Source organism: Streptomyces sp. NPDC088812, assembly GCF_044750285.1.
Taxonomy (GTDB): Bacteria; Actinomycetota; Actinomycetes; order Streptomycetales; family Streptomycetaceae; genus Streptomyces.
Map to the genome: position 1 here is coordinate 128,777 of NZ_JBIVJP010000004.1, position 56,564 is coordinate 185,340.

Genomic DNA, 56,564 nt, shown 5'->3' on the forward strand with positions numbered 1-56,564 from the left:
TGCCGCAGGTGGCGCAGTCGCGCACGGCGGAGGCCGCAGGTGGCGCAGTCGCGCACGGCGGAGGCCGCAGGTGGCGCAGTCGCGCACGGCGGAGGCGCCCCGGCACGCGGGGTGCGGGCTGAGCCGGTCACTCGACCGGCTCAGCCCGCCAGCGCCGCCCGGTGCGCCGCCGCCACCAGCCGGTCGTTCTCCGGCGCGGCCCCGCCCGGGAAGGCGAACCGGCGTCGCGCGTACCCGTAGGCGAGGCCGCTGCGCGGGTCGGCGAACGCCTGGCAGCCGCCGGCCCCGCTGTGCCCGAACGTCCCCGCGCCGAGGAACGGGTACCAGGTGTCCGCGGTCGCCTGGAAGCCCAGCCCGTACGCCTTGTGGGCGCGGACCACCAGGTCGTGGCCGACGGAGTGGCACTGCCCGAACTCCGCCGCCGTGTCCTCCTTCAGCAGCGGCGCCTTCCCGCCGACCTCGCTGATCGCCGCCGCGTACAGCCCGGCGAGCCCGCGCGCCGACGCCACCCCGCCCACCGACGCCGGTCCCTTGGCGCGGACCAGCGGGTCGTTCGGCAGGAGTTCCAGATCGGTCGGTTCGTCGCCGTGCCGGTTGAAGGCGACGGCGGCCAGGGTGTGCGGCCCGTCGGGCAGCGAGTCGAGCAGGGCCCGCTGCTCGGCGGTCGGCGCCATCGGCTGCGCGGCCCGGAAGCGCGGTTCGTGCGCGTCCGGCAGCCCCAGGAAGAGGTCCAGCCCGTACGGGGCGCGCACCCGCTCCTCGTACACCTCCTGGAGCGTGCGTCCCGTCGCACGCCGTACGACCTCGCCGGCGAGCGCTCCGATGACCAGCGCGTGGTAGCCGAAGACGGCGCCCGGACGCCAGAACGGCCGCTGGTCGGCGAGGCGTTCGGCGATCTGCCGGTCGTCGGCCAGCTCCCGCGCGGTGAACCCGGTGTCCGCGCCGACCAGTCCGGCCCGGTGCGCGAGCAGCTCGCGCAGGGTCAGCGCGCCCTTGCCCTCGGCCGAGAACTCCGGCCAGTAGTAGGTGACCTTGCGGTCCAGCTCCAGCGTGCCCTCCTGCACGAGGAGCGCGACCACCAGGAACGCGGCGCCCTTGGTGGACGAGTACACGCCGTAGAGGGAGTCGGCGTCCGTGCCGTCCCCGGCCCACAGGTCGACGACCCGGCGGCCGTGCAGGTACGCGCACAACTGGCCCTCGTAATCGGGTCGTTCCTCCGCCACGAACGCGGCGAACTCCTCCCGCACCGCTTCAAAACCGTCCGCGACGGTGCCGTGGATCTCCTGTGTCATCCGCTCTCCTCAGCCAGACCGCTGCCTGTGTGTGCCATGGTGATCAACGCCTGTGCGACCTGGGTGAACTCGCCCTTGGGATGGTCCCGGAAGAGGGGTTCCGTGCCGAACAGGACGGCGTGCGGCCCGCTGACGACGGCAGGCCGCCCGGCGGCGGCGCCGGGACCGCCCGAGCCGTCGGACCGGGCCCGCCAGTGGCCGGAGACGAGCGGGTCGCCGGTGGCGTAGGACTGCTCGACGCCCACCCCGGGGCCGAGGCCGGTGAACCACACCGGCGCGTAGACGAAGCCGTGGTCCGGGGCCCCGGCCGTGACCGGACCCGAGTTGACCACCCGCACCACGCCGTTGGCGTCCTCGGCGCCCTGTACGGCCGTCACGTCCAGCAGCCCGGCGCCCGTGGCGAGCGCGGCCCCGGCGGCACCCCGGCCGACCAGGCCGTGCCCGGCGAGGAAGGTGTCGAGGGCGGTGCGGGCGGCCCCGGTCAGCGCGGCCCGGTCCAGCCCGGTCGACACGAACAGCACGTCCACCGACGACCAGTCGAAACCGGCGTCGAGGCGGGCCGTGGAGACCGGCGTGACGTCGAAGCCCATCTCACGCAGCGCGAACAGCTCACCGGCCGTGACGGCGGCGGCGATACGGACGGGGCGCAGGGGAGTGGTGCCGGTGGCGGCGGCCGAGGTGAAGGAGACGTCGTACGCACGGGCGGCGCCGGCCGCCTGCGCGCGCGCCGACGCCGGGACGACCGCGCTGCCGTCGGTGTCCCGCCGTACCGCGATCCCGTCCCGCAGGAGGGAGTTGAGGGCTGCGACCGCGTCCGGGTCGTCCAGCCGCAGCCGCAGGTCGCCGCGTGGGGCGACCGTGCCGGCCGGGGCGGCCCCGGTCACCGCCCGCAGCGGGGCGCCGGCCGGGGAACCGCCGTGGACGGCCACCACCCGCGCGCCCCACAGCCGTCCCAGGCTCCAGCCCGAGAGGTCGTACATCACCGACACCCGGCCGCTGATGTCCCGGCCGTCGGCGAGCAGGGCGTTCGCCAGTCCCCGCTTGGGCTGGCGCATGTCGACGACGTACGAGCCCTGCGGGTACGTCCGTCCGTCGAGCCGGAAGGAGCGGTCGGCCCGGGTGACGCGGACGTCGTTGGCGAGGAGGTGGCCGACGAGCCGGGCGGTGGCGGTGGGCGTCGGGCCGGCCGGGAGGACGTAGGCGCGCGGGAACGCGGTCGTCCAGACGTCCTCGGGGCCGATGCCCGGGACGCCCGGCACGGTCCGCTCCGACACCGGCACCTGCGCGGCACCGGCGGCCCCGCGCCGGAACACCTCGATCTGGTCGGCGACGAGGGAGGGGCCCCGCGCGCGGACGAAGTCGAGCGTGGCGCGGAGGGCGGCACCGGCCACCCGCACGTTGATCGCGGACCGGCGGCGCAGCTCGCCGGCCGGCTGACCGGTGTAGGCCCCGTCGTTCACCTGGAGCGGGATCTCCACCGTGTGCGCGGCGACCGCGCCGTGGAAGGCCGCGTACTGCGGGGTGAAGACCGGCGGCCAGTCGTCCCAGCCCTCCGCCTGGTCCCGGAACGGGATCTGCGCGGGCCGCACACCGTCCTTCGCGGGGGTGAGCCCGAGGCCGTCGACGGCGGCCTCCATGCCGAGGGCGTTCGCGTAGGTGTTCTTCAGGAAGAGGTCGTACTCGTAGTTCTCGCCGTGCGGCGGGGTGGTCGGCTCGATGAGGGTGCCGTTGACGTAGCCGTGCAGGTCGAGCACGACGGCCGGCTGCTTGGCGATCTCGATCTGCCGTACCGCGCGTGTCTCGGGCTGCGAGGCGGTGACGGCATCCCGGTTCAGGTCGAAGCCGGCCGCGTTCGCGCGGGTGCCGGCGATCCGGCCGTCCGGGTTGGCGGTGACGTTGAAGTAGAGGCGGCTGTGGGCGAGGAGGTCGCGCGTCGCCGCGTCGTCCGCGGTGGCGAGCCGCTCGACGAGTGCCAGGGAGGCGTCGGTGCCCTCCCACTCGTCGCCGTGGATGTTGCCGTTGAAGAAGACGGGCGTCTTGTACGCCGACTTCAGGGCGGGATCGACGGCGGCCGCGGCGGGCGCGTTCTCGATGAGTTCGCGCATCCGCTCCTGGTCGCGGGTCTGGCCGGCGGTCTCCGGCGCGGTGACGGTGACGAGGTAGAGCCGGTGCCCGCCCGCCGAGCGGCCGGCGACCTCGACGCTCACCCGGTCACCGAGCGCCTGAAGGGCGTTCAGCCGCGGGGCGATGGCGTGGTACGGGACGAGACCGAGCCTGAGGGACGCGTCGGCGGGGTTCCCGGGGTCGGCGGCGAGCACCTGCCGCCGGGGGTAGCCGCGCACGGAGTCGGCGGCGGACAGGTCGGTGACGGGCGCGGTGAGCGCCTGCCGGGCGGTCGCCGCGGGCGGTCCGGCGACGGCTGTGTCCGCGCCGGACCCCTCCCGGCTCACGGGTCTCGGGTCGGCGCCGGCGGTGGCCGGGGCGAGCAGAAGGGCCCCCGCGGCCGTGACGGCGAGGGCGGCGATCAGGACAGGCCGGGCCGGGGTGGTTCTCGTGGTGCACACGTGTACCTCCGCTGACTTCCTGTGACGTCCTGCGCTCGGGTGCTGCCGGAGACCGGTACGGCGAGATGTACCTGTTCGACTCAACTGCAACAAGAGGGGGTTGGTGTCACCGATAGCCCGGATGGCCTAGGAAAGAGCCCACGGTCACCCGGGCGTGCGCCCGGCAGGCGTCCGGGCGCACGGACCCGACGGGCCGTCAGGACGGCCCGTGCGGCTCCGACGGGCGTCCGGGCGGGGGGACCCGAGGGGCGCGGGCGAACGGCTCGCGCCGGCCCGCTCCCGCGCGACCGGGGATGATGTGCACACGCCCGATAGAGTGCGGACATGCGCGATCTCGGGGCGGGTTTCAGGTACCTGGTGGCGGGCCAGCGGTGGGTGGGCCGGCACGGCAGGCAGTACGGGTTCGGACTCCTGCCGGGGCTGATCACACTCGTCCTCTACGTGGGCGCGCTGGTGGCGCTCGCGGTGTGGGGCGGGGACGCCGTGACGTGGGCGACGCCGTTCGCCGACGACTGGTCGAGCCCGTGGGGCGGCCTGTTCCGCGGGTTCCTCACCGTCGTGCTGTTCGCCCTGGGCCTGCTCCTCTCCGTCCTGACCTTCACCGCGGTCACCCTGCTCATCGGGCAGCCCTTCTACGAGAGCCTCTCCGAGACGGTCGACCGGGACGTCTCGCCCGACGGCACGGCACCGCGGTCGGGGCTGCCCCTCTGGCGCGAGCTGTGGATCTCGGCCCGCGACAGTCTGCGCATCGTGGTCCGGGCCCTGCTGTGGGCCGTGCTGCTGTTCGCCCTCGGGTTCGTCCCGTTCCTCGGGCAGACCGTCGTCCCCGTGATCGGCTTCTTCGTCACCGGCTTCTTCCTCACCGAGGAGCTCACCGCCGTGGCCCTCCAGCGCAGGAACGTCGACCTGCGCGCCCGCCTCACCCTGCTGCGCTCCCGCAAGACGCTGGTCTGGGGCTTCGGCACGCCGCTCGGACTGGCCTTCCTGGTGCCCTTCGTGGCGGTGTTCCTGATGCCGGGCGCGGTCGCCGGAGCGACCCTCATGGCGCGGGAGCTGCTGGGGGAGGAGACCCGGGACGGCGAGGCCGCCGACGACGACCGCGAGGAGGCGGCCGCCCGGCCGTGACCGGCCGGGGGCCGGGCGCGGCTGGTCACGCCCGGGCGCGGCTGGTCACGCCCGGGCGCGGACGTCACGGCCGGTCACTGCCGGTGCAGGCCGTGCAGGGCCGCCTCGACCCGGCCCGGCTCGGCCCGACCCGGCTCGGCCTGGCCCGCCTCGACCCGGCTCGGCCTGGCCCGCCTCGACCCGGCTCGGCCTGACCCGCCTCGACCCGGCTCGGCCTGGCCCGGCTCGGCCCGGCCCGGCTCGGCCCGGCCTGGCCCGCCTCGACCCGGCTCGGCCTGACCCGGCTCGGCCTGACCCGGCTCGGCCTGACCCGGCTCGGCCTGACCCGGCCCGGCCTGACCCGGCCCGGCCTGGCCCGCCCCGACCCGACCCGCCTCGACCCGCCTCGACCCGCCCCGGCTCGGCTCGGCCCGCCTCGACCCGACCCGACCCGACCCGACCCGGCCCGGCCCGGCTCGACAAGGCCCGGCGTCAGCCCCCGGTGCGCTCCGCCGCACCGAGCGCCACCGTCACGATCGCCCGCACCTGCGCGATGATGTCCAGCCGGTTGCGCACGAACTCCGGGTCGGTCACCGTCCCGGTCGCCGGATCGGTGTTCCCGGCGCCGAACTGCAGCACCGGCGTGTGGACGTGCCCGCCCGGCAGCGTGCCGCGCAGACCGAGCCGGTCCCGCAGCAGCGTGGCCCGGTAGGCGATCTCGTTGGAGAGGTAGTTCCCGCCGCCCCCGGCCCGCGCCGTCGACCCCGGCGTGGGCCCGTCCGGCCGGACGACGGGTGCGGTCCCCCCGGCCGGGATCTCGGTCACGCCCGTGTTGTCGAGGACCGGGAAGCGGCCGGTGTCCGCCGCCACGATCTCCCGGTACGGCAGGGTCGTCGTCGTCCACTGCGGCTGCGAGGCCGGGTCGGCGACCGGGACCGTCTCTGACCTGCTCACGTTCTCGTTGTCCGGGTAGCCGCCCCGCCAGGCCCCGTTGGTCCGCTCGACGTCGAAGCGGCCGACGCGCCCCTGGCTCACGGTCGCGAACAGGTCCACGTGCCTCAGGTGCGGCCGCAGTGTCCGCTCCACCGTGCCCTCGGCGAAGTCGCCCCAGCGCACCGGGAACACGGCCGTCTCCACCCGGGCCGGCCCGTCCGCCGTCTCGATCACCGTGCCGTCGAGGGCCAGCGCGGCCGCCCCGGACGGGTTGGAGATGCGGATGTCTTGATCCAGGGTGAACGGGTCGAAACCGGTGACCAGCACCCGCTTCAGGCCCTCGCCGCCCGAGCGGCGGAAGTCGATGTCGTCCTGGCCGCGCGAGGTGCGCTCCAGACCGGCCAGCAGCGCCGCCCGCTGCGCCTCGGTGAGCCCGAACTCCGGCTCCCAGGTGCGTACTTCCCGGATCAGCGCCAGCCGTGCCCAGTACAGCGGCCGGTCGTCGTCCCGGCTGAGCCCCTCGCCGGCCGGGCCCCGCCCCTGCGCCCGGTCCACGGCCCGCCGCCACAGCGCCGCGCCCTCACGGGCGACGACGCGGCGGGCCCGCGCGAGGGAGGGGGCGGCCGCCAACCGCCGGGCGAGGCGCGGGGCGGCCGTGTCGAACCCGGAGGCCGCGAGGATCTCCCGCGGGACGGCCCGGTCGAGCCGCTGCTCCTCGACGCCGGGCGCGGGTGCCGCGTCGGCCGGTGCCGCGCAGGCCGCGGTCGCCGGGGCGGAGAGGCAGGCCGCGAGGGCCAGACCGAGGACATTGATGCGAACTCGTAAGCAGTGCAAGGTACTGGGGGACCTTCCGTCGCTGCCGGGCGCGCGTCGCGCCGGAACGGCGGAAGTATCGCGCGGCGGCAGCGCTCCACGCCATGGGGCCCGTCGGCTGCGGTCCGGGGCCACGCCGCGGGGCCCGTCGGCTTCAGCCCGGGGTCATGCCGTGGCGGCGTGGGCTCGGCCCCGGGTCACACCATGGAGCCGTCGGCTTCGGTCCGAGGCCACACCATGGAGCCGTCGGCTTCGGTCCGGGTCCCCGCCATGGGGCCCGTCGGCCCCTCAGCCCAGGTCCTCGCCCAGCAGCCGCAGGAAGTCCCGGAACGCGCCCGGCATGTCGACCGACTCCGGGTCCAGCAGCCACTGGAACTGCAACCCGTCCATCACCGCCACCAGCAGGGGAGCGGTCCGCTCCGGGGTGAGGCCGTTGGGCAGCCGTTCGCCGTACTCGGTGCGCAGCACCGCCGCCATGCTCGCCCGGACCTCGGTGTAGCGCTCGGTGAAGTACCGCCGGGCCGGGTGCCCCTCGGTGACGCTCTCGCCGAGCAGCGCGGAGAAGGTCTGGACGATGCCGGGCCGCATCGCGTTGTACTCGACCAGCGAGACCAGCAGGTCGACCCGCCACCGGGTGTCCGGCACCGCGTCCCACTGGTCGCGCTCCTCCAGCACGGCGACGAGCAGCGCGTCCTTCGTCGGGAAGTGGTGCAGCAGCCCCTGCTGGGTCAGCCCCACCCGCTCGGCCACCGCGGCCAGGCTCGCCCCCCGGTAGCCGCGCTCGGCGATCACCTCCAGGGCCGCCCGTACGATCTCGGCGCGCCGCTCCCCACTTCTGACCCGGCCACTCATGGCGCCACCGTACGTCATCCGGCCCACCCTAAGATAACAGGACGGTAACGAAACCTACCGCGTCACAGGCAATGGATGCACAGTGGAGTCACTGCACTGCACGACTCAACGAGGAGGCGCCGCGATGGCGGACAACGAGGCGGTCGTCGAGGCGGCCCTCGGCAAGCTCGACCTGGAGGCCAAGACCCGGCTGCTGGCCGGCCAGGACATGTGGTCCCTGCCCGCCCTGCCCGAGATCGGCCTGGCGTCCCTGGTGATGTCCGACGGCCCGATCGGCGTGCGGGGCGTGCGCTGGACCGCCGACGACCCGTCGGTCGCCCTGCCCTCCCCGACCGCCCTGGCCGCCACCTGGGACCCCGCACTCGCCCACCGGGCCGGTGTGCTGCTGGCCCAGGAGGCCCGCCGCAAGGGCGTGCACGTCCTGCTCGCCCCCACGGTCAACCTGCACCGCTCCCCGCTCGGCGGCCGCCACTTCGAGACCTACAGCGAGGACCCGTACCTCACCGGCCGCATCGGCACCGGGTACGTCGGCGGCGTCCAGTCCGGCGGCGTCGGCACCACCGTCAAGCACTTCGTCGCCAACGACGCCGAGACCGACCGCTTCACGGTGAACAACCTGGTCGGCGAACGCGCCCTGCGCGAGCTGTACCTGGCCCCCTTCGAGGCCATCGTGGAGAACGCCCACCCCTGGGGCATCATGACCGCCTACAACTCGGTCAACGGCACCACGATGACCGAGCACCACCACCTGGTGAACGAGGTCCTGCGCGGCGAGTGGGGCTTCGACGGCTTCAACGTCTCCGACTGGATGGCCGCCCGCGACACCGTCGGCGGCCTCCGCGGCGGCCTCGACGTCGCCATGCCCGGCCCGCAGACCGTGTACGGCGAGGCCCTCGCCGAGGCCGTACGGGACGGCCGGCTCGACGAGTCCGAGGTCGACGACGCCGTACGCCGCGTGCTGCGGCTGGCCGCCCGCGTCGGCGCCCTCGCCGGCACCGAGCCCGCCGTGGCCGAGCCGCCCGCCGCCGTCGACGGCGAGGCCCTCGTCCGCGAACTCGCCCGCCGCTCCTTCGTCCTCGTCCGTAACGAGAACGGCGCGCTTCCCCTCAAGGCCGGCACGGTCGCCCTCATCGGCGCCGCCGCCCGCGACGCCCGGGTCCTGGGCGGCGGCTCCGCCACCGTCTTCCCGACGCACATCGTCTCCCCGCTCGACGGCCTCACCGCCGCCCTGCCCGAGGGAGCGCTCACCTACGTCGTCGGCGCCGACCCCACCACCGAACTCGCCGTCGCCGACAAGGGCTTCAGCCTCCGCGCGATCTGCCGGGACGCCGACGGCAGGGTGATCGGCACCGGCTCCGTCCCCAACGGGCAGATCCAGTGGATGGGCGACGACCTCCCCGACGGCGTCACCCACGACCGCCTCCACACCGTCGAACTGACCGGCACCTTCACCCCGCGCACCACCGGCCGGCACACCTTCGGCGTCAAGGGCGTCGGCGCCTTCACCCTCACCGTCGCCGGCACGACGCACTTCGACGGCCCGCAGGTGCCCGCCGACGTGAGCGACCCCTTCGAGGCGTTCTTCGGCGCCCCGGTGCCCCGCGCCGAGGTCGACCTGACCGCCGGGGAGACCGCCGAGATCTCCCTCACCTACGTCTTCGAGCTCCCCGAGGGCATCCCGCTGAAGGTGGTCGCCTTCGCCCTGGCCCACCAGGAGCCGCAGCGCGACGCGGACGAGCTGATCGCCGAGGCCGTCGAGGCGGCCCGCGCCGCCGACACGGCGGTGGTCGTGGTCGCCACCACCGACCGCGTCGAGTCCGAGGGCTTCGACCGCGCCGACCTGCGGCTGCCCGGCCGCCAGGACGACCTGGTCCGGGCCGTCGCCGCCGCCAACCCGAACACGGTCGTGGTGGTCAACTCCGGCTCCCCGGTGGAACTCCCGTGGCGCGAGGACGTCGCCGCCGTCCTGCTGAGCTGGTTCCCCGGCCAGGAGGGCGGCGCGGCCCTCGCGGACGTCCTCACCGGCGCCCACGAGCCCGGCGGCCGCCTCCCCACCACCTGGGGCTCCCTCGCCGACGCCCCCGTCACCCAGGTCACCCCCGAGAACGGCGAACTCCCCTACACCGAGGGCGTCTTCATCGGCTACCGGGCCTGGGAGAAGCAGGGCCGCACCCCCGCCTACCCCTTCGGCCACGGCCTCGGCTACACCGACTGGGCCTACGAGTCGGTCGAGGCGGACGGCACCTCGCTGAAGATCCGCGTCCGCAACACCGGCGAGCGGGCCGGCCGCGAGGTCGTCCAGGTCTACCTCGCCCCCACGGACACGGAGACCGCCCCGGAGCGCCCGGCCCGCGCGCTGGCCGGCTTCGCGAGCGTCGAGGCCGGACCGGGCGAGAGCGCCGAGGCCGTCGTCGACCTCCCGCGGCGCGCCTTCGAGGTCTGGGACGAGGACGCCCACCGGTGGCTCCTTGTGAAGGGTTCGTACGAAATCCAGGTGGGTAGGTCCCTCACGGACCGCAGGATCACCGCGACGATTACCGTCTGACGCGGAGGTTCTCACCACCCCGAGAGCAGCCCCGGTCCGGGACCTGACCCCTGGACCGGGGCTCGTACGTTTCACCGCCCCCGTGCCGCCTCCGTGCCGGCGCCGTGCCGCTGCCGTGCCGCCCCCGTGCCGCCTCCGTGCCGCCCCCCGTGCCGCCCCCGTGCCGTCGTCGGCGCCCCGGCGCCGGCCTACCGCGTCGAGAAGCCGTACACCGTCTCCGACCGGTACACCTGGCCCGGCCGCAGCACGGTGGCCGGGAACTCCGGCCGGTTGGGGGAGTCCGGGAAGTGCTGGGTCTCCAGCGCAATGCCGTCGCCCGGCGCGAACGGCTCCCCGAGGTGGTCCGCCGTGTACACCTGGATCCCGGGTTCGGTCGTCGCCACCGTCAGCACCCGCCCGGACCCCGGGTCGTGCAGCTCGGCCACCTCCACCGGCGTCTCGGTGACGCCCTTGTCCAGCACGAAGTTGTGGTCGTAGCCGGAGCCGGTCTTGCGGGCCGTACGGAAGTCGAAACGGGTGCCCGCCACCTCCGCGACCCCGGTCGGGACCAGGTCCGCGTCGACCGGCGTGTACCGGGAGGCGGCCAGCCGCAGCTCGTGCCCGCCCGCGTGCCCCGCGCCCGCGAGGTTGAAGTAGCTGTGGTTGGTCAGGTTCACCGGGGTCGGCGCGTCGGTGACCGCCTCGTAGGCGAAGCCCAGCGCGCCCGACGCGTCGAGCGTGTACGTCGCGGTGACCTCCAGACGCCCCGGGAAGCCCTCCTCGCCGTCCGGACTGACCCGGCGCAGCCGCAGCCCGTGCGCGACGGGCTCCACGTCCCACACCCGCTTGTCGAAGCCGCGCTCCCCGCCGTGCAGGGAGTTGGGCGCGTTGTTCGGCGCGAGCGGGTACGTCACCCCGTCCAGCGTGAAGCGGGCGTGCGCGATCCGGTTCGCGTACCGCCCGACGAGGGCGCCGAGGTAGGGCTCGGGGTGCGCGAGATAGCCGTCCAGGTCCGCGAACCCCAGCACCACGTCCGCCGGGCGGCCCTCCCGGTCCGGCACCTCGACCGACTGCACGATCCCGCCGTACGACAGGACCCGCACCCGGACGCCCGCCCGCTCCAGGGTCCAGCGGTGGACCGGGGTGCCGTCGGAAAGTGTTCCGAAGTGTTCGCTCATGGTGGAAACTCTAAGTCACGTGGTCCCCGGCGGTGACCTGGCGGTATGCGATCTCGGCCAGCCGGGCCTGGCCGTTCTTGCTCGGGTGGAACCAGTCCCAGTGGCTCAACTGGCCGGTGCCGAAGCGGTACTCGTACACGGCGCCGCCGTCGAAACGGCACCGCGGGTCCTGTGCGCAGACCTCCCTCAGCACCGTGTTGTAGTCCTCCACCCGCTGCTGCACCGTCGCCCGGCGCAGGTTCGCCGCGGAGTCCAGCGCGTCCGCATCGCCCAGCATCGACGGGCAGATGCCCAGCTTCCACACCTGCTTGCCGAGCGCGTTGGTCCGGCCCTGCGACCACAGCCGCTTCAGGTTCGGCACGCTCGCCACGTACACCTGCGCCGTCGGGGCCGCCCGGCGCAGCGTGCGCAGCGCCTCCTGGAACTGGGCGCGGAAGTCGGCCACCGGGGTCATCGCCTCCGCGGACGCCCGGCAGGCGTCGTTCGCCCCGGCCATGACCGTCACCAGCGCGGGCCTGCGCGCCGCGGCCCGCGTCATCTGGTCCGGCAGGTCCGCCATGCGCGATCCGGTCTCCGCGAAGTTCCAGCTGTGCGTCGCCGCCCGCGACGCCCCCAGCAGCCGTACGGCCAGACTGTTCACCTCGGCGCTGCCGCCGGTCGCCCAGGACACCTCGGGACAGTCCGACAGGACCGTGCAGGCGTCGAAGCCACGGGTGATGGAGTCGCCCACCGCGGCGAGCGAGGCCGGGCTGCTGTCCCACACCGGCGTCGGCGACGCACGCGCCCGCGAGGCCGACGGCCCCGGGCCGTCCCCGCCCCCGGCGTCACAGCCCGCCACGCCGCCCAGCACGGCGGCCGCCGCGACGGCGGCGACCGCCCGCGAGCGGTGGCTCCGCTTCCCCATCCCCTGCCGTCCCCTCGGTCGTCGGCCCGTCCCCGGCCGGACGGGTCGCCGGCCCCACCCATGACAACGTCCGGGAGTTCCCGCCGCCCCTCCGACGCGCCCCGCCCGCCCCACAAGAAGCAACGCAACGCTCCCGCACAGGCGTCCTGCCGGGTGAATGGCGGGCGTTTCGCGGCACCGGGACCGACGGTACGTCACACTCCTTGCGCCGCCGCACGGTAGCCTCGCCATCAACGTGGCTGCCCGGCCACCGCCGCCATGCCGGCCTGCACACCTGTCCGCTCTGCCCGGAGGTCCCGGTGACGACACGTGGAGTTCTGTACGTGCACTCCGCGCCGCGCGCGCTGTGCCCGCACGTCGAGTGGGCCGTCGCCGGGGTGCTCGGCACGCGCGTCAACCTCGACTGGATCCGGCAGCCGGCCGCGCCCGGCACCTGGCGCTCGGAGTTCTCCTGGCAGGGACAGGCGGGCACCGCCTCCAAGCTCGCCTCCGCGCTGCGCGGCTGGCACCTGCTGCGCTTCGAGGTCACCGCCGAGCCCTGCGCCACGGCCGAGGGCGAGCGCTACAGCTGCACCCCCGACCTCGGCATCTTCCACGCCGTCACCGGCATCCACGGCGACATCCTCATCCCCGAGGACCGTCTGCGCGCCGCCCTGCTGCGCTCCCAGCGCGACGAGACGGACCTGGAGGCGGAGATCGCCAAGCTCCTCGGCAAGCCCTGGGACGACGAGCTGGAGCCGTTCCGGTACGCCGGTGAGGGAGCGCCCGTCCGCTGGCTCCACCAGGTCGTCTGAGCCGTCGTCCGCCGTCGTCCGGGCCCCGCTCGGCACGAAGGCCCCCACCCGGACCGGGTGGGGGCCTTCACGCGCGTACAGGCGCTTCTCAGACCGTACGGAACGCCAGCACCACGTTGTGCCCGCCGAACCCGAACGAATCGTTGAGGGCGGCGATACGGCCCTCGACGGGCAGCTTGCGGGCCTCGCCGCGGACGATGTCCGCGGCGGCCTCGGCCTCCGGGTCGAGGTTCTCCACGTTGATGGTCGGCGGAGCCAGCCGGTGGTACAGCGCGAGGATCGCCGCGACGGACTCCACGCCGCCCGCGCCGCCCAGCAGGTGACCGGTCATCGACTTCGTGGCCGAGACCGCCATGTGGTCGGCGTCGTCGCCGAACACCTTGCGCAGCGCCTTCAGTTCGGCCACGTCACCGGCCGGCGTCGACGTCGCGTGCGCGTTGACGTGCACGATCTCCGCCGGGTCCAGGTCGGTGCGCTCCAGCAGGTTCTGGAGGGCGTGCGCGATGCCGCGGCCCTCCGGCTCCGGCTGCACGATGTCGTGGCTGTCGGCGGAGATGCCCTGGCCGACCGCCTCCGCGTACACCCGCGCCCCGCGCGCGGCGGCGTGCTCGGCGGACTCCAGGACGATCACACCGGCGCCCTCGCCCAGGACGAAGCCGTCGCGGGCGGTGTCGTAGGGACGCGAGGCGCCCTGCGGGTCGTCGTTGTTCTTGGACATCGCCATCATGTTGCCGAACGCGGCGATGGGCAGCGGGTGGATCGCCGCCTCCGTACCTCCGGCGACGACGATGTCGGCGCGGCCGGTGCGGATCATCTCGATGGCGTAGCCGATGGCCTCGGCGCCCGAGGCGCACGCGGAGACCGGCGTGTGCACGCCCGCGCGGGCGCCCACGAGCAGGCCCACGTTGGCGGACGGGCTGTTCGGCATCAGCATGGGGACGGTGTGCGGGGAGACGCGGCGGACGCCCTTCTCCTTCAGCACGTCGTACTGGTCCAGCAGGGTCGTCACACCGCCGATGCCGGAGGCGATGACCGCGCCGAGCCGGTCCGGGTCGACGGACGAGTCCTCGCCGGCCTTGCCCTCGAAGCCGGCGTCCTTCCACGCTTCCTGGGCCGCGATCAGCGCGAACTGCGCCGAGCGGTCCAGCTTGCGGGCCTGCGGCCGCGGGATGACCTCGGTGGGCTCCACGGCGACCGGGGCCGCGATCTTGACGGCCTGGTCGGCCGCCCAGTCCTGCTCCAGGGGCTTGACGCCGGACTTGCCGGCGATCAGGCCCTCCCAGGTAGAGGCTGCGTCGCCACCCAGCGGTGTGGTTGCGCCGATACCGGTGACGACCACGGTGCGATTGGTCGGGCTCACGGGAACTCTTTCTCCAACGATCGGGATTCAGCGGCGCCACCGCCGGGTGGCGGGGCCATTCGGCCCGAGGGCCGAGAGGTCACTCAGCCCTGGTGCGTGAGGATGTAGTTGGTCGCGTCGCCGACCGTCTTGAGGTTCTTGACGTCCTCGTCCGGGATCTTGACGTCGAAGCGCTCTTCGGCGGCGACGACGACCTCGACCATGGACAGGGAGTCGACGTCCAGGTCGTCGGTGAAGGACTTGTCCAGCTCGACGTCCTCGACCGGGATCCCGGCGATCTCGTTCACGATCTCGGCGAGACCGGCGACGATCTCCTTCTCAGTGGCGGCCATGTCGGCGCTCCTTCGTAGCTGTTCCAGAGGGTGTGGCGCCCACCGCGGCAGCGGCGGGGCCGGGGCATGTCGCGCACCGGACCACATGATCCGGTACGGAGTGCCTAGGGGAGGGTAACGACCGTCGCGGCGTACACGAGACCCGCCCCGAATCCGATGACGAGCGCGGTGTCGCCGCTCTTCGCCTCGCCGGTCGCCAGGAGCCGCTCCATCGCGAGCGGGATCGAGGCGGCCGAGGTGTTGCCGGTGGTGCGCACGTCACGGGCGACCGTGACCGACTCCGGCAGCTTGAGAGTCTTCACCATCGAGTCGATGATCCGCTCGTTGGCCTGGTGCGGGATGAAGACGTCCAGGTCGGCCGAGGTGATGCCGGCCGCGTCCAGCGCCTGCTGGGCGACCTTCGCCATCTCGAACACGGCCCAGCGGAAGACCGCCTGGCCCTCCTGGGTGATCGCGGGGAACTTGGCGACCTCGCCGTTGCGGTAGTCCGTCCACGGCACGGTCTGCTTGATGGTCTCCGACTTGTCGCCCTCGGAGCCCCAGATCGTCGGGCCGATCGCCGGCTCCTTGGCGGGGCCGACCACCACCGCGCCCGCACCGTCGCCGAACAGGAAGGCCGTCGAACGGTCCTCCAGATCGGTGAGGTCCGACAGCCGCTCCACGCCGATGACCAGCACGTACTCGGCGGACCCCTCGACGATCATGCCCTTGGCGAGGGTGAGGCCGTAGCCGAAGCCCGCGCAGCCGGCCGAGATGTCGAAGGCGGCGGCCTTGGCCGTGCCGAGCTTGTCGGCGATCTCGGTGGCGACGGCCGGCGTCTGCTTGAAGTGCGAGACGGTCGAGACGATCACCGCGCCGATCTGCTCGGCCGTGATCCCCGCGTCGGCGATCGCCTTGCCGGACGCCTCGACCGACATGGCGGCGACGGTCTCCTCGTCGTTCGCCCAGTGCCGGGTCTCGATGCCGGAGCGCGAGCGGATCCACTCGTCGGACGAGTCGATCGTCTCGAGGATCACCTCGTTGGGCACCACACGGGTGGGCCGGTAGCCGCCCACGCCGAGAATGCGCGCGTACGGGGCGCCCTTGCTGGGCTTGATCTTCGACATGATCGGCGACTCCTTGTCAGGCACGGTGCTCGGCGATGACCTCGCGGGCCGCGTCGAGATCGTCGGGGGTCTTCAGCGCCAGCGTCTTCACACCGGGCAGGGCGCGCTTGGCCAGACCGGTGAGGGTGCCGCCCGGGCACACCTCGATCAGCGCGGTGACGCCGAGCTCCTTGAAGGTCTCCATGCACAGGTCCCAGCGGACCGGGTTGGCGACCTGGCCGACGAGCCGGTCGAGGACCTCGGCGCCGGTGGCGACGGTCCGCCCGTCCTTGTTGGAGACGTAGGGGACCTTCGGGTCGGCGGGCGCGAGCTCCTTGGCCGCGGTGGCCAGCGTCTCGACGGCGGACGCCATGTGGTGGGTGTGGAAGGCGCCGGCGACCTTGAGCGGTACGACCTTGCGCACGCCCTCGGGCTTGTCCTCGGTCAGCGCGGCGAGCTGCTCCAGCGTGCCCGCGGCGACGATCTGCCCGGCGCCGTTGACGTTCGCGGGGGTCAGGCCCAGCTTCTCCAGGTGCGCCACGGAGACCTCGGGGTCACCGCCGAGCAGCGCCGACATGCCGGTCGCGGTGACGGCGGCGGCCTCGGCCATCGCCTTGCCCCGCGTGCGGACCAGGCGCAGCGCGGCGGTGTCGTCGAGCACGCCGGCGAAGGCGGCGGCGGTGATCTCGCCGACGCTGTGTCCCGCCACGGCGTCCGGGAGGACGTCACCGAGTGCCGCGGCGGACAGGAGCCCGGCGGCGACGAGCAGCGGCTGCGCCACCGCGGTGTCCCGGATGGCGTCCGCGTCGGCCTGCGTGCCGTAGTGGGCGAGGTCCAGTCCGATGGCGTCCGACCACGCGGCGACGCGGTCGGCGGCGCCGGGCAGTTCGAGCCAGGGGGTCAGGAAGCCGGGCGTCTGGGCGCCCTGGCCGGGAGCGACGAGTACGAGCACTCTCACACTCTCTCTTGAGGGCGGCCACGGCCGCCCGTGGGGACAAGGACGAAGAACGGCAGGGGGTTTTGTGGGGCCCCCACAAAACGCTAGGCCTGGGGATCTCCATCGACCAGACGCCCCAGGATCAGCGCGATGCGCAAGGTGAACGCCGAGCGTACATCCGAGGGCGACCAGCCGGTGACGTCAGTCACACGTCGAAGCCGGTAGCGCACGGTGTTCGGGTGGACGAAGAGCATCCTGGCCGCCCCCTCCAGACTGGACGCCTGTTCGAGATAGACGGAGAGCGTCTCCAGCAGCGCGGAGCCCGCCTCCTCCAGCGGTCTGTAGATCTCCTCCACCAACTGCTCGCGGGCGCTCGGGTCACCCGCGATGGCCCGCTCCGGAAGCAGGTCGTCCGCCAGGACCGGCCGCGGCGCGTCCTGCCAGGCCGAGCACGCCTTCAGCCCGGCCGCGGCCGCCTGCGCGGACCGGGTCGCGGCCAGCAGGTCGGGCACGACCGGCCCGGCGACGACCGGCCCGGCCGCGAACGGCCCGATCAGCGACTTGGCCACGGCGAGCGGATTGTCGCTGCCGCCCGCGATGACGACGAGCCGGGAGCCCAGCACGCCGGTCAGCACCTGGAGCTTGGCGTGGCGCGAGGCCCTGCGGATCGCCTCCACCGTCAGCTCGGAGTCCCCGTCCGGGGCGGTTCCGAGGACGACGCACACATGGTCCGGCGCGCTCCAGCCGAGCGCGGCGGCCCGGCTGACGGCGCCCTCGTCCGCCTCGCCGCTGAGGACGGCGTTGACGACGAGGGACTCCAGCCGGGCGTCCCAGGCACCGCGCGCCTCGGCGGCCTGCGCGTAGACCTGGGCGGTGGCGAAGGCGATCTCCCGGGCGTAGACGAGGAGCGCCTCCCGCAGCACGTTCTCGTCGCCCGGAGCGGCGACCTCGTCGATCGCGGACTCCATGACCTCGATGGTCGTCCGCACCATCTCCACGGTCTGCCGCAGGGTGATGGCCCGGGTCAGCTCCCGCGGTGCCGTGCCGAAGACGTCCGTGGAGATGGCCTGCGGCGCGTCGGGGCGCCGGAACCACTCGGTGAACGCGGCGATGCCCGCCTGGGCGACCAGCCCGATCCAGGAACGGTTCTCCGGGGGCATCGCCCGGTACCACGGCAGGGTCTCGTCCATCCGCGCGATCGCCTGGGCGGCGAGGCTGCCGGAGGACTTCTCCAGCCGCTTCAGGGTCGCGGAGTGCGGATGGGCGCGGTGCGCTGCGGCTTCTGGATGGCTGGCTTCGGGTTCGGGCACGGAGACAAGACTGCCTCATCGCCCCCCGCGCACGCGTGGCCGGGTCGAGGGTGGGGGCTCCGCGCACCGCGCGGCAGGTCTACCGTGGTCGGCGTGATGGACGTACGCCGCGCCGACGGGCGCTACCGCGGCGGGGACCCGGCGGCCGGGATCGAGACCCGTCACGCCTTCTCCTTCGGCCCGCACTACGACCCCGACAACCTCCGCTTCGGCGCGCTGATCGCCTGCAACGAGGAGCGCCTGGCGCCCGGCGCCGGCTTCGACGAGCATCCGCACAGTCACACCGAGATCGTGACCTGGGTGGTCGAGGGCGAGCTGACCCACCGGGACTCGGCCGGCCACGAGACGCGGGTCCGCCCCGGCGACGTGCAGCGGCTCAGCGCGGCGGCCGGCGTCCGGCACGTCGAACGCAACGACGGCTCCGCCCCCCTCACCTTCGTGCAGATGTGGCTGGCCCCCCTGGAGCCCGGCGGAGACCCCGCCTACGAGGTCGTGCGCGGCATCGCCGACCCCACCCCGTACGCCGTCCCCGCGGCGGGCGCGCTGCTGCACGTGCGGCGCCCGGCGGCGGGGGAGCGGACCGCCCTGCCCGACGCCGCGCACGTGTACGTCCACGTGGTGCGCGGCGCCGTGCGGATCGGACGGCACGAGCTGGGACCGGGGGACGCGGTGCGGGCGGTGGGGGAGAAGGGGCTGGAGCTGGAGGCGGGGGCGGCGGGCCCGGCGGAGGTGCTGGTGTGGGAGATGGCGGGGTGAGCGGGCAAGGTGCCTGTGTTTCTAACGGAGCCCGTCCACGAAGGCCCGCCAGGCGTCCGGGCCGATGAGCAGTGCGGGTCCGGTGGGGTTCTTGCTGTCACGGACGGGGACGGCGCCGGGGCGGTCGGCGGCGACCTCTACGCAGTCGCCGCCGTTGCTTCCGCTGTAGCTGGACTTACGCCACTGGGCGTTGCTCAGGTCGGAGCTGGTCTCCATAGCGTTCCTCCATCACGCGGGCGATCAGTGCCGCCGAGTCCTCGGGGGAGAGGGCTGAGGCCTGGAGCCGAGCGTAACCGACCGAGCGCTCCTTGATCACGGTCGGATCGGCCGTCATGTGCCCCCGGTCGTAGCCGTCCGCGTAGAACAGGTCGGGGTCGTCATCGAACCTCAGCAAGTTGAACGTGCCCATCATGCCTGTGTGTTGGCCCGTGGCAAACGGGAGGATCTGGACGTGCACCCAAGGGTCCTCCCGGAAGTTCGACAGGTGGGCGAGTTGCCGACGCATGACGTCACGTCCGCCGATCTCGAGCAGCAGTGCGGCTTCGCTCAGGACGACCCAGAGGGCGGGCGGTTGATCGCGGTGGAGGATGCGCTGGCGCTCCATCCGGGCCGCCACCATCTCGTCAGGCGCGCTGTGCCGGTCCACGCTGAGGACGGCCCGCGCGTACTCCTCCGTCTGCAACAGCCCGTACACCAACTGCGCCTGGTACGTGGAGATGTACGCCGCCTTCGCCTCCATCTCCGCGTACGGCTGGAACCAGGTGGGCAGCTGGCTGCGCAGCACGAGGCCGATCAGCCGGGAGAAGACCCCGTCCGTGCCGAGGGCCGCGTCCACCCGCTCGGAGAAGTCGCGGGTGGGGATCTTCCTCGTGGTCTCGATCTGGCAGATCAGTGAGCCCGTGCAGAAGATGATCTCGCCGAGCTGGCTCTGGCTGAGGCCGTGCGCCTCGCGCTGGCGGCGCAGTTCCCAGCCGTAGTAGTCGAGCGGGGAAGCGCTGGGGTCGAGCGTCTGGATGTTGGCCACTGCGGTGCCTCCGGCTCTGCAACGCCTCGCGGCGTTCATTCCGACTGGCGACCGAGCGTAATCGGTCCGTCGCACTGTGGTGGCGTGAATCACGCAACTGGTCCGCGGGCGACGGACTTCAGGAAGGAGACCGCGCGCCCGCGCGGTGAGCGGGCTCACTCCTCCGAGCTGGGCTCCTCCGCGTTGCGCCAGACCGTGATGTCGACGGAGACGTAGTCGCTGGGGTCGGTCTCCGGTGCGGTGCCCTGGTAGGTGACGAGGGCGATGTGGCCGGAGGGGGTGTGCACGCACATCTGGGACCCCTTGGAGAGCTGGGTGAGCTCGACCTCCTTGGTGTACCGGGTCTCGCTCCGGCAGGTGGCGAGCGATCCCTTCTGCGCGTTGTTCAGCAGGACGACCTTCTCGCCGTAGCTGCCCAGCGCGGGATTGTTGTCCCAGCCGCCCGCGTCGTAGTAGTAGAGGTCGGCCGCCTCCTCGTACACGGGGCTGCTGCCGTCGGGAGCCTCGACCGGCTTCGGCGGCGCGTCCGCGAACCGGACGTAGTAGCTCTCGGGGATGTTGATGCCCTTGTAGGTGACCGGCGTGGGATCGGGCGTGGTCGGCTCGGCGCTCGTGGAGCTGCCGCCGCTCGTGCTCCCGGAGGAGGAGCTGCTGCCGGAGGAGGAGCTGCTGCCGGAGTCGTCCGACGAGTCGTCGAGACTGTCGAGGAACGACGCGCAGCTGCCCAGCCAGAACAGCCCGGCCACCACCGCGACCCCGATCCCGATCCATTTCCCGGCCTTGTTCCGGGGCGGCGGAACGGGGTGCGGCCGCCAGCCGGGCTGCTGGACGCCGGGCTGCTGGCCGAAGGGCTGCTGGCCGAAGGGCGGCCGGGGTCCGGCCGGCGCCCCGTACTGGGGCTGGAAAGGCGGCTGGAACGGCTGCTGGTACGGAGTCTGCTGCGGGGGCGGGGCGGCGGGCGGTCCGTACGAGGGCGTCGGCGGGACGTGCGTGGCCGCCGCCGTGGGGGCCGCGTAGGTCGGCGGCGGCGGGGTCACGTCGGGCCGGGTGACCGGCGCCGTCGGCGCGGGGGCGGCCGGGGCGGCCGTCGGGGCCGCGGCGAGCGCGGCCGACGCCGACACCCGCTGGGTGATGTCCGCGGCGATCGCCGCCGGCAGCCATGACCCGGACTGGCGCAGCGGGGTCGGCGACGCCTCCTGGCACAGGGTGATGATTTCGGCGGGGGAGGGCCGCTCGGCCGGGTCCTTGGCCAGGCAGCGCGCGATGAACCCCAGCTGCTCGGGCAGCCCGGTCAGGTCGGGCTCCTCGTGGACGATCCGGTACAGCACCGCGTGCGAGGGTCCGTCTCCGTACGCGCCGGTGCCGCGCGCCGCGAACGCGGCCACCTGGCCGAGCGCGAAGACGTCGGAGGCGGGGGTGACCGGCTTGCCGGAGGCCTGCTCCGGCGACATGAAGGCCGGGGTGCCGACGGAGACGCCGGTGCCGGTCAGCGCCGTGGCGTCGGCGGCCCGCGCGATGCCGAAGTCGATGACGCGCGGACCGTCGGAGGCGAGCAGCACGTTGGACGGCTTGAGGTCGCGGTGGACGACGCCCGCGCCGTGGATCACCGACAGCGCCTCGGCCATGCCCGCGAGCAGCAGCAGCACCGACGGCACCGGCAGCGGCCCATGCTCGGCGACGGCCGAGGCCAGCGAGGGGCCGGCCACGTAGGCGACGGCCAGCCAGGGCTGGGCCCCCTCGGTGTCGTAGTCGATGACCGGCGCGGTGTAGAGGCCCTGCACGCGCTGGGCGGCCGCGACCTCCTGCCGGAACCGGCGGCGGAACTCGGGGTCCTCGCTCAGCTCCGGCCGGATCGTCTTCAGGGCGATGGGGTGCCCGCCGGGCGTGTACGACAGGTACACCGTGCCCATGCCGCCCGAACCGAGCCGTGCCGCGAGGCGGTAGCTCGCCACGCCGGCCGGATCGCCGCTCTCCAACGGACGGAACTGCGCGTCCTGTTGTGCCCCTGCCATCGCTCTCCCCCGAGATTCGAACGGATGCCGTGCAGAGGGAGGGTAGCCGAGACGATCAACGTACCGGGCCGGAGCCCTCGACCTCCGCGAGGACGGCGTCCGTGAAGGCGGGCCACACCTCGGCCGCCCACGGCCCGAACGCCCGGTCCGTCAGCGCGACGGCGGCGACCCGGGCGTCGGGGTCGATCCACAGGAACGTCCCGGACTGCCCGAAGTGCCCGAACGTCCGCGGCGAGGACGATGCCCCCGTCCAGTGCGGCGACTTGGAGTCCCGGATCTCGAAGCCGAGCCCCCAGTCGTTGGGGTTCTGGTGCCCGTACCCCGGCAGCACGCCCTTGGTGCCCGGGTACTGCACGGTCATCGCCTCGGCGACCGTGCGCGGGTCGAGCAGCCGCGGCGCCTGCACCTCCGCCGCGAACCGCAGCAGGTCCTCCACCGTGGACACCCCGTCCTTGGCGGGGGAGCCCTCCAGGGAGGTCGCCGTCATGCCGAGCGGCTCCAGCACGGCCTGCCGCAGGTACTCCGCGAACGGGATGTCCGTCGCCTTCGTGAGGTGGTCCCCGAGCTGCTCGAACCCGGCGTTGGAGTACAGCCGCCGCTCCCCGGGCGGGGCCGTCGTGCGGTGCTCGTCGAAGGCGAGCCCCGAGGTGTGCGCGAGCAGGTGGCGGACCGTCGCCCCGGCCGGGCCGGCCGGTTCGTCCAGCTCGACGGCCCCCTCCTCGTACGCGACGAGCACGGCGTACGCGGCGAGCGGCTTGGTGACCGAGGCCAGCGGGAAACGCTGTCCGACCGGGCCGTGGACGCCCAGGACGGTACCGTCGGCCCGTACGACACCCGCCGCGGCGGAGGGAACCGGCCAGTTCTCGATCAGCGCGAGGCTCTTCAGCGACATGGCCATGAGCCTACCTTCGGACTTTGTGCCGTATTCGCTTGCTTGGAGTGCGCTCCAAGGTCATAGCGTGGAGCCCATGACGGTGTTGCAGACCACGCCCGTGACCACCGAACAAGCCCCCGCCGACGTCTGCTCCGCCCCGCCACGGCGGCATCCCCGCCCCGACGGGCAGGACAGCTACACGATCAGCGAGGTGGTCGCCTTCACCGGCCTGACGGCGCACACCCTGCGCTGGTACGAGCGGATCGGGCTGATGGCCCACGTCGACCGCTCGCACACCGGCCAGCGCCGCTACAGCAACCGCGACCTCGACTGGCTCGATCTCGTCGGCAAGCTCCGGCTGACCGGCATGCCGGTCGCCGACATGGTCCGGTACGCCGAGCTGGTCCGCGCGGGCGACGGCACGTACGGCGAGCGGTACGCACTGCTGGAGGCGACCCGGCGGGACGTCCAGGCCAGGATCGCCGAGCTCCAGGACACGCTCGCCGTGCTCGACCGGAAGATCACGTTCTATGCGGACGCCCGGCGCGTCCACGCCTTCGAAGCGGAGAGGACCCGATGACCGACAGCAGGATCCCGACGGTACGGCTCGGCGACGGCGGCCCGCCGGTGGGCGTCCAGGGCCTCGGCTGCATGGGCATGAGCTTCGCCTACGGCCCCTCCGACGCCGAGGAGTCCCGGGCGGCCCTGGAGCGCGCGCTGGAGCTGGGCGTCACCCTCTACGACACGGCGGACGCGTACGGCGCCGGCGAGAACGAGCGCTTCCTGTCCCCGTTCTTCCGGGCGCACCGCGACGAGGTGGTCATCGCCACCAAGTTCGCCCTGTCCATCCCGCCGGACGACCCGACCCGGCGCGTCATCCGCAACGACCGCCCCTACGTCCGCCAGGCCGTCGAGGCGAGCCTGCGACGCCTGGACGTCGACGTCATCGACCTCTACTACATGCACCGGCGCGATGTGAACGTGCCGATCGAGGAAACGGTCGGCGTGATGGCCGAGCTGGTGCGCGAGGGCAAGGTCAAGCACCTCGGCCTGAGCGAGGTCACCGCCGCCGAACTGCGCGCGGCGCAGGCGGTCCACCCGATCGCCGCCGTGCAGTCGGAGTGGTCGCTGTTCAGCCGGGACATCGAGGACCGTGTGGTGCCGGCCGCCCGTGACCTGGGCGTCGCCCTCGTGCCGTACTCCCCGCTCGGCCGCGGCTTCCTCACCGGTTCCTTCGCCGACGCCGAGCAGGACCTGACCCCCGACGACTTCCGCCGGCAGCAGCCCCGCTTCACCGGCGCCAACGCGGCCGCGAACGCGGCCCTGCTGGAGCCGCTGCGCGCGCTGGCCGCGGCCCACGGCGCGACCCCGGCCCAGATCGCCCTGGCCTGGGTCCAGCACCGCGCCGACGTGCACGGCCTCCCGGTCGTCCCGATACCGGGCACCCGCAGGCCGGGACGGGTGGAGGAGAACGCGGGGGCGGTGGGCATCCGGCTGACGGAGGAGGAACTGGCGCAGCTGGAGCCCCTCGCGGGGAAGGTGGCGGGCGACCGCTACGCGGACATGACGTTCACCTCCGCGGGACGCGAGTGACCACGGCTCCGGAGCTGCCGGCTCCGGAGCCACGGGGGCCGCGGACTACGGCTCCGGGGTTGTCGGCTCCGGGGCCAGGGCCGCGGACTACGGCTCCCGGGGTTGTCGGCTCCGGGGCCAGGGCCGCGGACTACGGCTCCGGGGTTGTCGGCTCCGGGGCCAGGGCCGCGGACTACGGCTCCCGGGGTTGCCGGCTCCGGGGCCAGGGCCGCGGACTACAGCTCCGCCAGCAGCTCGGCCTTCTTCACGGAGAACTCCTCGTCGGTGACCAGCCCGGCCCGGTGCAGCTCCCCGAGGTGCCGGATCCGGTCGGCGACGTCCGCGGGGTCCCGGCGGCGGCCGTCCTGGCGCGGCACGGCCGCCGCCGGGACCACCGCCGGCGCCCCGCGCGAACGGACCGCCGCCAGGACGGCCGCCGCGAACGGCAACGACTCGTGCACCGAGCCGTACCCCAGCCCGAACACGACGGCCCCCGGGTCCTGGTCCGCCTGCATGGGCGCCTCCTCGCCCCGGAACAGCCGCAGATGCCCCTCGAAGACCTCCGGCGAGCGCCACTCCACCCCGTTCAGCCCGGACACCGGGAAGCTCTGGTCGCCTGCCTTCCACTTCGCCGAGGACGCCCCCGTCCACGACCACCGGAAGTGCACGGTGCGCCCGTCGAAGGACGCCTTCGCGTCGTACGCCTTGAACGACAGCGGGACGGCGGGCGCGGCCACCAGGAACCGCTCCGCCGCCGGCCCGGACTCCGTCATCCGCGCCCGCAGCTCGTCGCGGTAGTACTCCGCGAGCGTCTCCCGCTCGGCGGGCAGCACCAGCCGGTACGGGTCGCTCGCCTCCTGGAGCTGCCCCGCCGCCGCCTCGGTCAGCGGATCGGCTCCGGCCCGCGGCTCGATCCGCAGCACCACGGTCCCCCGCCTGCCCGGTTCGAGCGTCACACCGGCGATCGCCGCCAGGGGGATCCGGCGCTCCCCGAGCACCGAGAACAGTTTGGGCGTGCGCAGGCCCCGTTCGTAGCGGATGAGGACGGAATCGGACTCGAACTCCCAGGCGGCATGAAATCCGGCCAGTACGTCACCCATGCGGCTCATCGTATGCGGCGCGCAGTCATCCGTCGCCACCCCGCGCACACCGCAATTCCTGCGCCTCTACGCGCGTCCGCCCGCCGTGGTGCCGGACAAACCGGCCCGGCAGACGTCGTCCCCGTCGGCGCAGCGCACCGAAAGGTACGCGCCGGTGCCGATGCCGGCGAAGTTGCGCAGGCTGTCCGTGCCGGGCTCGAAGTAGCCGCCGTGCCCGTCGGCGTTCCGCGCCGACAGCACCCGCGCGCCGAACGCGGCCGACACCGGGTCCGCGCCGTGCCCGAGGCCGCCGAGCTCCAGGTAGGGCACGTCCCGGACCCAGTCGTCGGCGTCCCGCATCGCCCACACCCGGGCGGAGGTGCGCAACTGGGCGGCCGTCTCCACCCGCATGCCGGGGCTGCCGGCCACCGCTATGTCCGTCACCCGTCGCGGCAGCGCGGGTGCGGCGACCCCGCACACCACCGAGCCGTAGCTGTGGCAGAACAACGAGACGGGCGCCCCGCCGGGCAGCGCGCGCAGCAGCGCGGCGAGCCGTACGGCGCCGTACTCGGCCCGCATGGCGGTGGCCGAGTCGATGCCGAGGCCGGCGGGGGAGGTGTAGTCGGCCCAGGCGATCACGGCCGTCCGCGTCGCGGGGCTCACCGCGTGCTCGGCGCGGTACAGGGCCTGGGCCATGCCGACGGGCGCGGAGTACCGGCGGTAGGTGCGCTGGAAGGTGAGCAGTGCGGTGTCGACACCGGGGACGACGACGGAGATCCGCTCGGCCCGGCCGAGGTCGCCGAAGACCTCGGCGGCCCGGCCGGCCCCCTCCGGGTCGAAGGCGAGGATCTCGCGGTCGGGGCTGCTCATCGCCTCGAAACGGTGCAGGCGCCGGCCGGCCTCGTGCTGTCCGGCGGGCGAGAGCCGGCTGTCGTGCACCCGGGCGCGCTCGATCCGCGCCTGTGCGCGCAGCGCGATGCGGTTGGCGCGGTAGCGCAGCTCGAGGGGGGCGCCGTTCATGTTGCCGACCGCGAGCGGGTAGCGGCGGGCGAGCGCGGTCCGCTGCGGTGCGGTGAGCGAGGCGAAGAACCGGGCGAGCCGGTCGGGCGCGGTGTGCGGGTCCGGCAGCCGCCGTCCGCCGATCCGGCCGTCCTCCCAGGCCGCGAGCGAGGCGCGCAGGGCGCCGGTCTCCCGGCTCTGCCGCACGGCGGTCCAGCCGGTCGTCGCCAGCATCAGGAACACCACGGCCAGCGCGAGGAGCGCGCGCCACAGGTTCAGCTGTGGGGAGGTGTCGAAGGAAGTCACTGAAAGGACACACTAGGAGAACGGGAAGGTCTCGAGAGGCGTCAGTGACGGGGATCACGTTTCGGTAGGCGTGTCGATGGTCATAACCACCCTCAGGGCCCGCGCACGGCCGTCGTTCACACCGTGCGCCAGCTGCCCAGCAGGGCCGGTCCCACCTGGTCGAGGTACCGCGCGGTCAGCGCGCGGATGCCGTCCACACTGAAGTCCTCGCCCAGGCTCCACCGCCGCTCCGTCACCCGCATCACCCCGCCGAAGACGGCCACCGCCACCCGCGGCCGCGGGTCGGCGTCCACGTCGAGCCCCTCCCGCTCGGCGAGCACCCGCGCGATCGCCTCCTCGATCTCCGCCGAGCGCCGCAGATGGGCGGCGAGCAGGACCGGGGTCGACTCGATCACCCGGTACATGCGCAGGTACAGCTCGACCGACGCGACGGACTCGATGACCTCGTGGATCGAGTACCAGCCGTTCAGCACGGCCTGGCGCAGCGCCTCCATCGGGGGCTCGTGGCGCGGGCGGGCGCGCACCTCCTCCACGAAGCGCCGCACCGTCATCTCGGTGAGGGCGAGCGCGGCCTCCTCCTTGCCGGCGAAGTAGCGGAAGAAGGTGCGCTGCGAGACGTCGACGGCGCCGGCGATCTCGTCGACGGTGGTCCGCTCGTACCCCTGTGTGGTGAACAGTTCGAGGGCGGCCCGCAGCAGCGCGTCATGGGTGCGCCGCTTCTTGCGCTCGCGCAGGCCGATCGCCGCCGACGTCTCCACCACGAGCATGTCTTCCTTCCGTACGCCCCCGTCCGTCCGGTCTTTCCGGTCCGGCCGGCGCGAGCGAGGGGCGGGTGACGTGACAGTTACCGACTTGTGAATTGGTTTGTCAACTGTCAGTGGCTGTCACTAGCCTCGATCGTATGACTAGTCAGACCACCGTCGACCCGTCGGGCCCGGGAGGCAGGGCGCCTCTCACTCCGGCGGACCAGCAGCCGGCCGGCGGGCTGCGCGGGCACCCGTGGTTCACGCTCATCACCGTCGCCGTCGGGGTCATGATGGTGGCCCTCGACGGCACCATCGTGGCCATCGCCAACCCGGCGATCGCCAGCGATCTCGGGGCCACCTTCGCCGAGGTGCAGTGGATCACCAACGCGTACTTCCTCGCCCTCGCGGTCTCCCTGATCACCGCGGGCAAGCTCGGTGACCGCTTCGGACACCGCCAGACCTTCCTCATCGGCGTCGTCGGCTTCGCCGCCGCCTCCGGCGCGATCGGCCTCTCCGACAGCATCGCGCTGGTCGTCACCTTCCGCGTCTTCCAGGGCCTCTTCGGCGCGCTGCTGATGCCGGCCGCGCTGGGCCTGCTGCGCGCGACCTTCCCGGCCGAGAAGCTCAACATGGCCATCGGCATCTGGGGCATGGTCATCGGCGCCTCCACCGCCGGCGGCCCGATCCTCGGCGGCGTCCTCGTCGAGCACGTCAACTGGCAGTCGGTGTTCTTCATCAACGTCCCGGTCGGCGTCGTCGCCCTCACTCTGGGCGTGCTGATCCTGCTCGACCACCGCGCCGAGAACGCTCCGCGCTCCTTCGACATCCTCGGCATCGCCCTGCTGTCGGCGGCCATGTTCTGCCTGGTCTGGGCCCTCATCAAGGCGCCGGAGTGGGGCTGGGGCGACGGCCGGACCTGGGCGTTCCTGGTGGGCTCCGCGATCCTCTTCGCGGCCTTCGCGTTCTGGGAGACGAGGGTCGCCGAGCCGCTCGTCCCGCTCGGGCTGTTCCGCTCCGTCGCGCTGTCCGCGGGCGTCGTGCTGATGGTCCTCATGGCCATCGCCTTCATGGGCGGCCTGTTCTTCGTGACGTTCTACCTCCAGAACGTGCACGGCATGAGCCCGATCGACGCGGGCCTGCACCTGCTCCCGCTCACCGGCATGATGATCGTCGGCTCGCCGCTCGCCGGCGCGATGATCACCAAGCTGGGCCCGCGCGTCCCGCTGGCCGGCGGCATGCTCTGCGTCGCGATCGCCATGTTCGGCATGTCCACGCTGGAGACGGACACCGGCAGCGGCATCATGTCCGTCTGGTTCGCCCTCCTCGGTCTCGGCCTCGCCCCGGTGATGGTCGGCGCCACCGAGGTCATCGTCGGCAACGCGCCGATGGAGCTCTCCGGCGTGGCCGGCGGTCTCCAGCAGGCCGCGATGCAGATCGGCGGCAGCCTCGGTACGGCCGTCCTCGGCGCCGTGATGGCCTCCAAGGTCGACGGCGACCTGGCCGGCAACTGGAAGGACGCGGGCCTGCCCGAGCTCACTCCCGAGCAGCTGGACCAGGCCTCCGAGGCCGTCCAGGTCGGTGTGGCGCCGGTCGCGCAGGGCACCCCGGCCGCGATCGCCGCGAAGATCACGGACGTCGCCCACGACACCTTCATCTCCGGAATGAGCCTCGCGTCCCTGGTCGCGGCGGGCGTCGCGGTGGTGGCGGTGTTCGTCGCCCTGCTCACCAAGCGCGGCGAGAACGCGGAGGCGGGCGCCGGGGTCGGTCACATCTGACGGAACTTCAAGGAAGTTCCCCTATCAGGGTGAGAACGCTAAAGGTCCCTCGCCCCCGGCACGTGTCGCAGGTCACAGTGGGTCAAGCCCTCCGGATGGGAGGGCGGCCCGGGCTGCGGCGCGCTGCCGGAGGGGGACAGCGCGCCGCCGGCCCCGGGGCCACGGGGGTATGGGACCGGCGGGACGGGATACCCGAACCATCGAAGCAACCTTGAGGACGAGGGAGTCGACGATGACGGGCTTTGGTGGCGGCACACGCAGGTACCCCCGTTCACGTGGCCGGACGTGGTCACGGACCGGGCCGGACAGCGCCACGCTCGGCATCATCGGCCTCGTCTGCGCGGTCGCCGGCTTCTTCACGCTGGGGATCGTGCTCGGTCCGGCGGCGATCGTCTGCGGCTGGCTGGCCATGGGCCGCACCTGGGCGGGTCCCCGCCCGGTACCGGCCCTGGTCGCCGTCGTCCTGGGCGCCATCGACACGCTCCTGGCGGTCATCTGGCTCGCGGGAGCGGCCGGGCCGGGAGGCGGGCTGCTCTGACCCACCGGGCGGTGCGGGGCGTCGAGGCGCCCCCGCCGCCCTTTCCCGTCCCGTCTCCGGGGGCTCCGCCCCCGGACCCCCGCTGTCGGCCCTGAACGGGCCTCGTCCTCAATCGCCGGACGGGCTGAGGGGCTCGCCTCTCCACCCACCGAGACGGGTGGTGGGTGGCAAAGGCCGGGGGTCCGGGGGCGGAGCCCCCGGGGGGAGGGGACGGGCAAGGGCGGCGGGGCGAAAGAACGCGGCGGGCATCGGCCCGGCCCTCGACGGCTCGCCGGGGCCGCCCAGCCAGGCAGGCACCGCAGGTGCCGGGAGCCGTACCCGCCGAGGGGTGGGGGGGGGCCCCCCCCCCCCCCCCCCCCGGCCCCCCCCCCCCCCCCGGGGGCCGGGGCCCCCCCCCCCCCCCCGCCGCGGGGGCCCCCCCCCCCCCGGCCCCCCCCGGGGGGGGGGGGGGCCCCCCCGGGGGGGGGGGGGGCGGCCCCCCCCCCCCCCCACCCCTCGGCCCGTCCGCTCCCGGCGGCTACGCGTCACCGCCCGCCGCGCCGGGATCGGCCGCGGCGACGTCCAGCAGCTGGTACCGGTCGACGGCCTGCTTCAGCGCCGACCGGTCGACCTTGCCCTCCTTCGCCAGCTCGGTCAGCACCGCCACCACCACCGACTGCGCGTCGATGTGGAAGTACCGCCGTGCCGCGCCGCGCGTGTCCGCGAACCCGAAGCCGTCGGCACCCAGCGACTGGTACGGCCCCGGCACCCAGCGCGCGATCTGGTCCGGCACCGACCGCATCCAGTCGGAGACGGCGACGAACGGACCCTCGGCCCCCGCCAGCTTGCGCGTCACGTACGGCACCCGCTGCTCCTCCTCCGGGTGCAGCAGGTTGTGCCGCTCGCACGCCACGGCCTCGCGCCGCAGCTCGTTCCAGGACGTCGCCGACCAGACGTCGGCCCGCACGTTCCACTCCTCGGCGAGGATGCGCTGCGCCTCGACCGCCCACGGCACCGCGACGCCCGAGGCCAGGATCTGCGCCGGGACCGCCCCCGAGGTGCCCTCGCTGAAGCGGTACACGCCCTTGAGGATGCCCTCGACGTCCACGTTCGCCGGCTCGGCCGGGTGCTGGATGGGCTCGTTGTAGACGGTGAGGTAGTAGAAGACGTCCTCGCCGGGCCGGCCGTCGGCGGTCTCGCCGTACATCCGCCGCAGACCGTCCTGCACGATGTGGGCGATCTCGAAGCCGAACGCCGGGTCGTAGGCGACGCAGCCCGGGTTGGTGGAGGCGAGCAGCTGGGAGTGGCCGTCCGCGTGCTGGAGGCCCTCACCGGTCAGCGTCGTGCGGCCGGCCGTCGCGCCCAGCACGAAACCGCGCGCCAGCTGGTCGGCCATCTGCCAGAACTGGTCGCCGGTGCGCTGGAAGCCGAACATCGAGTAGAAGACGTACACCGGGATCAGCGGCTCGCCGTGCGTGGCGTAGGCCGAGCCGGCCGCGATCAGCGAGGCCGTGCAGCCGGCCTCGGAGATGCCGTCGTGCAGCATCTGCCCGGTGGGCGACTCCTTGTAGGCGAGCAGCAGCTCGCGGTCGACGGACTCGTACTGCTGACCCAGCGGGTTGTAGATCTTCGCACTCGGGAAGAACGAGTCCATGCCGAAGGTGCGGTACTCGTCCGGCGCGATGAGCACGAACCGCTTGCCGAGCTCCTTGTCCCGCATGAGGTCCTTGAGCAGTCGGACGAACGCCATGGTGGTGGCGATCGACTGCTGGCCGGAGCCCTTCTTCACGGTCGCGTACGTCTTGTCGTCGGGCAGGGCCAGCGGCCGGGCGCGGACGACACGGGTCGGGACGTACCCGCCGAGCCCCTTGCGCCGGTCGTGCATGTACTGGATCTCCTCGGAGTCCCGCCCGGGGTGGTAGTACGGCGGGAGCCCGCTCTCCAGCTCCCGGTCGGAGATCGGCAGGTGCAGCCGGTCGCGGAAGCGCTTCAGGTCGTCGACCGTCAGCTTCTTCATCTGGTGCGTGGCGTTGCGGCCCTCGAAGTTGGGGCCCAGCGTCCAGCCCTTGACCGTCTTGGCCAGGATCACCGTCGGCTGGCCGGTGTGCTCCACGGCCGCCTTGAACGCGGCGTAGATCTTGCGGTGGTCGTGACCGCCACGGCCCAGGTGCAGGATCTGGTCGTCGGTCATGTTCTCGACCATCGCGCGCAGCCGCTGGTCGTCCCCGAAGAAGTGCCGGCGGATGTACCCGCCGGTCTCGGTGGCGTACGTCTGGAACTGACCGTCCGGCGTGATGTTCATCTTGTTGACCAGGATGCCGTCGCGGTCCTGGGCCAGCAGCGGGTCCCAGGTGCGGTCCCAGATCAGCTTGATCACGTTCCAGCCGGCGCCCCGGAAGACCGACTCCAGCTCCTGGATGACCTTGCCGTTGCCGCGCACCGGGCCGTCGAGCCGCTGGAGGTTGCAGTTGACGACGAAGGTGAGGTTGTCCAGGCTCTCGCGGGCGGCGATGGTCAGCTGGCCGAGCGACTCCGGCTCGTCCATCTCGCCGTCGCCGAGGAACGCCCACACGTGGGACTTCGAGGTGTCGGCGATCCCGCGCGCGTGCAGGTAGCGGTTCATCCGCGCCTGGTAGATCGCGCCGATCGGCCCGAGGCCCATCGACACGGTCGGGAACTCCCAGAAGTCCGGCATCAGCCGCGGGTGCGGGTACGAGGACAGCCCGTGGGGCGCCCTCGACCGCTCCTGCCGGAAGGCGTCCAGGTTCTGCTCGCCGAGCCGGTCGAGCAGGAAGGCGCGCGCGTAGATGCCCGGCGAGGCGTGGCCCTGGAAGAAGACCTGGTCGCCGCCGTCGCCCTCGTCCTTGCCGCGGAAGAAGTGGTTGAAGCCGACGTCGTACAGCGACGCGGAGGAGGCGAAGGTGGCGATGTGGCCGCCCACGCCGATGCCCGGCCGCTGGGCGCGCGAGACCATCACGGCCGCGTTCCAGCGGGTGGCGTTGAGGATCTTCCGCTCGATCTCCTCGTTGCCGGGGAAGAACGGCTCGCTCTTGGTGGGGATCGTGTTGACGTAGTCCGTGCTGCGCATCTCGGGCACGGCCACGCGCTTCTCGCGGGCCCGCTCGATCAGGCGCAGCATGAGGTAGCGGGCCCGCTCCCGGCCGCGCTCGTCGATGGCGGCGTCGAGGGAGTCGAGCCACTCCTGGGTTTCCTCGGGGTCGAAGTCAGGAACCTGACTCGGAAGGCCGCCAATGATGATCGGGTTGCGATCGGATGCGGAAGCCACGCTGTTCCCTTACTTTTCGTTGGGTTCTCCGTCTGCCTGCACCGTTCCCCCATCGTGTACCTCGCGGGCGCGATCGTCACCTCTACCGAGAGGTAACCGGCAGTTGTTCGAATCTCGTACCCACCGACGGTTCCCAATCGTGCAAACAGGGCAGATAGGTGTGGTGTATGTCACCAATGGCCCCGATCGTGTGGCTGGAGTTGCGTCGACACGGCCCGGATCGTCACCGTTTCGGCGGTCTGAACCGCCGGGTACTTGCGCGATCCGCCCCGCCCGTGTGGACTACGGCCAATGCTTCGCGCACGCGCGTGGCTGAGTTATTCCCGAAACATGATCAGGAGGCAACCCGTGAGCGCGACCGCGGACCACGCGGAGGAGCGGACGAGCCCTGCCGTCAGGCTGGGGTTCCAGCCCGAGCAGGTGGTCCAGGAGATCGGCTACGACGACGACGTCGATCAGGAGCTCCGCGAGTCCATCGAGGAAGTCATCGGCAGCGACCTGGTGGACGAGGACTACGACGACGTGGCCGACGCCGTGGTGCTGTGGTTCCGCGACGAGGACGGCGACCTGACGGATGCGCTGGTGGACGCCACCACGTACATCGAAGAAGGCGGCTCGATCCTCCTCCTCACGCCGAAGACCGGCCGGACGGGGTACGTGGAACCGAGTGACATCTCTGAAGCCTCGACGACGGCGGGTCTGTCGGCCAGCAAGAGCGTCAGCGTGGGCAAGGACTGGAGCGGCAGCCGGCTGGTGACGCCGAAGGCCGCCAAGCCCAAGAAGTGACCTCGTCGAGGTAGAACCCCGGTCCCATCGCCGCGGACGGGCCGACGCCACGTCGGCCCGTCCGCGAGTGCGCCGTGACCGCTGCGTAGGGTGGTTCCCGGCGCGCCCGGGCGGTCCCCCGTCCCGGACGCGTCGCAACGGTTCCGGCGAAGCCCAGCGAAAGGGTTCACGACGATGGCGATCCAGGTCGGCGACAAGGCCCCCGACTTCGAACTCAAGGACAACCACGGCGCCACCGTGAAGCTGTCCGACTTCCGCGGCAGCAAGAACGTCGTGCTGCTCTTCTACCCCTTCGCCTTCACCGGCGTGTGCACCGGCGAGCTGTGCGAGGTGCGCGACAACCTGCCGAAGTTCGCCGACCGCGAGACCCAGGTGCTCGCCGTCTCCAACGACTCCGTCCACACCCTGCGCGTCTTCGCCGAGCAGGAGGGCCTGGAGTACCCGCTGCTGAGCGACTTCTGGCCGCACGGCGAGGTCTCCCGGGCCTACGGCGTGTTCGCCGAGGACAAGGGGTGCGCGGTGCGCGGCACCTTCGTCATCGACAAGGAGGGCGTCGTGCGCTGGACCGTCGTCAACGCGCTGCCCGACGCGCGCGACCTCGGCGAGTACGTCGCGGCACTCGACACCCTCTGATCCCGGGCCGGGGCCGACACCCTGTGATTCTTCGGTTGCAGGGCCTGCGGGGGGCGGGAACCCGTCACTAGGATCGAATCGTTGATCCGATATCCGACGCACGGCGGGGCTCCCCGCCCCTGAACACCAATGGAGGACTCGTGGGAGTCAGCCTCAGCAAGGGCGGCAACGTATCGCTGACCAAGGAGGCCCCGGGCCTGACCGCGGTCATCGTCGGTCTGGGGTGGGACGTGCGCACCACGACCGGCACCGACTTCGACCTGGACGCGAGCGCGCTGCTGCTGAACAACTCCGGCAAGGTCGCCAGCGACGCCAACTTCGTCTTCTTCAACAACCTCAAGAGCCCCGACGGTTCCGTCGAGCACACCGGCGACAACATCACCGGTGAGGGCGAGGGCGACGACGAGCAGATCAAGGTCAACCTCGCGGCCGTGCCGGCCGAGGTCGAGAAGATCGTCTTCCCGGTCTCGATCTACGACGCCGAGAACCGCCAGCAGTCCTTCGGCCAGGTGCGCAACGCGTTCATCCGCGTCGTGAACCAGGCCGGCGAGGCGGAGATCGCGCGGTACGACCTCTCCGAGGACGCCTCGACGGAGACCGCGATGGTCTTCGGCGAGCTGTACCGGCACGGCGCGGAGTGGAAGTTCCGTGCCATCGGCCAGGGGTACGCCTCGGGCCTGCGCGGCATCGCGCAGGACTTCGGCGTCAACGTCTGAGCCGGGCCCACCCGCTCACCGTCCGGTGCCGCACCGTTTACGGGCGGCGCCGGACGCGCAGGACAACCGGAGAGGCAAGACCTACGGGGAGGACCAGCATCATGGGCGTCACACTCGCCAAGGGAGGAAACGTCTCCCTGTCCAAGGTCGCGCCGAACCTCACTCAGGTGATGGTCGGCCTCGGCTGGGACGCGCGCTCCACCACCGGAGCCCCCTTCGACCTCGACGCCAGCGCGCTGCTGTGCACCGGCGGGAGGGTGCTGGGCGACGAGTGGTTCGTCTTCTACAACCAGCTCACGAGCCCCGACGGCTCCGTGGAGCACACCGGCGACAACCTCACGGGTGAGGGCGAGGGCGACGACGAGTCGCTGCTGGTCGACCTCTCCCAGGTGCCGGACCGGTGCGACAAGATCGTCTTCCCTGTCTCGATCCACCTGGCCGATGAGCGCGGCCAGACCTTCGGCCAGGTCAGCAACGCGTTCATCCGCGTCGTCAACCAGGCAGACGGCCAGGAGCTCGCGCGGTACGACCTGAGCGAGGACGCCTCCACCGAAACGGCGATGATCTTCGGAGAGCTCTACCGCTACCAGGGCGAATGGAAATTCCGTGCGGTCGGACAGGGGTACGCGTCCGGGTTGCGGGGCATCGCTCTAGACTTCGGAGTCAACGTTTCGTAAAGCCGGGTACAGCTCAGGGGAAAGCCTCCCCCGAGCTGCGCTTGGGGGGACCCCCAGACAGGATTGGGTAGCCAGTGGTACTGAAAACCTTCGGCTGGTCGTTCGCGGTCACCGCGCTCGGCCTCGTCGCGGCGGTCTTCTACGGGGGGTGGACCGCCTTCGGTATCGTGGCGATCCTTTCCGTCCTGGAGATCTCGCTGTCCTTCGACAACGCGGTGGTCAACGCCGGGATCCTGAAGAAGATGAACGCCTTCTGGCAGAAGATCTTCCTCACCGTCGGCGTGCTCATCGCCGTGTTCGGCATGCGGCTGGTCTTTCCCGTCGTGATCGTCGCGGTCAGCGCCTCGATGGGCCCGATCGAGGCCGTCGACCTCGCCCTGACCGACAAGGACCGCTACCAGCAGCTGGTCACGGACGCCCATCCGTCGATCGCCGCGTTCGGTGGCATGTTCCTGCTGATGATCTTCCTGGACTTCGTCTTCGAGGACCGCGACATCAAGTGGCTCGCCTGGCTGGAGCGGCCGCTGGCCAAGCTCGGCAAGGTCGACATGCTGTCGGTCTGCATCGCGCTGATCGTCCTGCTGATCTCCTCGATGACCTTCGCCACCCACGCCCACCAGCACGGCGGGGCCCACGCCGACAAGGCCGAGACCGTCCTGATCTCCGGCATCGCCGGCCTGATCACCTACATGATCGTCGGCGGCCTCTCCGGCTTCTTCGAGGACAAGCTGGAAGAGGAGGAGGAACGCGAGCACGAGGCCGAGGAAGAGGCCGAACGCAGCGGAAAGCCCCGCTCCGCGGTCGTCCTGGCCGGCAAGGCCGCGTTCTTCATGTTCCTCTACCTCGAGGTCCTGGACGCCTCCTTCTCCTTCGACGGCGTGATCGGCGCGTTCGCCATCACCAACGACATCGTCCTGATGGCCCTCGGCCTGGGCATCGGCGCCATGTACGTGCGGTCGCTGACGGTCTACCTGGTCCGCCAGGGCACCCTCGACGACTACGTCTACCTCGAACACGGAGCCCACTACGCCATCGGCGCCCTCGCCATGATCCTGCTGGTCACCATCCAGTACCAGATCAGCGAGATCATCACCGGCCTGGTCGGCGTCGTGCTGATCGCCTGGTCCTTCTGGTCCTCCGTCCGCCGCAACAAGGCACTCGCCGCCACCGAGGGCGGAACCGGCTCGGACGAGAAGACCGAGGTCTCCTCCGGGGTGTGATCAGCTTCCCGGTGAGGAACGCTCTGTGCGGGGCGGCCGTCGAGGACGTGTCCTCGGGCCGCCCCGCCGGTCTTCGACAGCACAACAGGGGGCGGGAATGGGCTTCTTCGACGGACTCTGGCCCGGTCGGACAGCCGACTTCGACTCGGGCAGCGCCGCGACCAACGCGATCGAGCTGACCAAACGGCACAGCCAGGTCTCGCTCACCAAGCAGGACGCCGCCACCGGCCACCTGCGCATCAACCTGACCTGGCGCATGCGCACCTCCGACATCGGCGGCTCCCCGCGGGAGAGCCTGCTGCGCCACCCCTTCAAGGCGCTGCGCCCGCCGGAGGTCATGGGACACAGCCAGAGCATGGTCAACGTCGACCTCGACCTCGGCTGCCTGTACGAGCTGGAGGACGGCACCAAGGGGGTCGTCCAGCCGCTGGGCGGATTCCTCGGCGACGTCAACGCGCCGCCGTACGTGAAGCTCACCGGGGACGACCGGTTCGGGTCCGGCTCCGGCGAGACGATGTACGTCAACCTCGACCACCGGGACGCCATCAAGCGGCTGCTGGTCTTCGTCTACATCTACGACCAGACGCCGGCGTTCGACCGGACGCACGCCATCGTCACGCTGTACCCGAGCAACGGGCCGCGGATCGAGATAGGCCTCGACGAACGGCATCCGCAGGCCCGCTCGTGCGCGGTGGTGATGATCGAGAACGTCAAGGGCGAGATGGTGGTACGGCGCGAGGTGAAGTTCGTGTACGGCTTCCAGGGGGAGCTGGACCGGCTGTACGGATGGGGGCTGCAGTGGGGGCGCGGGTACAAGACGAAGGCCGACCGGTGACCGCACCGGCGCCGCTCCCGTCCCCGGGGGCCTGCGGGCCCCCGGCCGCGCACGCCGACGACGTCCCCCGGGGCCCCGCGGCTCCTCAGGTCACTGGCGGCCGATGAACTGCGGTCCCTGCGGCGGCATCCGGAACTCCCGCGCCACGGCCGCCGTGGGCCGGGCGGCGTCCGGATAGCCGTAGCCGTGCGTGGGAAGGTTCGCCGGATAGCCGTAGGTGGCGGGGGGCTGCTGGGGAACGGCCGTGGTCGGCTGCTCCGGCGGGAGCGGCTGGGCGGGGCGGGGCGAGAGGTCGGCGGACTGCGCCTCCTCCGACTCGTCCACCGAGATGCCGAAGTCGTTCGCCAGACCCCTGAGGCCGTTGGAGTAGCCCTCGCCGAGGGCGCGGAACTTCCAGCCGTCCCCGCGGCGGTACAGCTCACCGCAGATCAGCGCCGTCTCCTCACCCGTCTCCGGACGGATGTCGAAGGTCGCCAGGGGCGCGCCGTCGGCGACCGCCGCGTCGTACAGCAGGATGCCGAGGGAACGGACGCGGTCGAAGGCGACGCCGTCCGCCGACGCGACCAGGAGGATCCGGCCGACGCCGGACTCGACACCGCTCAGATCTGTCTGGATCGTGTCGGTGAGGCCCTCGGCGACCCGCTTCTTGCCGAGCCGCCAGACCTTCCCGGAGGGGTGCCGCGGCTGGTTGTAGAAGACGAAGTCCTCGTCGGACCGCACCCGGCCGTCAGCGCCGAGGAGCAGCGCCGAGGCGTCGACATCGGGCACTCCCTGCCCGGGTGTCCAACGCAGCACGGCCCGCACCGTGGTGGCTTCCAGCGGGACGTTCGACCCCTTCAGCATCGCGTGCGTCATGCGGCCATCCTGCCTTCTCGGTTCTGCTCACGACAACGCGGGGTACATCGGGTACACGGCGCCCGGCACAGCTGTGCCGGTCCCCGTTACCTGGAGTTCATGACCAGTGGGAACCCCTGACACGGGTCTCTACGTACTATTACCGGCCACCGCTTACCGAATCCACAGTCTTACGTTGCACCACGGGGGAGATATATGCGTCATTTCGGGCACCTCGCCCCTGAGGTGCGGGAGCGCCTGTTCCACCGTGAGCCGTGCGTCTTCGACGCCGACTCCCCGGCCCGGCTGCTGGCCGCGGCGCTGGGCGCCACGCTCTACAGCCCGGCCACCCGCCCCCGGCTCGCCGAGGACGTCCTCAAGCAGGCCGGGCGCGGCGTCGTGTCGATGGTGCTGTGCCTGGAGGACTCCATCGGCGACGAGGACGTCGAGCGGGGCGAGGAGAACCTGGTCCGGCAGTTCACCGGCCTCGCCGCCCGTGACGACGTACAGCTGCCGCTGCTCTTCATCCGGGTGCGCACGCCCGAGCAGATCCCCGACCTGGTCCGGCGCCTCGGACCGGCCGTGCGGCTGCTGAGCGGCTTCGTGTTCCCGAAGTTCACCGAGGAGCGCGGCATCCCCTTCCTGGAGGCGCTGACCGGGGCCGAGACGTCGAGCGGGCGCCGCCTGTTCGGCATGCCCGTGCTGGAGACCCCGGAGTTGATGTACCGGGAGACACGCGTGGACGCCCTGGAGGGCATCGCGCGGGCGGTCGACAAGTACCGCAGCCGGGTCCTCGCGCTGCGCCTCGGCGTGACCGACTTCTGCTCCGCGTACGGCCTGCGCCGGGCCCCCGACATGACCGCCTACGACGTGCAGATCGTCGCCTCCGTGATCGCGGACGTGGTGAACATGCTGGGGCGGGCCGACGGCAGCGGGTTCACGGTGACCGGGCCCGTGTGGGAGTACTTCCGGGTCCCCGAGCGGATGTTCAAGCCGATGCTGCGGCACAGCCCCTTCCTGGAGGGACAGGCCGTGGAGCTGCGTGAGAAGCTGATCGCGCACGCGATGGACGGGCTGCTGCGCGAGATCTCCCTCGACCACGCCAACGGCCTGCTCGGCAAGACCTGCATCCACCCCTCGCACGTACCGGCGGTGCACGCGCTGTCCGTCGTCAGCCACGAGGAGTACAGCGACGCGGCGGACATCCTGCGGCCGGAGCGAGGCGGCGGAGGGGTGCTGAGGTCGGCGTACACGAACAAGATGAACGAGGTGAAGCCGCACCGGGCGTGGGCCGAGCGGACCATGCTGCGGGCGGAGGTCTTCGGCGTCGCCCACGAGGACGTCAGCTTCGTCGACCTGCTCGCCGCGGGCATCCCGGCCGAACCCGCCTGACGCCCCGCCCCACGCCATCGCCTCACGACATAGGGACGCATGAACAACGCAATGAACAACGGGGTCTGGTCCGGGAACTGGGTCGCCGAACGGCTCGGGATCCGGCTCACGGGCGACGACGAGCTGACCGGACTGCTGGGGCTGGCGCTGCGCCGCAACCCCCGGCGGGCGCACCTGCTCGTCTCCAACGTGCTGGGCAAGCACGTCCCGCAGTCGCCGTCCGTGGTGTACGGCCACGGCGTCGCCCTGGGCCGCCGGGTGCGCGACCTGCTGGGCGAGGAGGCCGACCGGGCGGTCGTCCTCGGGTACGCGGAGACCGCCACCGGCCTCGGCCACTCCGTCGCCGACGGGCTCGGCACGGCCCCCTGCCTGCACTCCACCCGCCGCCCGGTGCCCGGGGTCGCCCGGGCCGGCGGCTTCGAGGAGTCCCACTCGCACGCCACGTCCCACCTGCTCCTGCCGGAGGACCCGGCCCTGCTGGTCGGCGACGGCCCGCTGGTCCTGGTCGACGACGAGTTCTCCACCGGCAACACCGTCCTGAACACCATCCGCGACCTGCACGAGCGCTACCCGCGGCGGCGGTACGTCGTCGTCGCCCTGGTCGACATGCGCTCCCCGGCCGACGCGGGCCGGCTGCGGGAGTTCGCCCGCGAGATCGGCGCCCGGGTGGACCTGGTGGCGGCCGCCTCCGGCACGGTGACCCTCCCGGACGGCGTCCTGCGCAAGGGGCAGGAGCTGGTCGCCCGGCACGAGAGCCCGGCGGCCGCGGACGCCGAGCCGTACGGCCGGTGCGTCCGGGTCGACCTCGGCTGGCCGCGCGGACTGCCCGACGGCGGCCGCCACGGGTTCACCCCCGCCCACCGGGCCCGGCTGGAGGCCGCGCTGCCCGCGATGGCCGCCCGGCTCGCGCAGGCGCTGCCCGACGGCGCCCGGCGGGTGCTGGTGCTGGGCTTCGAGGAGCTGATGTACGCGCCGTTGCGGCTGGCACGGGAACTGGAACGGGCCGTGGCCGCCGAGGTGCGCTACTCCACGACCACCCGCTCTCCCGTGCTCGCGGTCGACGACCCGGGGTACGCGATCCGCAGCCGCATCGTCTTCCCCGCGCACGACGACCCGGCCGACGGCCCCGGCGAGCGCTACGCCTACAACGTCGCCGGCGGCGGTTTCGACGCCGTCGTCGCCGTCGTCGACTCCGTCGCCGACACCCCGCACCTGCACGGCGCCGGGGGCCTGCTGTCCCGGCTCGCCGCCCACACCCCGCACGTCGTCCTCGCGGTCGTCCCCTCGTACGTCCCCGAGCCGCTGTACGCCGACGCCCTGCCTGGAGAAGGAACCGCCATGCTGCCCGAGCCCCTCCGTGGTCCCGCCTTCTCCTCGTACGCGCCGGACGAGGTCGGCTGGCTGCTCCAGGACCTCTCCGAGGTGACGCTGGAGGCGCCGACCGAGGAGCGCGAGGAGGCCATCCAGAGCGGCGGCGCGCACTACGCGGAGTCGCTGCCGGTGGAGTACCAGCCCAGCGAGCAGTACCAGGAGCTGTTCCACGCGGCCCTGAAGACGTCCGCGGCGCGGATCGCGCAGGCGGTCGGCGTGGTCACCGAGACCGTGATCGCGGAGCTCCCCCGCTCCCGGCCCCCGGCCGACGGGGAGACCGCCGTGCCCCGCCCGGTCCTCGTCTCCCTCGCCCGCGCCGGCACCCCGGTCGGCGTGCTCATGCGCCGCTGGGCCCGGTACCGCCACGGACTCGACCTGCCGCACTACGCGGTCTCCATCGTGCGCGGCCGCGGCATCGACGCCAACGCGCTGCGCTGGCTGGCCGCCCACCACGACCCGCGGGACGTGGTCTTCGTCGACGGCTGGACCGGCAAGGGCGCGATCACCCGTGAACTGGCCGCCGCGATCGAGGAGTTCGAGGCCGCGGGCGGCGCGGCCGGCTTCAGTCCGGAGATCGCGGTGCTGGCCGATCCGGGTTCCTGCGTGCGCACGTACGGCACCCGCGACGACTTCCTCATCCCCTCCGCCTGCCTCAACTCCACGGTCTCGGGCCTGATATCGCGGACCGTGCTGCGCGCCGACCTGGTCGGGCCGGACGACTTCCACGGCGCGAAGTTCTACCGCGAGCTCCTCGGCGCGGACGTCTCGGGCGCCTTCCTGGACGCGGTGTCCGCCCGGTTCCCGGAGGTCGGGGACGCGGTGGACGTCGCGGTGAAGGAGCTCCTGGTGAGTGACCGCACGCCGACCTGGGAAGGCTGGGCGGCAGTGGAGCGCATCAGCGAGGAGTACGGCATCCATGACGTGAACCTCGTCAAGCCCGGCGTCGGCGAGACCACCCGGGTGCTGCTGCGCCGGGTGCCGTGGAAGATCCTGGCGCGGGCCGGGGCGGGCGCCGATCTGGACCACGTCCGGCTGCTGGCCGGGCAGAGAGGGGTACCGGTGGAGGAGGTCGGGGAGCTGCCGTACACCTGTGTGGGGCTGATCCACCCGCGGTACACGCGGGGTGCGACGGGCGCCGACGGCAAGGCGGTGGCGGTCTGATGCCGGTCCTGGTGGCGAGCGATCTCGACCGGACGCTCATCTACTCCGCGGCGGCCCTCGCGCTGACCACGCCGGACGCTCCCCCACGCTCGAACGAGCTCGCGCGGGAGGTACCCCCAGCCCCCCGGCTGCTGTGCGTGGAGGTGCACGAGAGCCGGCCGCTGTCGTACCTGACGGAGACGGCGGCGGGGCTGCTCACCGAGCTCGGGGACGCGGCGGTGTTCGTGCCGACGACCACCCGGACGCGCAAGCAATACCAGCGGATCAACCTGCCGGGTCCCGCGCCGAAGTACGCGATCTGCGCGAACGGCGGCCATCTGCTGGTCGACGGCGTGTCCGACCACGACTGGCACACGGCCGTGACCGCGCGGCTGGCCGACGAGTGCGCGCCGCTCGCGGAGGTGCAGGCGCACCTCGCGGCCTGCTCCGACCCGCTGTGGCTGCGCAAGCAGCGCATCGCCGAGGACCTGTTCGCCTACCTCGTGGTGGAGCGCGAGCTGCTGCCCGAGGAGTGGGTGAAGGAGCTGGCGGTCTGGGCGGAGAACCGGGGCTGGACGGTGTCGGTGCAGGGCCGCAAGCTCTACGCCGTGCCGAAGCCGCTCACCAAGAGCGCGGCCGTGCGCGAGGTGGCCCGCCGCACGGGCGCCGAGCTGACGCTGACGGCGGGGGACTCCCTCCTCGACGCCGACCTCCTGCTGGCGGGCGACCGGGGGTGGCGCCCGGGCCACGGCGAACTCGCCGACGCGGCCTGGACGGCACCCCGGATCACGGCACTGCCCGAGCGGGGCGTCCTGGCGGGCGAGCGCATCCTGCGCGAGTTCCTGAAGGAGGCCCGCGAAAGGTAGCCACCCGCCCGGCACCGGCTGAGGGCTGTGCCGTCAGCCGCAGCAGCCCCCGCCACAGCAGCCGCCTCCGCCCCCGCCCCCGCCCCCGCCGCCCGGTGTGGGGGCGGGGGCGGAAACGGTGCCGCCCACAGCTACTGTGGACAGCAGTTTGACCGTGTCGCCGTGACCGGCGGGGCAGTCGGCGGGGGCGGAGGACTCGGCCATGGGACGGCTCAGTTCGAAGGTGTCGCCGCAGGTCCGGCAGCGGTACTCGTAGCGAGGCATGCTCACAGGCTAATCCGCCTTTGCGACGATGTGGGCCCGTCCGTTTCGATGGTGTTCACTTCTGTCGATTTCTTATGTGGAGAGTTTGCGAAGAGCGCTGGTAATTTGAGAGCGCCGCGAGAACCGCGAGGTCGGGGGGATTCAGGGTTTGCAGCCGCGTCAACGGCAACCATGTCGGACCCTCGTTCGTCTGTACGTCTGCCTACGCGAGCAATACGTCAGTGCGGAGGGAGACACATCGTGACCCAGGCGGGGCAGGGGGAGGAGCCCCAGGAGCCGGACGCCACCATGCAGTTGAAGGTTCCGACGCCTTTCAAGGCGGACGAGACCATGCAACTGCGGGTACCGGAACAGGGCATACCCGACAAGGGGGACGTCTCCAACTCCTCCGGTGGGCCGGAGACGGCGAGCGGGTCTCGCACATCGGGAAAACGGCGCAAAGCGCCCAAGCCTTCGCTCGGCGCCCGTCTGGCCCCCGTGCTCGCCCCCGTGGCCGCCCGGCTGGCCCCCCTGACCGCGGTCCTCGCCCCCCTGCTCGCACGTGTCATGCCTCACGTCCGCCGTATGCGGCCGCAGTACCCGCGGCCGGGCCGCACCGGCTGGCGCCGGTGGCTGCCCTCCTGGCGGCAGTGGCTGGGCGGTGCGCTGGCCTCCATAGGCCTCGGCAGCCTCTTCCTGGTCGTCGCCTACGCGGCCACCGACATCCCCGACGACCTCAACACGTACGCCACCCAGCAGGACAACGTGTACTTCTGGGCCGACGGGACGCCCATGGCCCGTACCGGCTGGGTGCAGCGGCAGGCGATGCCGCTGGAGGACATCCCCGAGGACGTCCGCTGGGCGGTCCTCGCCGCCGAGAACGAGAGCTTCTACAGCGACCCCGGCATCTCCTTCAAGGGCATCAGCCGCGCCCTGATCCGCACCATCGGCCAGGGCGACACCCAGGGCGGCTCCACGATCACCCAGCAGTACGTCAAGAACGTCTACCTCAACCAGGACCAGACGGTCAGCCGCAAGTTCACCGAAGCGATGATCGCCCTCAAGCTCGACAACCAGATGAGCAAGGACGAGATCCTCGAGGGCTACCTCAACACCAGCTGGTTCGGCCGCGGCACCTACGGCATCCAGCGCGCCGCCCAGGCCTACTACGGCAAGGACGTCAGCAAGCTCAACGCCAGCGAGGCCGCCTTCCTCGCCTCCCTCCTCAAGGGCGCCGGCCTGTACGACCCGACCCTGAGCAGCGCCAACCGCGCCCGCGCTGTGGAACGCTGGTCCTGGACCCTCGACCGCATGGTCGTCATCGGCAAGCTGTCCGCGGCCGAGCGGGCCACGTACAAGAAGTTCCCGGAGCCGCTCAAGAGCAATCCGCTGTACGACACCGGTGAGCAGAGCGACTACCTCGTCGAGCTGGCTTCGCAGTACGCCAAGAAAACCGCGAAGATCTCCGACAAGGACTTCGACCTCGGCGGCTACCAGATCTACACGACCTTCGACAAGGACCTGGAGACCGAGCTCACCGACGCCGTCACCGCAGCCCGCAAGAAGGCCCTCAAGGACGACCCGGAGACCGCGAAGACCGCGCACTACGGTGCCGCGTCGGTGGCCGACGACGGCCGGATCCTCGCCGTGTACGGCGGCCCCGACCACCGTACGCAGGGCTACAACGAGTCCAACGCCACCACCGTCCCCGCCGGTACGGCGTTCCTGCCGTTCGTGTACGCGGCCGGACTGGAACACGGCGTCCAGAAGAGCCGCGACGGGGAGGCGACCCCGGTCACCGGGGAGTCCGTCTACGACGGCGACGACGACGTGCCGGTGACCACACCGGAGGGGCCGTACTGGGACCGCAGCGGCCGCAAGGTGTCCGCCAGCAACGACGGCGACAAGTCGTACGGGGACATCACGCTGCACGAGGCCCTGGCGCTGTCGGTGAACACCCCGTTCATGCAGCTCGGCATGGACGTCGGCCTGGAGAAGGTGCGTGCCACCGCCGAGGCGTCCGGACTGCTGTCCTCCAGCATCGGCGCGCAGGTCCCCGCCCTGTCCATGGGCAGCTCCACGCCCAGCGCCATCCGCATGGCCAGCGGCTACTCCACCTTCGCCGCGGCCGGCAAGCACACCGAGCCCTACTCGGTGCGGCAGATCACCCACAACGGCACCAAGGTCCGCCTGGACCTGCCCGACCCGACCCGCGCGGTCGGCCAGGACGTGGCCGAGGAGGTCAACAGCGCGCTCACGGACTCCTTCCGCACCGCCCACCCCGACGCCGCGTCGGCCGGCGCGGCGGTGGCGGGCAAGGCCGGGACCACGGAGAAGGACACGGCCGCCTGGTACGTGGGCACCGCCTCGTCCGTCTCCACGGCCGTCGTCGTCTACCGCATCGACCTGGAGGAGAGCCTCGAACCACTGCCGCTGAAGGGCATCGCGGGCACCGGTGACGACAGCGTCCCCTACGACATCTGGTCCGGTGCCATGAACCCGCTCGGCTGACCACCGAGCGGGCCACCTCCCCAACCGCCTGGAGAATGAGCCGCAATGAAGCCACCGTCGGGCCGCCGCCGCAAGGCCCGGGCAACGCGCCGCAGCCGCAGCACCGCCTTCCACCCGGGGTTCCTGACCCTGGCGGCGTTCCTCGTCGTCGCCTCACTGACGGCGGGCTACCTGGTGCTCAACCGCACGGACAACACCACGCCGACCGCGTCCTCGGGGGACAACAAGACGACCGCGGCGGCGTCCGAGGAGCCGGAATGGGACGGCAAGACCGAAGTCCTGGGGGACGGCTCCACCTCCTACACCGGCCCGCAGGACGGCCAGCTGAAGGCCGAACCGCTCAAGCCCGGTGAGAAACCGCCCCAGTTCGTCGTCTTCTCCTGGGACGGCGCGCTCGCCGGCGACGACGGGCTGTTCACGCACTACCGGGAGATGGCGAAGAAGTACGACGCCCACATGACGTTCTTCCTCACCGGCATCTACCTGCTGCCCAAGAGCAAGGCCGACCTCTACAGCCCGCCCCAGCACCCCAAGGGCTCCGCGGCGATCAGCTTCCCCACCGACGAACACATCCGCACCACGCTCGAGGACCTCGCCAAGGCGTGGGAGGAGGGCAACGAGATCGGCACCCACTTCAACGGCCACTTCTGCGGGGAGGAGGGCGGCGGCGACTGGAGCGTCGAGGAGTGGAAGAGCGAGATCGACCAGTTCTACTCCTTCGTCGAGAACTGGAAGACCAACACCGGCTACACCGACATGGACCCGCTGCCCTTCGACTTCGAGAAGGAGGTCACCGGTGGCCGCGCCCCCTGCCTGGAGGGCCAGGCGAACCTGCTGAAGGCCGCCAAGAGCTACGGCTGGCGCTACGACGCCAGTTCCGCCGGCGACTTCCAGATCTGGCCGACGAAGAAGAACGGCATCTGGGACTTCCCGCTCCAGATGCTGCCGTACGAGAACGGCGACTACCAGGGTCTGTCCATGGACTTCAACTTCCTCTACAACCAGTCCGCGGGCGAGACCGAGGGCGACTCGGCCATGTACGCGCAGTGGCAGCAGGAGACCACCGACACCTACATGGCCGGCTTCGACCGCGTCTACTACGGCAGCCGGGCCCCGCTGTTCATCGGCAACCACTTCGAGCAGTGGAACGGCGGCATCTACATGAACGCCGTCGACGAGGTCATCAAGAACGTGTGCACCAAGAAGGACGTCAAGTGCGTCTCCTTCAAGGAACTGGCCGACTGGATGGACGTGCAGACGCCCGAGACGCTGGAGCGGCTGCGCACCCTGGACCCGGCGCAGTCGCCGGACTGGTCGACCGTCGTGCAGTGACCGCCGAGGGGGGCGCGGGCCGGGGAATGACGTTCCAGTAACGTCCTCGGCCCACAGGCGCCTCCCTCTTCACAACGGCCGTGCGCACCATGCAAGGATGCCCTCTCCCCGGCATCCCTCCGCCGGGGCAAGAGGGGAAACATCAGTGAAGTCAAGGAAACTGAGCCGTACGCGGCGGCGTGCCGCGATACTCGGGGCGGCGGCGACCTCGGTCGTCGCCGGGGTGGCACTGCTGCCCAACTGGAGCGCGGGCGCCTCCGTCGTCGACGACCCGACGGTGGACGCCAAGACCAAGGCCACCTTCCAGCGGCTGGCGGACGCGGTCTTCACCGACCGCACCGACGCCCTGGTCGCGGGCGGGCAGGGAAGCCGGGAGGAGCCGCTGACCGACGGCTTCTCCGGTGACGTACGCATGTCCTCGGGCCAGGCCCGCAAGGAGGACGCCGCCCTGTCCTCGCTGGACCGGCGCAAGGAACGGCTCGCCAAGCTCGGCGAGAAGTACACCAAGGGCAGCACCACCGTCACCCTGGACGCCACGAGCGTGAAGGGCCGCAAGGCCAAGGTCGCGGTCACCGAGACCACGACGCTCACCTACCAGAAGGTCCGCGGCGACGAGCCGAACACCACCGGCTTCCAGGCGCACCACGAGCTGACGTTCACCGCCGACCGCAACGGTGACTGGCAGCTGACCGCCGTCCGCGACACCGACGAGGGCTACCTCGCGGTGAACCAGCCGGCCGAGCCGACCGTCGAGCCCATGACCGCGGCGACGCCGACGGCGACGACGGCCGCGACCACCACGCCGTCGGCGCCCAAGGCGTCGACCACGTACCCCGCCGCGGCCGACGCGAAGAACTTCACCGCGAGCGGCCTGGACTACCAGGCGATGGCGGCGTACGCGAAGAAGTACTGGTCGACCTACAACACCGCCTACCCGGACTTCAACGGGGCGGGCGCCGGCGGCGACTGCACCAACTTCGTCAGCCAGGCCCTGAAGGCCGGCGGCTGGAAGCACGTCCCGGGCTACGTGTACGACTACACCAAGTGGTTCGGCAACGCCGACATCCAGTCGGACTCGTTCGTCGGCGTCAACGAGTGGTCCTGGTTCGCCCAGAACTCGAAGCGGACGACCAGCCTCGCCAACGTCTACCAGCTGGACGTCGGCGACGTGCTCCAGGTCGACTTCGACAAGGACGGCTCCAAGGACCACACCATGATCGTCACGTCCCGCAGCCAGGGCGTGCCGTACGTGACGTACCACTCCACCAACACCTACAGCAGGTCGGTGGCGAGCATCATCGCGTCGTACCCCACGGCCGCGTACTACGCCTACCGCACCTGACCGGGCCCGTGCCCGGTCAGGCGGGGAACTCCTTGCGCCGCTCCTGGTGAACGTCCCGCCGCTCCGCGAGTTCGGGGTGGCGGGCCCGCCAGTACGGGTTGTCGTGCGGCAGGGCCGATCCGACCCTGCCGTACATCCCGAAGACCAGCAGCAGGATGCCGATCACGAAACTGAGCATGCAGTTCTGGATCTCGAAGGCGAGGAAGTTGTACGGCGTCTCCAGCAGGGCCATGTTCAGGAAGCCGCTGAGGATGAACAGGACGCCGAGGACCATGTTCAGCGTCGACGCGACGTTCCCGCCGATCACCATGCCCACGAGCAGCAGCAGCCCGACGGCGACCGACAGCCAGCTGAGCGCGCCGTTGGTGTTCAGGCCCCAGACGGTGTCACCGCCCGTGTCGAAGAAGCCGATCCGGTCCAGGATCCCGAAGATGCCGAAGACGAGCAGTCCGAGGCCCATGACACCGGCGCCGATCCGGTAGACCCGGTTCAGGCGGTGGTCGACCGGTAGGTGCTCGTCGAAGTCGATCCGCTTCCGCTGCCTGCCGTGCACTGCGTGGGTGGCCATCGTCGCCTCCCTGAGGGTGTGAGGTGCCCACGGCGGCCGTTCGCGCCCGTACGGACGCGGCCCGGCCGTCCTTCCCAATATCCGCCCGGTGTGCTCCGGCGGCAACGGCAGCGCCGCCGGCGCCGCGGCGACGGCAGTGACGGCAGTGACGGCTCAGGGGCCGGCCGCCGCCCCCCGCTCCTCACGGATGCGGGCCACCACACCGGCCACCGTGTGCCGCACGGCCTCCGTCTCCGTCAGGAAGTGCCAGTAGTCGGGGTGGCGTCCCTCCAGCGTGGCCACCGCCCGCTCCAGGCGCGCCACGGAATCGTCCAGCGGACGCGCGTCCCGCGGGTCGGGGGTGCTGCGCCCCGCCATCGCCAGCCGCTGCGCGTCCCGGATCGCGAACCGGGTCCGGTCGATCTCCTGCCGCGGGTCCTTCTGCACGGCGTTCAGCCGGGTCAGCCGGTCCCCGGCGGCCGACACCGCCTCGTCGGTGGAGTTCAGCAGCGCCCGCGCGGTCGACAGCAGCGCGGTGGCGTCCGCCCAGCGCTGCGCGTCCCGCGCGTCGCGTGCCCCGGCCAGCTTCGCCTCGGCCTGCCGTATGTGCTCCACGGCCTGGTCGGGGACGTGCTGGAGGTCCTGCCAGCAGGCCGCGGTGAAGCGCCGGCGCAGCTCGCTGAGCACCGGTTCGACCTGCCCGGCCCGGGTCGTCAGCGCCTGCGCCCGGGTGCGCAGCGACACCAGCCGGTGGTCGATCTCCGCGGCCCGCTCCGGCAGCCGCCCGGCCTCCGTCCGGATCGCCTCGGCCTCCCGGGAGACCCGCTCGGCCCGCTCCAGCGTCTGCGGCACACCGTGCTGCCCGGCGCCCTGGTTCAGCTTGGTCAGTTCGGGCGCGAGCGCCGCGAGCCGGGCCGCGAGGTCGTCGGCCCTCAGCCCCGTGCCCCGGGCGGCGTCCAGCGCGTTCGACGCGGCCAGCAGCGCCTGCCGGGCCCGCTCGACGGCGGGCGCCAGCCGGGCCAGTTGCGTCTCGGCCTTGCCCAGCAGCGGACCGAGCCCCTCGGCGAACCGGTCCAGCTCCCGCTTCACGCGCTCCAGTTCGTCCTTGGCCCGGGTCAGCTCGGCGCGCGCCCGGGTGGCGGCCGACGCCTCCAGGTCGTCCCGGTCGAGGTCATGGGCGTCGACGGCCTGGATGTACTGGTGGCTCACCTCGTCGATGCGCCGGCCGATGCCCTCGAAGTCGGCGACCGCGCGCCGGGCGGCCGGCGAGTCGTCGACCGCCGTGATCGTCTCGATCGAGATCCGCAGGTCGCGCTGTGCCGTGTCCAGTTCGTAGAACGCGGCCGCCGCCGCGTCCTTCGCGGCCTGCGCCTCCGCCCGCTGGCTCTCCGCCCGGCCGCCGAACCAGCGCCGGGTGCCGCCGCCGGCGAACGCGGCGGGCAGCGCGAGGGCGGCGACGAGCGGCACGGCGGCCAGCAGGGTCAGGGTGTCCCCGAGCACGCGCAGGCGTGCGCGCGGCACCGACGGCGAGTACGGCTGTGCTGGTGTCGCCGTCACATCCCTCTCCCGTGCTGTCATCGGCCCTGCCCGGTGTCATTGTCCCACCGGTAAGGGACGAACACACGGGCCGGTCAGTTCGCGTTCCGCACCGTGACGTTGCCGTCCTGCGTCCGCGCGGACACCACGTGCGCACTGGAGTCGGCCCGGGGCACGGAGACGTCCACCGCGCCGTCGTCGGTCCTCGCCGTGACGCGGTAGGTCGCCCGGGGCAGCGCGATCGTCACCGACCCGTCGTCGGAGGCCGTCTCCACCCGGTCCGGTACGACGCCGAGGTCGAGGCGGACCGAGCCGTCCTGGGTCCGGGCGCTCACCCGGCGGGAGGAGACCTCGGCCCGTACCGAACCGTCGTCGCTGCGCAGGTCCAGCGGGCCGCTGGAGTCGGTGACCCGCACCGCGCCGTCGGCCGTGCGGATGCTCAGGGCGTCCCGGAAGCCCGACGCGCGGACGCTGCCGTCGTCCTCCTCGACCGTGACGGCGACACCCCGGGGCACCTCGAGGCGGTGCTCGGCCGCGCAGTCGGCGATCAGGCCGGAGCAGCGCACCCGCAGCACCAGCCGGTCGTGCTTCATCGACCAGGACACCTTCGGGCCGTCGCCGATCGCGACCGACCCGTCGAACCACCGGGTGACCCGGACCGTGCCCGTCGGGTGCGCGTCCGAGGCGACGATCTCCAGCGCCGAGTCGTCGGAGTCGATGGTGAGGGTGTCGCCCCGCAGCGCGAAGGACCGGTGGTCGGGGTGCTCGTCGTCGCCGGCGGAGGCGCAGGCGGTCGCGGTCGCGGCGAGCGCCATGACGACACCGGTGACCAGGGCGGCGCGTGCCCCGCGCGCCGCGTGTGCCGGAGCGGTGGTACGGATCATGGTGGTTCCCCCTGGACGGACCGCTCGGTCCGCGTCGACGCCGCTGTTCCTGACGCCTTCGACGGTAGGCAGCGGCCGTCCGCCGCACGATCCGGTGCGCTCCCGTATCCGGGGTGGGGACAACCCCCCGATACGGGTTTGCGGGGCAGTGCCCCGGGCAAGGTAGGCTGTCGACTCGTTCTGGGTGCGTAGCTCAGGGGTAGAGCGCCTGCCTTACAAGCAGGATGTCGGCGGTTCGAAACCGTCCGCGCCCACCAGATGACGCGCGAGGGCCTCCGGGAAGTTCCGGGGGCCCTTTCGCGTGTCCCGTACGGGCGGGGCGCGGGGAGCGCGACCCTGCCCGACGCCCGGCTGTCCCCCGGCCCCTGCCCTGTCCCCTCCGCCCGCAGGCCGCGCCGGCTACTGCCGCGGCACTAGTCCTCCGCGCCGGGCGGGGTCTCGTGGGCGTGCTTGAGCCGCATACGGGCCGCCACCCGGTCGCCCGCGGCGACCTCCGCCCAGAAACGGTGGCCGCTCACGAACACCGCCAGCTCGTGCTCGCGCCGGCGGAGCTTCTCCACCTCGGCCTGCTCGTCGGCCGTCCAGCCCGGTGAGGCGGGCCGTTCCACCTTGCGCCAGCCGCCGTCGTCACTGAAGCCGTCCAACGGCTCGACCGACCAGGGCAGCCGCTTCAGCAGGGCCGACAGCTCGGCCCGGACCTGATGCAGCTCCTCCTGACCGGCGCGCAGGTCGCTGGGAAAGTCGTAGGTCGTAGCCACCCGGCAATGGTACGCCTGTTCGAATTTGGGTCGCGACTCGCTTCGACGGGGTTCATGTGTTCGGGCGGGGGTCTCCAACGACCGGGGCGCGCGGCACAGTGGAGGTATGAACGCGGACAAAGAGAACATCCTCGCCCGAGGGAGAGTGGCGACCAGGCTCCCGGCGCGGGACCTGGACCGGGCGCGGCGCTTCTACGCCGAGCGGCTCGGCCTGGAGCCCGTCGACGAACGGCCCGGCGGACTGCTGTACCGGTGCGGGGGCACGGAGTTCGCCCTGTTCACGTCGACGGGGGCCTCGCCCGGGACCTTCACCCAGATGGGGTGGGAGGTCGACGACGTCGACACCGCCGTGTCGGAACTCAGGCGGCGCGGTGTGACGTTCGAGGAGGTCGACGTGCCCGGCTTCCGGACGGAGGACGGCATCGCCGCGATCGACGGCCACTACCCGAGCAAGGGCGCGCGCGGGGAACGCGCCGCCTGGTTCCGGGACAGCGAGGGGAACCTGCTGGGCATCGGCGAGCCGGTCCGCTGAGCGGGCGCGGGCTCCCGGGCGGCGGAGACCGGCCCGGAGCGTCCGAAGGGGCGCCCGAGCACGAGCACCGACCGGTACGTCGACGGGGGCCAGGGGGGAGACTGGAGGCATGTGCCGGAGCATCAAGACACTGCGCCCGCCCGTGCTGGCCGAGGAGGCCACGGAGGACGAGATCAGGGCCGCGGCCCTCCAGTACGTGCGGAAGGTGTCCGGCTTCCGGGCGCCCGCCGCGCACAACCGGGAGGTGTTCGACAAGGCGGTCGAGGCGATCGCGGGGGCCACGGCCGAGCTGCTGGGCGGGCTGGAGGTCCGGGGCGCGCCCGCAGGGCGCGGGTCCGTGGCGCCGGGCGCGTGAACCCGGGCGACCGGGCCGGCGTCCCCGCGCGGGGGCCGAAGGGGCGGGCCGGCCGGGGCCGGTGCGCTGCTTCGGTGCGCGGCTCCGGGTCGGTGGCGCGCGCGGGACGGTGGCGTCCGGGGCGGTGGCGCGCGCGGGGCGTGGTCACGCCCTGCGGAGCGCCCGCTCCTGGCCGGCCGCTGCTGACCGGCCGTTCCTGACCGGCCGCTCGTGACCGGCTGTTCCTGACCGGCCGGACGGGGGCTCAGGCGGGCTGCCGCCGCATCAGGTACGCCGCCCCCGCGCCCGCGGCGAACAGGGCGAGCAGGGACACGCCCGTGGCCAGCCAGGTCGTGCCCAGCCAGTGTGCGCCGAAGTAGCCGAGGGCGGCGCTGTACGCGGCCCAGGAGAGGCCGGCCAGGGCGGACCAGGGCAGGAAGTCGCGGGCGCGGCGGTGGGCGGCGCCCGCGATGAGCGAGACGACCGAGCGGCCGGCAGGGGCGAAGCGGGCCAGGACGACCAGTGCGCCGCCGCCCCGGGCGAGGGCCCCGCCGAGACGTTCCTGCGCGGTCGTGAGCCGCCGGGAGCGGGAGATCGCGCGGTCCAGGCGGGCGCCGCCGCGCCGGGCCAGCCGGTAGGCGGCCAGGTCGCCCAGGACCGAGGCGGTCGCCGCGCACAGGATCAGCGCCAGGATGTCCGGGACCTCGTGCGCGACCAGTCCGGTCGCCGCCCCCGAGCCCGCGGCCGCCGCCGTCGCCGCCGTGATGACGAGCACCCCGCTCGGCAGCACCGGCAGGAACACGTCGAGGAGGACCGACAGGGCCACCAGCGCGTAGATCCATGGAGCGCCGACCAACGCCCCCACACTTTCGAACACCGCTGACTCCCCGTGTCTCCCCCGTACGGCCCGACCGTGCCGCGATGTCGCGGGGGAGCGGCAGGTGCGGCCGATGACAGCCATTCAGCGTACGCCGGGGGTGTGACAGATGTTTCACCGGGGGCTCGTGCGGTCGGCACAGCTCGTTCACCCGGTCGATCGCGGGGGCGGGCCGTTCGAGCGGGACGGGGTGCTCCGGAAGCCGTTCCACCTCCGGGCGGCGCTCCGGGCGGAGCGCCCTCCGTGGCCGACGGAGGGCGCCCGCTCGCGCGTCGTGGCGGCTCAGGCGCCGACCGGCGCCTTCCGCGCGGCCGGTTCCCGCCGCTCCGTCGCCGGCCGCGACCGGCGGGTGAACAGCCGGTCCAGGCCGAGCGCGCCCGAGCCGGTGAAGACCAGCAGCAGGAGGGCCCAGCAGAACAGCGCGGAGGACTCGCCGCCGTTCTCCATGGGCCACAGCGCCCCGGGCTGGTGGACCGTGAAGTAGGCGTACGCCATGGAGCCCGAGGCGAGGAGCGCGGCGGCGCGGGTGCCCAGGCCGAGCAGGACCAGGCCGCCGCAGAGCAGCTGGATCACGGCCGCGTACCAGCCCGGCCAGGTGCCGGCGTCGACGGTGCCGCCGTCCGTGCCGGAGGCGCCGCCGAGGACGCCGAAGAGCGAGGCGGCGCCGTGGCAGGCGAAGAGCAGGCCGACGACGATGCGGTACAGACCGATCGCGTACGGGCGTGCGGGGTCGAGACGAGCGGACATGTGGGGGGTGCTCCTTCGGTGTCGGTCGGGCGGCCGGTCCGGGGGACGGGCCGGCCGGTGGGGGACGGCGGTACCGAATGAGCGACCCACGTTAGGCCTACCTAATCAGTGCTTGCAAGTTCAACATTCGGCCATGGCCGGCCGTCCGCCGCCGGACCGGCGTCCGCCCCCGCCGGTTCGGCGTCCGCCCCCGCCGGTTCGGCGTCCGCCGGTTCCGGTTCCGCCCCCGCCGCGCGCAGGGCCGCCCTCGCCACCGCGTCCGCGTCCGACAACGTGACCGAGTCGACTCCCGGGCGGGCGCCCGCCGCGGTCACCCAGTGCACCCCTTCCGTGGGCACGCCGAAGGCGAAACGGCGTGCGTGGGCCCGGCCGTGACGGTCGATCAGGTGGTACGGCCGCGGGGTCACGTCCACGCCTCCGGTGACGTGTCCGTCGACCGTGTGCGGGCGGCACCGGCCGGTCCGCAGCAGCCGGGCCAGGAGGCCGTCGGCGGTGCGCCGCAGGTCCGGTTCCGGAAGCCGGGCCTCGACGAGGACGGTCACCCGCACGTCCGAGCCCGGCACGTCCGGCGAGTGCGCCCGCCAGGCCCCGTCCTCCTCACGCACCTCCAGCCCGGGGCCCAGCACCTGCACCACCCCGGCCTCCACCAGCGCGGCCAGCTCCTCGATGCGGCGGCGGGGCGGGCCGATGGAGAGGAAGGAGTTGAGCGGCGTGTACCAGCGGTCGAGGTGGTCCCGGCGGGAGGCGCCGGGGAGCCCTCCGTGGTCCACGACCAGCCGCAGTTCGTTGCGCAGGTCGCGCAGCACGTCCAGGGCGGCCTTCAGCGGCCCGCGCACATTGCCCCGCGCCGCCTCCTCGGCGTCCCGCCGCAGATACGCCAGCAGCCACTCCCGCCACCGCCCCGGGTCCGTGAACTCCTGGCCCGCGTACGGCCGCGCGATCCGCTCCCAGCTCCAGCGGTCGGCCCGCGCCACGCCGCACGCGTCGAGGACGGCGGCCTCCCGCCGGTCACCGTGCGGGACGTCCAGGAAGCGGTCGGTGAAAGCCCGGTCCCCGAGGAGGGCCGTGTAGTAGACCGTCTCCACCTCCTTCGCGACCAGCGGCCATATCTCCGCGAGGAAGTCGGGCGCGTCACCGGAGTCCGCCCGCTTGCGGAACCCCGAGATCACCTCCGGGGTGAGGACGAGCGGGACGTGGCGGCCGTAGGGGCCCTTGGCGTTGTCGCCGCGCGCCTGGTACGGCACGCCCCGCCGGGAGCCGGCGTACAGGCGCGGCTCGCGGCCGGAGGGCAGGTAGCGCAGCCCCCGGCCGGCGGTGACGAAGCGGCCGCCGCGCCCGGTCGTGAGCAGGGCCGTGTGGTCGAAGAAGTTCAGGCCCAGTCCGCGCAGCAGCACCGGCTCGCCGGCGCCGAGGGCGGAGAGGTCGACGTCGGCCGGGTTGGCCGGCGGGACGTGGCGCAGGCCGTGCCGGCCGGCGTGGGCGGCGTGACGCCGCTGGGCCGCGTCGGCGACGACCGGCAGATG

Annotated in this window: 50 protein-coding genes and 1 tRNA gene (1 of these 51 cut by a window edge); 23 read left to right on the forward strand and 28 right to left on the reverse strand. The window is 72.7% G+C overall.

Features of this window, described 5'->3' with window-relative positions; genetic code table 11:
* Positions 1-140: 140 nt before the first annotated feature.
* Positions 141-1,292: a serine hydrolase domain-containing protein gene (locus ACIP67_RS08905; protein ID WP_401689594.1), complete on the reverse strand. Its 1,152-nt coding sequence runs from the start codon at positions 1,290-1,292 to the stop codon at positions 141-143.
* Complete coding sequence (locus tag ACIP67_RS08910) at positions 1,289-3,856, reverse strand: M14 family zinc carboxypeptidase (RefSeq protein ID WP_401689597.1); 2,568 nt, start codon at positions 3,854-3,856, stop codon at positions 1,289-1,291. Before ACIP67_RS08910 ends, ACIP67_RS08905 begins: the two co-directional genes overlap by 4 nt.
* Positions 3,857-4,180: 324 nt before the next feature.
* Between ACIP67_RS08910 and ACIP67_RS08915 the strand changes: the two genes are divergently transcribed.
* The gene (locus tag ACIP67_RS08915; protein WP_401689599.1) at positions 4,181-4,981 is read left to right on the forward strand and encodes an EI24 domain-containing protein; all 801 of its coding nucleotides are present in this window, start codon (positions 4,181-4,183) and stop codon (positions 4,979-4,981) included.
* Between the two features lie 471 nt (positions 4,982-5,452).
* Here the strand turns inward: ACIP67_RS08915 and ACIP67_RS08920 are convergent, their stop codons facing one another.
* Together ACIP67_RS08920 and ACIP67_RS08925 are read right to left on the reverse strand one after the other, a co-directional pair.
* Complete coding sequence (locus ACIP67_RS08920; RefSeq protein ID WP_401689602.1) at positions 5,453-6,727, reverse strand: pyroglutamyl peptidase; 1,275 nt, start codon at positions 6,725-6,727, stop codon at positions 5,453-5,455.
* 267 nt (positions 6,728-6,994) lie between these two features.
* Positions 6,995-7,576 carry a TetR/AcrR family transcriptional regulator gene (locus ACIP67_RS08925; protein ID WP_401689604.1) on the reverse strand — a complete coding sequence of 194 codons (582 nt, stop codon included), beginning with the start codon at positions 7,574-7,576 and terminating at the stop codon, positions 6,995-6,997.
* Positions 7,577-7,682: 106 nt separating this feature from the next.
* On the opposite strand from ACIP67_RS08925, the gene ACIP67_RS08930 reads away from it, so the two are divergent.
* The gene (locus tag ACIP67_RS08930) at positions 7,683-10,103 is read left to right on the forward strand and encodes a beta-glucosidase (protein ID WP_401689607.1); all 2,421 of its coding nucleotides are present in this window, start codon (positions 7,683-7,685) and stop codon (positions 10,101-10,103) included.
* A gap of 188 nt (positions 10,104-10,291) precedes the next feature.
* Here the strand turns inward: ACIP67_RS08930 and ACIP67_RS08935 are convergent, their stop codons facing one another.
* Both ACIP67_RS08935 and ACIP67_RS08940 read right to left on the reverse strand, forming a co-directional pair.
* Complete coding sequence (locus tag ACIP67_RS08935) at positions 10,292-11,260, reverse strand: aldose epimerase family protein (RefSeq protein WP_401689610.1); 969 nt, start codon at positions 11,258-11,260, stop codon at positions 10,292-10,294.
* Positions 11,261-11,270: 10 nt separating this feature from the next.
* Positions 11,271-12,164: an SGNH/GDSL hydrolase family protein gene (locus tag ACIP67_RS08940; RefSeq protein ID WP_401689613.1), complete on the reverse strand. Its 894-nt coding sequence runs from the start codon at positions 12,162-12,164 to the stop codon at positions 11,271-11,273.
* 299 nt (positions 12,165-12,463) lie between these two features.
* Here ACIP67_RS08940 and ACIP67_RS08945 point away from each other — a divergent pair, with 299 nt between their 5' ends.
* Entirely contained in the window at positions 12,464-12,958 is a 495-nt protein-coding gene (locus tag ACIP67_RS08945) for a DUF3145 domain-containing protein (RefSeq protein WP_385062201.1), read from the forward strand.
* Between the two features lie 88 nt (positions 12,959-13,046).
* Here the strand turns inward: ACIP67_RS08945 and fabF are convergent, their stop codons facing one another.
* The 5 genes from fabF to fasR form a co-directional block, all read right to left on the reverse strand.
* Positions 13,047-14,318 (reverse strand): beta-ketoacyl-ACP synthase II, encoded by a 1,272-nt coding sequence (gene fabF / locus ACIP67_RS08950; protein WP_401689616.1) that lies wholly within the window; start codon positions 14,316-14,318, stop codon positions 13,047-13,049.
* Positions 14,319-14,401: 83 nt separating this feature from the next.
* Entirely contained in the window at positions 14,402-14,650 is a 249-nt protein-coding gene (locus tag ACIP67_RS08955; protein ID WP_385062198.1) for an acyl carrier protein, read from the reverse strand.
* Positions 14,651-14,754: 104 nt separating this feature from the next.
* Positions 14,755-15,756, reverse strand: a complete 1,002-nt coding sequence (locus tag ACIP67_RS08960) for a ketoacyl-ACP synthase III (protein WP_401689619.1) — start codon at positions 15,754-15,756, stop codon at positions 14,755-14,757.
* 16 nt (positions 15,757-15,772) lie between these two features.
* Positions 15,773-16,687 carry an ACP S-malonyltransferase gene (locus ACIP67_RS08965; protein ID WP_401689622.1) on the reverse strand — a complete coding sequence of 305 codons (915 nt, stop codon included), beginning with the start codon at positions 16,685-16,687 and terminating at the stop codon, positions 15,773-15,775.
* Positions 16,688-16,776: 89 nt separating this feature from the next.
* A complete protein-coding gene (fasR, locus tag ACIP67_RS08970; RefSeq protein WP_401689625.1) occupies positions 16,777-17,982 on the reverse strand; it encodes a fatty acid biosynthesis transcriptional regulator FasR in 1,206 nt (401 codons plus the stop codon).
* 96 nt (positions 17,983-18,078) lie between these two features.
* Between fasR and ACIP67_RS08975 the strand changes: the two genes are divergently transcribed.
* Positions 18,079-18,738, forward strand: coding sequence for a pirin family protein (locus ACIP67_RS08975; RefSeq protein WP_401690295.1), 660 nt, complete (start codon positions 18,079-18,081; stop codon positions 18,736-18,738).
* A 21-nt stretch (positions 18,739-18,759) separates the two neighbouring features.
* Here the strand turns inward: ACIP67_RS08975 and ACIP67_RS08980 are convergent, their stop codons facing one another.
* The 4 genes from ACIP67_RS08980 to ACIP67_RS08995 form a co-directional block, all read right to left on the reverse strand.
* Positions 18,760-18,954, reverse strand: a complete 195-nt coding sequence (locus ACIP67_RS08980) for a DUF397 domain-containing protein (protein WP_401689628.1) — start codon at positions 18,952-18,954, stop codon at positions 18,760-18,762.
* A complete protein-coding gene (locus tag ACIP67_RS08985; RefSeq protein WP_401689631.1) occupies positions 18,914-19,762 on the reverse strand; it encodes a Scr1 family TA system antitoxin-like transcriptional regulator in 849 nt (282 codons plus the stop codon). The genes ACIP67_RS08980 and ACIP67_RS08985 overlap by 41 nt, the downstream gene beginning before the upstream one ends.
* A gap of 155 nt (positions 19,763-19,917) precedes the next feature.
* Positions 19,918-21,774 carry a serine/threonine-protein kinase gene (locus ACIP67_RS08990; RefSeq protein WP_401689634.1) on the reverse strand — a complete coding sequence of 619 codons (1,857 nt, stop codon included), beginning with the start codon at positions 21,772-21,774 and terminating at the stop codon, positions 19,918-19,920.
* Positions 21,775-21,829: 55 nt separating this feature from the next.
* Positions 21,830-22,666, reverse strand: coding sequence for a serine hydrolase domain-containing protein (locus tag ACIP67_RS08995; RefSeq protein ID WP_401689636.1), 837 nt, complete (start codon positions 22,664-22,666; stop codon positions 21,830-21,832).
* Positions 22,667-22,742: 76 nt separating this feature from the next.
* Here ACIP67_RS08995 and ACIP67_RS09000 point away from each other — a divergent pair, with 76 nt between their 5' ends.
* Both ACIP67_RS09000 and ACIP67_RS09005 read left to right on the forward strand, forming a co-directional pair.
* Positions 22,743-23,228, forward strand: coding sequence for a MerR family transcriptional regulator (locus ACIP67_RS09000; RefSeq protein WP_401689639.1), 486 nt, complete (start codon positions 22,743-22,745; stop codon positions 23,226-23,228).
* Positions 23,225-24,241 (forward strand): aldo/keto reductase, encoded by a 1,017-nt coding sequence (locus tag ACIP67_RS09005; protein ID WP_401689642.1) that lies wholly within the window; start codon positions 23,225-23,227, stop codon positions 24,239-24,241. Before ACIP67_RS09000 ends, ACIP67_RS09005 begins: the two co-directional genes overlap by 4 nt.
* A 215-nt stretch (positions 24,242-24,456) precedes the next feature.
* On the opposite strand, the gene ACIP67_RS09010 is transcribed toward ACIP67_RS09005, so the two are convergent.
* From ACIP67_RS09010 to ACIP67_RS09020, 3 genes are all read right to left on the reverse strand, one after another.
* Entirely contained in the window at positions 24,457-25,329 is an 873-nt protein-coding gene (locus tag ACIP67_RS09010; protein WP_401689645.1) for a DUF4429 domain-containing protein, read from the reverse strand.
* Between the two features lie 57 nt (positions 25,330-25,386).
* A complete protein-coding gene (locus ACIP67_RS09015; protein ID WP_401689648.1) occupies positions 25,387-26,604 on the reverse strand; it encodes an alpha/beta hydrolase in 1,218 nt (405 codons plus the stop codon).
* 116 nt (positions 26,605-26,720) lie between these two features.
* Positions 26,721-27,371 carry a TetR family transcriptional regulator gene (locus ACIP67_RS09020; RefSeq protein WP_401689651.1) on the reverse strand — a complete coding sequence of 217 codons (651 nt, stop codon included), beginning with the start codon at positions 27,369-27,371 and terminating at the stop codon, positions 26,721-26,723.
* Between the two features lie 134 nt (positions 27,372-27,505).
* Here ACIP67_RS09020 and ACIP67_RS09025 point away from each other — a divergent pair, with 134 nt between their 5' ends.
* Both ACIP67_RS09025 and ACIP67_RS09030 read left to right on the forward strand, forming a co-directional pair.
* Complete coding sequence (locus tag ACIP67_RS09025; protein WP_401689654.1) at positions 27,506-29,125, forward strand: DHA2 family efflux MFS transporter permease subunit; 1,620 nt, start codon at positions 27,506-27,508, stop codon at positions 29,123-29,125.
* A 232-nt stretch (positions 29,126-29,357) separates the two neighbouring features.
* Positions 29,358-29,663: a small hydrophobic protein gene (locus ACIP67_RS09030; RefSeq protein ID WP_401689657.1), complete on the forward strand. Its 306-nt coding sequence runs from the start codon at positions 29,358-29,360 to the stop codon at positions 29,661-29,663.
* Positions 29,664-30,180: 517 nt separating this feature from the next.
* Here ACIP67_RS09030 and aceE read toward each other — a convergent pair.
* Positions 30,181-32,928 (reverse strand): pyruvate dehydrogenase (acetyl-transferring), homodimeric type, encoded by a 2,748-nt coding sequence (gene aceE, locus ACIP67_RS09035; protein ID WP_401689660.1) that lies wholly within the window; start codon positions 32,926-32,928, stop codon positions 30,181-30,183.
* A 348-nt stretch (positions 32,929-33,276) separates the two neighbouring features.
* Between aceE and ACIP67_RS09040 the strand changes: the two genes are divergently transcribed.
* From ACIP67_RS09040 to ACIP67_RS09065, 6 genes are all read left to right on the forward strand, one after another.
* Positions 33,277-33,714, forward strand: coding sequence for a DUF3052 domain-containing protein (locus ACIP67_RS09040; protein ID WP_401689662.1), 438 nt, complete (start codon positions 33,277-33,279; stop codon positions 33,712-33,714).
* Positions 33,715-33,888: 174 nt separating this feature from the next.
* A complete protein-coding gene (locus ACIP67_RS09045) occupies positions 33,889-34,347 on the forward strand; it encodes a peroxiredoxin (RefSeq protein ID WP_401689665.1) in 459 nt (152 codons plus the stop codon).
* A gap of 140 nt (positions 34,348-34,487) precedes the next feature.
* On the forward strand, positions 34,488-35,063 hold the full coding sequence (locus ACIP67_RS09050) for a calcium homeostasis/redox stress adaptation protein (protein WP_389324771.1): 576 nt from the start codon (positions 34,488-34,490) through the stop codon (positions 35,061-35,063).
* Between the two features lie 101 nt (positions 35,064-35,164).
* Positions 35,165-35,740, forward strand: a complete 576-nt coding sequence (locus ACIP67_RS09055) for a TerD family protein (protein ID WP_401689668.1) — start codon at positions 35,165-35,167, stop codon at positions 35,738-35,740.
* A 74-nt stretch (positions 35,741-35,814) separates the two neighbouring features.
* Complete coding sequence (locus ACIP67_RS09060) at positions 35,815-36,960, forward strand: DUF475 domain-containing protein (protein ID WP_401689670.1); 1,146 nt, start codon at positions 35,815-35,817, stop codon at positions 36,958-36,960.
* A 97-nt stretch (positions 36,961-37,057) separates the two neighbouring features.
* Positions 37,058-37,795: a Tellurium resistance gene (locus ACIP67_RS09065; protein ID WP_401689673.1), complete on the forward strand. Its 738-nt coding sequence runs from the start codon at positions 37,058-37,060 to the stop codon at positions 37,793-37,795.
* Positions 37,796-37,885: 90 nt separating this feature from the next.
* Here the strand turns inward: ACIP67_RS09065 and ACIP67_RS09070 are convergent, their stop codons facing one another.
* The gene (locus tag ACIP67_RS09070) at positions 37,886-38,650 is read right to left on the reverse strand and encodes a TerD family protein (protein ID WP_401689676.1); all 765 of its coding nucleotides are present in this window, start codon (positions 38,648-38,650) and stop codon (positions 37,886-37,888) included.
* Between the two features lie 195 nt (positions 38,651-38,845).
* Between ACIP67_RS09070 and ACIP67_RS09075 the strand changes: the two genes are divergently transcribed.
* The 3 genes from ACIP67_RS09075 to ACIP67_RS09085 are packed head-to-tail and all read left to right on the forward strand — an operon-like array spanning position 38,846 to position 43,398.
* Positions 38,846-40,021 (forward strand): HpcH/HpaI aldolase/citrate lyase family protein, encoded by a 1,176-nt coding sequence (locus ACIP67_RS09075; protein ID WP_401689679.1) that lies wholly within the window; start codon positions 38,846-38,848, stop codon positions 40,019-40,021.
* 39 nt (positions 40,022-40,060) lie between these two features.
* A complete protein-coding gene (locus tag ACIP67_RS09080) occupies positions 40,061-42,553 on the forward strand; it encodes a phosphoribosyltransferase (RefSeq protein WP_401689682.1) in 2,493 nt (830 codons plus the stop codon).
* Positions 42,553-43,398, forward strand: coding sequence for an HAD family hydrolase (locus tag ACIP67_RS09085; RefSeq protein ID WP_401689685.1), 846 nt, complete (start codon positions 42,553-42,555; stop codon positions 43,396-43,398). The genes ACIP67_RS09080 and ACIP67_RS09085 overlap by 1 nt, the downstream gene beginning before the upstream one ends.
* Before the next feature lie 33 nt (positions 43,399-43,431).
* On the opposite strand, the gene ACIP67_RS09090 is transcribed toward ACIP67_RS09085, so the two are convergent.
* Complete coding sequence (locus ACIP67_RS09090; protein WP_401689688.1) at positions 43,432-43,662, reverse strand: zinc ribbon domain-containing protein; 231 nt, start codon at positions 43,660-43,662, stop codon at positions 43,432-43,434.
* Positions 43,663-43,950: 288 nt separating this feature from the next.
* On the opposite strand from ACIP67_RS09090, the gene ACIP67_RS09095 reads away from it, so the two are divergent.
* The 3 genes from ACIP67_RS09095 (at position 43,951) to ACIP67_RS09105 (ending at position 48,826) form a co-directional block, all read left to right on the forward strand.
* A complete protein-coding gene (locus ACIP67_RS09095; RefSeq protein WP_401690298.1) occupies positions 43,951-46,152 on the forward strand; it encodes a transglycosylase domain-containing protein in 2,202 nt (733 codons plus the stop codon).
* Positions 46,153-46,197: 45 nt separating this feature from the next.
* Positions 46,198-47,484, forward strand: a complete 1,287-nt coding sequence (locus ACIP67_RS09100; protein ID WP_401689691.1) for a hypothetical protein — start codon at positions 46,198-46,200, stop codon at positions 47,482-47,484.
* Positions 47,485-47,629: 145 nt separating this feature from the next.
* The gene (locus ACIP67_RS09105; RefSeq protein WP_401689694.1) at positions 47,630-48,826 is read left to right on the forward strand and encodes an amidase domain-containing protein; all 1,197 of its coding nucleotides are present in this window, start codon (positions 47,630-47,632) and stop codon (positions 48,824-48,826) included.
* Positions 48,827-48,842: 16 nt separating this feature from the next.
* On the opposite strand, the gene ACIP67_RS09110 is transcribed toward ACIP67_RS09105, so the two are convergent.
* The 3 genes from ACIP67_RS09110 to ACIP67_RS09120 all read right to left on the reverse strand — a co-directional run bounded on the left by ACIP67_RS09110 (position 48,843) and on the right by ACIP67_RS09120 (position 51,793).
* Positions 48,843-49,394 carry a DUF4383 domain-containing protein gene (locus tag ACIP67_RS09110; protein WP_401689697.1) on the reverse strand — a complete coding sequence of 184 codons (552 nt, stop codon included), beginning with the start codon at positions 49,392-49,394 and terminating at the stop codon, positions 48,843-48,845.
* Between the two features lie 153 nt (positions 49,395-49,547).
* Positions 49,548-50,930 carry a hypothetical protein gene (locus ACIP67_RS09115; protein WP_401689700.1) on the reverse strand — a complete coding sequence of 461 codons (1,383 nt, stop codon included), beginning with the start codon at positions 50,928-50,930 and terminating at the stop codon, positions 49,548-49,550.
* A 74-nt stretch (positions 50,931-51,004) separates the two neighbouring features.
* Positions 51,005-51,793, reverse strand: a complete 789-nt coding sequence (locus ACIP67_RS09120; protein WP_401689703.1) for a DUF4097 family beta strand repeat-containing protein — start codon at positions 51,791-51,793, stop codon at positions 51,005-51,007.
* A 182-nt stretch (positions 51,794-51,975) separates the two neighbouring features.
* Between ACIP67_RS09120 and ACIP67_RS09125 the strand changes: the two genes are divergently transcribed.
* Positions 51,976-52,050: transfer RNA gene (locus ACIP67_RS09125), tRNA-Val, on the forward strand.
* A 156-nt stretch (positions 52,051-52,206) separates the two neighbouring features.
* On the opposite strand, the gene ACIP67_RS09130 is transcribed toward ACIP67_RS09125, so the two are convergent.
* Complete coding sequence (locus ACIP67_RS09130) at positions 52,207-52,551, reverse strand: hypothetical protein (RefSeq protein ID WP_401689706.1); 345 nt, start codon at positions 52,549-52,551, stop codon at positions 52,207-52,209.
* Between the two features lie 106 nt (positions 52,552-52,657).
* Between ACIP67_RS09130 and ACIP67_RS09135 the strand changes: the two genes are divergently transcribed.
* Positions 52,658-53,083, forward strand: a complete 426-nt coding sequence (locus ACIP67_RS09135) for a VOC family protein (protein ID WP_401689709.1) — start codon at positions 52,658-52,660, stop codon at positions 53,081-53,083.
* Between the two features lie 109 nt (positions 53,084-53,192).
* Positions 53,193-53,438: a DUF2277 domain-containing protein gene (locus tag ACIP67_RS09140; protein WP_401689712.1), complete on the forward strand. Its 246-nt coding sequence runs from the start codon at positions 53,193-53,195 to the stop codon at positions 53,436-53,438.
* A gap of 244 nt (positions 53,439-53,682) precedes the next feature.
* Here ACIP67_RS09140 and ACIP67_RS09145 read toward each other — a convergent pair whose 3' ends face one another.
* The 3 genes from ACIP67_RS09145 to ACIP67_RS09155 all read right to left on the reverse strand — a co-directional run.
* Positions 53,683-54,294 carry a DedA family protein gene (locus ACIP67_RS09145; protein ID WP_401689715.1) on the reverse strand — a complete coding sequence of 204 codons (612 nt, stop codon included), beginning with the start codon at positions 54,292-54,294 and terminating at the stop codon, positions 53,683-53,685.
* A 282-nt stretch (positions 54,295-54,576) separates the two neighbouring features.
* Complete coding sequence (locus ACIP67_RS09150; protein WP_401689718.1) at positions 54,577-55,041, reverse strand: DoxX family protein; 465 nt, start codon at positions 55,039-55,041, stop codon at positions 54,577-54,579.
* A gap of 101 nt (positions 55,042-55,142) precedes the next feature.
* Positions 55,143-56,564, reverse strand: the 3' portion of a protein-coding gene (locus ACIP67_RS09155) for an FAD/NAD(P)-binding protein (RefSeq protein ID WP_401690301.1). 543 nt of this gene lie beyond the right edge of the window; the window shows 1,422 of its 1,965 coding nt (coding positions 544-1,965); its start codon lies off the right edge, out of view; it ends in the stop codon at positions 55,143-55,145.

Excerpts from the sequence above, each read along its gene's own strand:
- ACIP67_RS08905 (WP_401689594.1), bottom strand. The coding sequence starts at position 1,292 with ATGACACAGGAGATCCACGGCACCGTCGCGGACGGTTTTGAAGCGGTG.
- ACIP67_RS08915 (WP_401689599.1), top strand. The coding sequence starts at position 4,181 with ATGCGCGATCTCGGGGCGGGTTTCAGGTACCTGGTGGCGGGCCAGCGG.
- ACIP67_RS08925 (WP_401689604.1), bottom strand. The coding sequence starts at position 7,576 with ATGACGTACGGTGGCGCCATGAGTGGCCGGGTCAGAAGTGGGGAGCGG.
- ACIP67_RS08930 (WP_401689607.1), top strand. The coding sequence starts at position 7,683 with ATGGCGGACAACGAGGCGGTCGTCGAGGCGGCCCTCGGCAAGCTCGAC.
- ACIP67_RS08935 (WP_401689610.1), bottom strand. The coding sequence starts at position 11,260 with ATGAGCGAACACTTCGGAACACTTTCCGACGGCACCCCGGTCCACCGC.
- ACIP67_RS08940 (WP_401689613.1), bottom strand. The coding sequence starts at position 12,164 with ATGGGGAAGCGGAGCCACCGCTCGCGGGCGGTCGCCGCCGTCGCGGCG.
- ACIP67_RS08955 (WP_385062198.1), bottom strand. The coding sequence starts at position 14,650 with ATGGCCGCCACTGAGAAGGAGATCGTCGCCGGTCTCGCCGAGATCGTG.
- ACIP67_RS08960 (WP_401689619.1), bottom strand. The coding sequence starts at position 15,756 with ATGTCGAAGATCAAGCCCAGCAAGGGCGCCCCGTACGCGCGCATTCTC.
- ACIP67_RS08975 (WP_401690295.1), top strand. The coding sequence starts at position 18,079 with ATGGACGTACGCCGCGCCGACGGGCGCTACCGCGGCGGGGACCCGGCG.
- ACIP67_RS08980 (WP_401689628.1), bottom strand. The coding sequence starts at position 18,954 with ATGGAGACCAGCTCCGACCTGAGCAACGCCCAGTGGCGTAAGTCCAGC.
- ACIP67_RS08990 (WP_401689634.1), bottom strand. The coding sequence starts at position 21,774 with ATGGCAGGGGCACAACAGGACGCGCAGTTCCGTCCGTTGGAGAGCGGC.
- ACIP67_RS08995 (WP_401689636.1), bottom strand. The coding sequence starts at position 22,666 with ATGTCGCTGAAGAGCCTCGCGCTGATCGAGAACTGGCCGGTTCCCTCC.
- ACIP67_RS09000 (WP_401689639.1), top strand. The coding sequence starts at position 22,743 with ATGACGGTGTTGCAGACCACGCCCGTGACCACCGAACAAGCCCCCGCC.
- ACIP67_RS09005 (WP_401689642.1), top strand. The coding sequence starts at position 23,225 with ATGACCGACAGCAGGATCCCGACGGTACGGCTCGGCGACGGCGGCCCG.
- ACIP67_RS09010 (WP_401689645.1), bottom strand. The coding sequence starts at position 25,329 with ATGAGCCGCATGGGTGACGTACTGGCCGGATTTCATGCCGCCTGGGAG.
- ACIP67_RS09020 (WP_401689651.1), bottom strand. The coding sequence starts at position 27,371 with ATGCTCGTGGTGGAGACGTCGGCGGCGATCGGCCTGCGCGAGCGCAAG.
- ACIP67_RS09025 (WP_401689654.1), top strand. The coding sequence starts at position 27,506 with ATGACTAGTCAGACCACCGTCGACCCGTCGGGCCCGGGAGGCAGGGCG.
- ACIP67_RS09030 (WP_401689657.1), top strand. The coding sequence starts at position 29,358 with ATGACGGGCTTTGGTGGCGGCACACGCAGGTACCCCCGTTCACGTGGC.
- ACIP67_RS09045 (WP_401689665.1), top strand. The coding sequence starts at position 33,889 with ATGGCGATCCAGGTCGGCGACAAGGCCCCCGACTTCGAACTCAAGGAC.
- ACIP67_RS09055 (WP_401689668.1), top strand. The coding sequence starts at position 35,165 with ATGGGCGTCACACTCGCCAAGGGAGGAAACGTCTCCCTGTCCAAGGTC.
- ACIP67_RS09065 (WP_401689673.1), top strand. The coding sequence starts at position 37,058 with ATGGGCTTCTTCGACGGACTCTGGCCCGGTCGGACAGCCGACTTCGAC.
- ACIP67_RS09070 (WP_401689676.1), bottom strand. The coding sequence starts at position 38,650 with ATGACGCACGCGATGCTGAAGGGGTCGAACGTCCCGCTGGAAGCCACC.
- ACIP67_RS09075 (WP_401689679.1), top strand. The coding sequence starts at position 38,846 with ATGCGTCATTTCGGGCACCTCGCCCCTGAGGTGCGGGAGCGCCTGTTC.
- ACIP67_RS09080 (WP_401689682.1), top strand. The coding sequence starts at position 40,061 with ATGAACAACGCAATGAACAACGGGGTCTGGTCCGGGAACTGGGTCGCC.
- ACIP67_RS09085 (WP_401689685.1), top strand. The coding sequence starts at position 42,553 with ATGCCGGTCCTGGTGGCGAGCGATCTCGACCGGACGCTCATCTACTCC.
- ACIP67_RS09090 (WP_401689688.1), bottom strand. The coding sequence starts at position 43,662 with ATGCCTCGCTACGAGTACCGCTGCCGGACCTGCGGCGACACCTTCGAA.
- ACIP67_RS09095 (WP_401690298.1), top strand. The coding sequence starts at position 43,951 with ATGCAGTTGAAGGTTCCGACGCCTTTCAAGGCGGACGAGACCATGCAA.
- ACIP67_RS09100 (WP_401689691.1), top strand. The coding sequence starts at position 46,198 with ATGAAGCCACCGTCGGGCCGCCGCCGCAAGGCCCGGGCAACGCGCCGC.
- ACIP67_RS09110 (WP_401689697.1), bottom strand. The coding sequence starts at position 49,394 with ATGGCCACCCACGCAGTGCACGGCAGGCAGCGGAAGCGGATCGACTTC.
- ACIP67_RS09120 (WP_401689703.1), bottom strand. The coding sequence starts at position 51,793 with ATGATCCGTACCACCGCTCCGGCACACGCGGCGCGCGGGGCACGCGCC.
- ACIP67_RS09135 (WP_401689709.1), top strand. The coding sequence starts at position 52,658 with ATGAACGCGGACAAAGAGAACATCCTCGCCCGAGGGAGAGTGGCGACC.
- ACIP67_RS09140 (WP_401689712.1), top strand. The coding sequence starts at position 53,193 with ATGTGCCGGAGCATCAAGACACTGCGCCCGCCCGTGCTGGCCGAGGAG.
- ACIP67_RS09150 (WP_401689718.1), bottom strand. The coding sequence starts at position 55,041 with ATGTCCGCTCGTCTCGACCCCGCACGCCCGTACGCGATCGGTCTGTAC.